At 58.8% G+C, this 54,639-nt stretch carries 59 protein-coding genes, 5 tRNA genes and 1 pseudogene (1 of these 65 only partly in view); 40 read left to right on the top strand and 25 right to left on the bottom strand.

All coding sequences use genetic code 11. The features are described 5' to 3' along the window. The 13 genes from AACY44_RS25150 to AACY44_RS25090 all read left to right on the top strand — a co-directional run. Positions 1-1,268: the end of a FimV/HubP family polar landmark protein gene (locus AACY44_RS25150; RefSeq protein WP_339531281.1), read on the top strand. Its footprint begins 1,279 nt before the window's first position; 1,268 of the gene's 2,547 nt are visible here — the last part of the coding sequence; its start codon lies off the left edge, out of view; it ends in the stop codon at positions 1,266-1,268. A gap of 141 nt (positions 1,269-1,409) precedes the next feature. Next, the gene (gene truA, locus AACY44_RS25145) at positions 1,410-2,234 is read left to right on the top strand and encodes a tRNA pseudouridine(38-40) synthase TruA (protein WP_065874106.1); all 825 of its coding nucleotides are present in this window, start codon (positions 1,410-1,412) and stop codon (positions 2,232-2,234) included. A 63-nt stretch (positions 2,235-2,297) separates the two neighbouring features. After that, positions 2,298-2,930: a phosphoribosylanthranilate isomerase gene (locus tag AACY44_RS25140; RefSeq protein ID WP_339439314.1), complete on the top strand. Its 633-nt coding sequence runs from the start codon at positions 2,298-2,300 to the stop codon at positions 2,928-2,930. A 244-nt stretch (positions 2,931-3,174) separates the two neighbouring features. Further along, positions 3,175-4,095: an acetyl-CoA carboxylase, carboxyltransferase subunit beta gene (gene accD / locus AACY44_RS25135; protein ID WP_339420608.1), complete on the top strand. Its 921-nt coding sequence runs from the start codon at positions 3,175-3,177 to the stop codon at positions 4,093-4,095. After that, a complete protein-coding gene (gene folC / locus AACY44_RS25130; protein WP_339437351.1) occupies positions 4,092-5,399 on the top strand; it encodes a bifunctional tetrahydrofolate synthase/dihydrofolate synthase in 1,308 nt (435 codons plus the stop codon). Before accD ends, folC begins: the two co-directional genes overlap by 4 nt. Next, on the top strand, positions 5,383-6,045 hold the full coding sequence (locus AACY44_RS25125; RefSeq protein WP_339420610.1) for an SPOR domain-containing protein: 663 nt from the start codon (positions 5,383-5,385) through the stop codon (positions 6,043-6,045). The genes folC and AACY44_RS25125 overlap by 17 nt, the downstream gene beginning before the upstream one ends. A gap of 257 nt (positions 6,046-6,302) precedes the next feature. Next, positions 6,303-6,860 carry a CvpA family protein gene (locus AACY44_RS25120; protein WP_003192538.1) on the top strand — a complete coding sequence of 186 codons (558 nt, stop codon included), beginning with the start codon at positions 6,303-6,305 and terminating at the stop codon, positions 6,858-6,860. A 41-nt stretch (positions 6,861-6,901) separates the two neighbouring features. Beyond that, positions 6,902-8,407 (top strand): amidophosphoribosyltransferase, encoded by a 1,506-nt coding sequence (purF, locus tag AACY44_RS25115; RefSeq protein ID WP_339420611.1) that lies wholly within the window; start codon positions 6,902-6,904, stop codon positions 8,405-8,407. Between the two features lie 65 nt (positions 8,408-8,472). Beyond that, the gene (locus AACY44_RS25110) at positions 8,473-9,684 is read left to right on the top strand and encodes an O-succinylhomoserine sulfhydrylase (protein WP_339531278.1); all 1,212 of its coding nucleotides are present in this window, start codon (positions 8,473-8,475) and stop codon (positions 9,682-9,684) included. Positions 9,685-9,695: 11 nt separating this feature from the next. Continuing rightward, positions 9,696-10,460 carry an SDR family oxidoreductase gene (locus AACY44_RS25105; RefSeq protein ID WP_339420613.1) on the top strand — a complete coding sequence of 255 codons (765 nt, stop codon included), beginning with the start codon at positions 9,696-9,698 and terminating at the stop codon, positions 10,458-10,460. 162 nt (positions 10,461-10,622) lie between these two features. Beyond that, positions 10,623-10,698, top strand: a tRNA-Val gene (locus AACY44_RS25100). Positions 10,699-10,753: 55 nt separating this feature from the next. After that, positions 10,754-10,830, top strand: a tRNA-Asp gene (locus AACY44_RS25095). Between the two features lie 105 nt (positions 10,831-10,935). Continuing rightward, a tRNA-Asp gene (locus AACY44_RS25090) sits at positions 10,936-11,012 on the top strand. Between the two features lie 219 nt (positions 11,013-11,231). On the opposite strand, the gene AACY44_RS25085 is transcribed toward AACY44_RS25090, so the two are convergent. Continuing rightward, on the bottom strand, positions 11,232-12,515 hold the full coding sequence (locus AACY44_RS25085) for an NAD(P)/FAD-dependent oxidoreductase (protein ID WP_339531276.1): 1,284 nt from the start codon (positions 12,513-12,515) through the stop codon (positions 11,232-11,234). Positions 12,516-12,699: 184 nt separating this feature from the next. Here AACY44_RS25085 and AACY44_RS25080 point away from each other — a divergent pair. Then, positions 12,700-12,776: transfer RNA gene (locus tag AACY44_RS25080), tRNA-Val, on the top strand. 625 nt (positions 12,777-13,401) lie between these two features. Here AACY44_RS25080 and AACY44_RS25075 read toward each other — a convergent pair. After that, complete coding sequence (locus tag AACY44_RS25075) at positions 13,402-13,587, bottom strand: hypothetical protein (RefSeq protein WP_339437348.1); 186 nt, start codon at positions 13,585-13,587, stop codon at positions 13,402-13,404. 9 nt (positions 13,588-13,596) lie between these two features. Further along, a complete protein-coding gene (locus AACY44_RS25070; RefSeq protein WP_339531274.1) occupies positions 13,597-14,142 on the bottom strand; it encodes a hypothetical protein in 546 nt (181 codons plus the stop codon). Between the two features lie 338 nt (positions 14,143-14,480). Here AACY44_RS25070 and AACY44_RS25065 point away from each other — a divergent pair, with 338 nt between their 5' ends. The 4 genes from AACY44_RS25065 to AACY44_RS25050 all read left to right on the top strand — a co-directional run bounded on the left by AACY44_RS25065 (position 14,481) and on the right by AACY44_RS25050 (position 17,291). Then, entirely contained in the window at positions 14,481-15,197 is a 717-nt protein-coding gene (locus AACY44_RS25065; protein WP_339420616.1) for a DUF969 domain-containing protein, read from the top strand. Then, complete coding sequence (locus AACY44_RS25060) at positions 15,194-16,144, top strand: DUF979 domain-containing protein (protein WP_339420617.1); 951 nt, start codon at positions 15,194-15,196, stop codon at positions 16,142-16,144. The genes AACY44_RS25065 and AACY44_RS25060 overlap by 4 nt, the downstream gene beginning before the upstream one ends. Positions 16,145-16,151: 7 nt before the next feature. Beyond that, the gene (gene pcp, locus AACY44_RS25055) at positions 16,152-16,781 is read left to right on the top strand and encodes a pyroglutamyl-peptidase I (protein WP_339420618.1); all 630 of its coding nucleotides are present in this window, start codon (positions 16,152-16,154) and stop codon (positions 16,779-16,781) included. Between the two features lie 63 nt (positions 16,782-16,844). Next, the gene (locus AACY44_RS25050; RefSeq protein WP_339420619.1) at positions 16,845-17,291 is read left to right on the top strand and encodes an anti-virulence regulator CigR family protein; all 447 of its coding nucleotides are present in this window, start codon (positions 16,845-16,847) and stop codon (positions 17,289-17,291) included. A gap of 11 nt (positions 17,292-17,302) precedes the next feature. Here the strand turns inward: AACY44_RS25050 and AACY44_RS25045 are convergent, their stop codons facing one another. From AACY44_RS25045 to AACY44_RS25030, 4 genes and pseudogenes are all read right to left on the bottom strand, one after another. Continuing rightward, entirely contained in the window at positions 17,303-18,703 is a 1,401-nt protein-coding gene (locus AACY44_RS25045; protein ID WP_339437346.1) for a heavy metal sensor histidine kinase, read from the bottom strand. Further along, positions 18,700-19,371, bottom strand: a complete 672-nt coding sequence (locus AACY44_RS25040; protein WP_049712399.1) for a heavy metal response regulator transcription factor — start codon at positions 19,369-19,371, stop codon at positions 18,700-18,702. The genes AACY44_RS25045 and AACY44_RS25040 overlap by 4 nt, the downstream gene beginning before the upstream one ends. A 42-nt stretch (positions 19,372-19,413) precedes the next feature. Then, positions 19,414-19,659, bottom strand: coding sequence for a DUF2790 domain-containing protein (locus AACY44_RS25035; protein ID WP_339439320.1), 246 nt, complete (start codon positions 19,657-19,659; stop codon positions 19,414-19,416). 92 nt (positions 19,660-19,751) lie between these two features. After that, a pseudogene (locus AACY44_RS25030) lies at positions 19,752-20,078 on the bottom strand (alpha/beta fold hydrolase); the annotation flags it as partial. Between the two features lie 206 nt (positions 20,079-20,284). Here AACY44_RS25030 and AACY44_RS25025 point away from each other — a divergent pair. Then, positions 20,285-20,962 (top strand): HAD family hydrolase, encoded by a 678-nt coding sequence (locus tag AACY44_RS25025; protein WP_339420623.1) that lies wholly within the window; start codon positions 20,285-20,287, stop codon positions 20,960-20,962. Between the two features lie 20 nt (positions 20,963-20,982). Here the strand turns inward: AACY44_RS25025 and AACY44_RS25020 are convergent, their stop codons facing one another. The 3 genes from AACY44_RS25020 to csrA form a co-directional block, all read right to left on the bottom strand. Further along, positions 20,983-21,276: a hypothetical protein gene (locus AACY44_RS25020; RefSeq protein WP_339420624.1), complete on the bottom strand. Its 294-nt coding sequence runs from the start codon at positions 21,274-21,276 to the stop codon at positions 20,983-20,985. Positions 21,277-21,371: 95 nt separating this feature from the next. Then, positions 21,372-21,611, bottom strand: a complete 240-nt coding sequence (locus AACY44_RS25015; RefSeq protein ID WP_339420625.1) for a hypothetical protein — start codon at positions 21,609-21,611, stop codon at positions 21,372-21,374. 211 nt (positions 21,612-21,822) lie between these two features. Next, positions 21,823-22,017, bottom strand: a complete 195-nt coding sequence (csrA, locus tag AACY44_RS25010; RefSeq protein ID WP_003192511.1) for a carbon storage regulator CsrA — start codon at positions 22,015-22,017, stop codon at positions 21,823-21,825. A 263-nt stretch (positions 22,018-22,280) separates the two neighbouring features. Between csrA and AACY44_RS25005 the strand changes: the two genes are divergently transcribed. Continuing rightward, positions 22,281-22,646 carry an SPOR domain-containing protein gene (locus AACY44_RS25005; RefSeq protein ID WP_339420641.1) on the top strand — a complete coding sequence of 122 codons (366 nt, stop codon included), beginning with the start codon at positions 22,281-22,283 and terminating at the stop codon, positions 22,644-22,646. 31 nt (positions 22,647-22,677) lie between these two features. Here AACY44_RS25005 and AACY44_RS25000 read toward each other — a convergent pair whose 3' ends face one another. The 3 genes from AACY44_RS25000 to AACY44_RS24990 all read right to left on the bottom strand — a co-directional run bounded on the left by AACY44_RS25000 (position 22,678) and on the right by AACY44_RS24990 (position 24,901). Beyond that, complete coding sequence (locus AACY44_RS25000) at positions 22,678-23,367, bottom strand: endonuclease I family protein (RefSeq protein ID WP_339420626.1); 690 nt, start codon at positions 23,365-23,367, stop codon at positions 22,678-22,680. A 4-nt stretch (positions 23,368-23,371) separates the two neighbouring features. Then, on the bottom strand, positions 23,372-23,623 hold the full coding sequence (locus tag AACY44_RS24995; protein ID WP_082224448.1) for a DUF1654 domain-containing protein: 252 nt from the start codon (positions 23,621-23,623) through the stop codon (positions 23,372-23,374). Positions 23,624-23,812: 189 nt separating this feature from the next. Further along, a complete protein-coding gene (locus tag AACY44_RS24990) occupies positions 23,813-24,901 on the bottom strand; it encodes an asparaginase (protein ID WP_339420628.1) in 1,089 nt (362 codons plus the stop codon). A gap of 562 nt (positions 24,902-25,463) precedes the next feature. On the opposite strand from AACY44_RS24990, the gene AACY44_RS24985 reads away from it, so the two are divergent. Genes AACY44_RS24985 through AACY44_RS24955 form a run of 7 tightly spaced genes read left to right on the top strand, consistent with a single transcriptional unit; the run spans position 25,464 to position 32,430 of the window. Further along, positions 25,464-26,423, top strand: a complete 960-nt coding sequence (locus tag AACY44_RS24985; protein ID WP_049712409.1) for a sugar ABC transporter substrate-binding protein — start codon at positions 25,464-25,466, stop codon at positions 26,421-26,423. Between the two features lie 57 nt (positions 26,424-26,480). After that, complete coding sequence (locus tag AACY44_RS24980) at positions 26,481-28,034, top strand: sugar ABC transporter ATP-binding protein (RefSeq protein ID WP_339531271.1); 1,554 nt, start codon at positions 26,481-26,483, stop codon at positions 28,032-28,034. After that, positions 28,031-29,008 (top strand): ABC transporter permease, encoded by a 978-nt coding sequence (locus tag AACY44_RS24975; protein WP_339420631.1) that lies wholly within the window; start codon positions 28,031-28,033, stop codon positions 29,006-29,008. The genes AACY44_RS24980 and AACY44_RS24975 overlap by 4 nt, the downstream gene beginning before the upstream one ends. A 3-nt stretch (positions 29,009-29,011) precedes the next feature. Next, the gene (locus tag AACY44_RS24970; RefSeq protein ID WP_339420632.1) at positions 29,012-30,034 is read left to right on the top strand and encodes a LacI family DNA-binding transcriptional regulator; all 1,023 of its coding nucleotides are present in this window, start codon (positions 29,012-29,014) and stop codon (positions 30,032-30,034) included. A gap of 23 nt (positions 30,035-30,057) precedes the next feature. Beyond that, on the top strand, positions 30,058-30,975 hold the full coding sequence (gene rbsK / locus AACY44_RS24965; protein WP_339420633.1) for a ribokinase: 918 nt from the start codon (positions 30,058-30,060) through the stop codon (positions 30,973-30,975). Further along, positions 30,972-31,376 (top strand): D-ribose pyranase, encoded by a 405-nt coding sequence (gene rbsD, locus AACY44_RS24960; protein WP_314566768.1) that lies wholly within the window; start codon positions 30,972-30,974, stop codon positions 31,374-31,376. The genes rbsK and rbsD overlap by 4 nt, the downstream gene beginning before the upstream one ends. Before the next feature lie 25 nt (positions 31,377-31,401). Continuing rightward, positions 31,402-32,430 (top strand): nucleoside hydrolase, encoded by a 1,029-nt coding sequence (locus AACY44_RS24955; protein WP_339439326.1) that lies wholly within the window; start codon positions 31,402-31,404, stop codon positions 32,428-32,430. A gap of 33 nt (positions 32,431-32,463) precedes the next feature. Here AACY44_RS24955 and AACY44_RS24950 read toward each other — a convergent pair whose 3' ends face one another. Further along, on the bottom strand, positions 32,464-32,676 hold the full coding sequence (locus AACY44_RS24950; protein WP_339420635.1) for a hypothetical protein: 213 nt from the start codon (positions 32,674-32,676) through the stop codon (positions 32,464-32,466). Positions 32,677-32,847: 171 nt separating this feature from the next. On the opposite strand from AACY44_RS24950, the gene AACY44_RS24945 reads away from it, so the two are divergent. Together AACY44_RS24945 and AACY44_RS24940 are read left to right on the top strand one after the other, a co-directional pair. Then, the gene (locus tag AACY44_RS24945; protein ID WP_339420636.1) at positions 32,848-33,156 is read left to right on the top strand and encodes a hypothetical protein; all 309 of its coding nucleotides are present in this window, start codon (positions 32,848-32,850) and stop codon (positions 33,154-33,156) included. 144 nt (positions 33,157-33,300) lie between these two features. Continuing rightward, positions 33,301-33,621, top strand: coding sequence for an I78 family peptidase inhibitor (locus AACY44_RS24940; protein WP_339420637.1), 321 nt, complete (start codon positions 33,301-33,303; stop codon positions 33,619-33,621). 73 nt (positions 33,622-33,694) lie between these two features. On the opposite strand, the gene AACY44_RS24935 is transcribed toward AACY44_RS24940, so the two are convergent. Together AACY44_RS24935 and AACY44_RS24930 are read right to left on the bottom strand one after the other, a co-directional pair. After that, a complete protein-coding gene (locus AACY44_RS24935) occupies positions 33,695-33,907 on the bottom strand; it encodes a cold-shock protein (RefSeq protein WP_003234260.1) in 213 nt (70 codons plus the stop codon). A 290-nt stretch (positions 33,908-34,197) separates the two neighbouring features. Beyond that, positions 34,198-34,512: a hypothetical protein gene (locus AACY44_RS24930; RefSeq protein ID WP_015884935.1), complete on the bottom strand. Its 315-nt coding sequence runs from the start codon at positions 34,510-34,512 to the stop codon at positions 34,198-34,200. A gap of 367 nt (positions 34,513-34,879) precedes the next feature. Between AACY44_RS24930 and thrS the strand changes: the two genes are divergently transcribed. From thrS to AACY44_RS24885, 9 genes are all read left to right on the top strand, one after another. Further along, on the top strand, positions 34,880-36,802 hold the full coding sequence (gene thrS / locus AACY44_RS24925) for a threonine--tRNA ligase (RefSeq protein WP_339420638.1): 1,923 nt from the start codon (positions 34,880-34,882) through the stop codon (positions 36,800-36,802). After that, positions 36,802-37,353 (top strand): translation initiation factor IF-3, encoded by a 552-nt coding sequence (gene infC, locus AACY44_RS24920; protein ID WP_170947229.1) that lies wholly within the window; start codon positions 36,802-36,804, stop codon positions 37,351-37,353. The genes thrS and infC overlap by 1 nt, the downstream gene beginning before the upstream one ends. Positions 37,354-37,413: 60 nt before the next feature. Then, the gene (gene rpmI / locus AACY44_RS24915; RefSeq protein ID WP_002553160.1) at positions 37,414-37,608 is read left to right on the top strand and encodes a 50S ribosomal protein L35; all 195 of its coding nucleotides are present in this window, start codon (positions 37,414-37,416) and stop codon (positions 37,606-37,608) included. 29 nt (positions 37,609-37,637) lie between these two features. Next, on the top strand, positions 37,638-37,994 hold the full coding sequence (gene rplT / locus AACY44_RS24910; protein ID WP_003174975.1) for a 50S ribosomal protein L20: 357 nt from the start codon (positions 37,638-37,640) through the stop codon (positions 37,992-37,994). Positions 37,995-38,103: 109 nt separating this feature from the next. After that, positions 38,104-39,120 carry a phenylalanine--tRNA ligase subunit alpha gene (gene pheS, locus AACY44_RS24905; RefSeq protein WP_034099107.1) on the top strand — a complete coding sequence of 339 codons (1,017 nt, stop codon included), beginning with the start codon at positions 38,104-38,106 and terminating at the stop codon, positions 39,118-39,120. 26 nt (positions 39,121-39,146) lie between these two features. Further along, on the top strand, positions 39,147-41,525 hold the full coding sequence (pheT, locus tag AACY44_RS24900) for a phenylalanine--tRNA ligase subunit beta (RefSeq protein WP_339437339.1): 2,379 nt from the start codon (positions 39,147-39,149) through the stop codon (positions 41,523-41,525). 3 nt (positions 41,526-41,528) lie between these two features. Continuing rightward, positions 41,529-41,831, top strand: coding sequence for an integration host factor subunit alpha (gene ihfA, locus AACY44_RS24895; RefSeq protein ID WP_002553164.1), 303 nt, complete (start codon positions 41,529-41,531; stop codon positions 41,829-41,831). Beyond that, on the top strand, positions 41,812-42,168 hold the full coding sequence (locus AACY44_RS24890) for a MerR family transcriptional regulator (protein WP_003219935.1): 357 nt from the start codon (positions 41,812-41,814) through the stop codon (positions 42,166-42,168). The genes ihfA and AACY44_RS24890 overlap by 20 nt, the downstream gene beginning before the upstream one ends. Positions 42,169-42,258: 90 nt before the next feature. Beyond that, positions 42,259-42,335, top strand: a tRNA-Pro gene (locus AACY44_RS24885). A gap of 193 nt (positions 42,336-42,528) precedes the next feature. On the opposite strand, the gene AACY44_RS24880 is transcribed toward AACY44_RS24885, so the two are convergent. From AACY44_RS24880 to AACY44_RS24840, 9 genes are all read right to left on the bottom strand, one after another. Next, positions 42,529-43,395, bottom strand: a complete 867-nt coding sequence (locus AACY44_RS24880; protein WP_339531267.1) for a hypothetical protein — start codon at positions 43,393-43,395, stop codon at positions 42,529-42,531. Between the two features lie 59 nt (positions 43,396-43,454). Continuing rightward, positions 43,455-44,456, bottom strand: a complete 1,002-nt coding sequence (locus AACY44_RS24875; RefSeq protein WP_339456950.1) for a Rieske 2Fe-2S domain-containing protein — start codon at positions 44,454-44,456, stop codon at positions 43,455-43,457. After that, positions 44,453-45,592 carry a hypothetical protein gene (locus tag AACY44_RS24870; protein WP_339531265.1) on the bottom strand — a complete coding sequence of 380 codons (1,140 nt, stop codon included), beginning with the start codon at positions 45,590-45,592 and terminating at the stop codon, positions 44,453-44,455. The genes AACY44_RS24875 and AACY44_RS24870 overlap by 4 nt, the downstream gene beginning before the upstream one ends. Beyond that, a complete protein-coding gene (locus AACY44_RS24865) occupies positions 45,589-46,743 on the bottom strand; it encodes an ATP-grasp domain-containing protein (protein WP_339456946.1) in 1,155 nt (384 codons plus the stop codon). Before AACY44_RS24865 ends, AACY44_RS24870 begins: the two co-directional genes overlap by 4 nt. Further along, entirely contained in the window at positions 46,731-48,089 is a 1,359-nt protein-coding gene (locus tag AACY44_RS24860) for a F390 synthetase-related protein (RefSeq protein WP_339456944.1), read from the bottom strand. Before AACY44_RS24860 ends, AACY44_RS24865 begins: the two co-directional genes overlap by 13 nt. After that, the gene (locus tag AACY44_RS24855; protein WP_339531262.1) at positions 48,079-48,933 is read right to left on the bottom strand and encodes an MBL fold metallo-hydrolase; all 855 of its coding nucleotides are present in this window, start codon (positions 48,931-48,933) and stop codon (positions 48,079-48,081) included. Before AACY44_RS24855 ends, AACY44_RS24860 begins: the two co-directional genes overlap by 11 nt. Further along, complete coding sequence (locus tag AACY44_RS24850; protein WP_339531260.1) at positions 48,930-49,937, bottom strand: NAD-dependent epimerase/dehydratase family protein; 1,008 nt, start codon at positions 49,935-49,937, stop codon at positions 48,930-48,932. The genes AACY44_RS24855 and AACY44_RS24850 overlap by 4 nt, the downstream gene beginning before the upstream one ends. Further along, complete coding sequence (locus tag AACY44_RS24845; protein WP_339531258.1) at positions 49,937-50,956, bottom strand: 3-oxoacyl-[acyl-carrier-protein] synthase III C-terminal domain-containing protein; 1,020 nt, start codon at positions 50,954-50,956, stop codon at positions 49,937-49,939. Before AACY44_RS24845 ends, AACY44_RS24850 begins: the two co-directional genes overlap by 1 nt. Positions 50,957-51,036: 80 nt before the next feature. Next, positions 51,037-51,288, bottom strand: a complete 252-nt coding sequence (locus AACY44_RS24840) for a hypothetical protein (protein WP_339531287.1) — start codon at positions 51,286-51,288, stop codon at positions 51,037-51,039. 982 nt (positions 51,289-52,270) lie between these two features. On the opposite strand from AACY44_RS24840, the gene AACY44_RS24835 reads away from it, so the two are divergent. Continuing rightward, positions 52,271-53,272: a formylglycine-generating enzyme family protein gene (locus AACY44_RS24835; protein ID WP_339531256.1), complete on the top strand. Its 1,002-nt coding sequence runs from the start codon at positions 52,271-52,273 to the stop codon at positions 53,270-53,272. A gap of 198 nt (positions 53,273-53,470) precedes the next feature. Then, positions 53,471-54,472, top strand: coding sequence for a formylglycine-generating enzyme family protein (locus tag AACY44_RS24830; RefSeq protein WP_339531254.1), 1,002 nt, complete (start codon positions 53,471-53,473; stop codon positions 54,470-54,472). The last annotated feature ends 167 nt before the right edge of the window (positions 54,473-54,639 follow it).

The following is a 54,639-nucleotide window of genomic DNA, read 5'->3' as shown; positions in this document are numbered from 1 at the left end:
TGGTGCTGTCGCTCCTGCTGTTGTGGGCGCGCCATCGAAATGCTCGCCGCGAAGAGGAAAAGCACCTGCGCATGGCGCGGGCCCTGGCTGAAGAGCCGGAGTTCGCCTCCAACATCGACCACGACCTGCCGCCGGACAGTTTCGAAGGCCTCGAAGTGCCGCCGCCAAGCGTCAAGTTGGCCGCCGCTCCAGCAGCGGCCCCAGCCGTTGAGCCGGCAGTTGTTGTGCCGACCGTTGCCTCTGTACTTGCGCCGCTGGCTGTTGCTGTGGCCCCGGAAAACTCCAGCGATTCACTGGCCCAGGCCCAATCCCATATCGACCGCGGCCACCTGAACCAGGCCGCCGATGTGCTGGAGCAGGCAATTAAGCATGAGCCCAAGCGCAGCGACCTGCGTTTGAAGCTGATGGAAGTCTACGGCCTGCAAAGCGACAAGGACGGCTTCGTCACCCAAGAGCGTCAACTGGTAGCCAATGGTGAAAACCACGCCCAGGTCGAGCAGCTCAAAAGCCGCTTCCCGGCCATGGCCGTTTTGGCGGCGGGCGTCAGCGCTGCGGTTGCCGCCGCCGCGCTGGACGCTCAATACGTCAAGGATTTGCTCGAAGACAAGCCGGCTGAGCCTGCGCCAGAGACCTTCGACACCGATTTCGATTTGAGCCTGGACGATCTGGAAGCGGCATCCCCGGCTGAGGTCAAGGACGATCAGCAGACATTCGAGTCGCTCCTGCAGCAGCAGACTGAAGCCAAGGCCGCTCCTGATGATCTGTCGGACTTCGACCTGGACCTGCAACCTGATGCACCGGCTTCGGCGCAATCCGATGACGACTTCCTCTCGGGCCTGGACGAGCAGATGAAGGACGTGCCTGCTGTCGAACCGCCGACCCTGACCCCTGCGGCGCTGGACGATTTCGATCTGCCGGAAGATTTCGACCTGTCCCTGGCCGACGAGCCGCAAGCAAGCGCCAAGCCTAATGCTTTTGCGTCGGAGCTGGATGACGTCAATGCCGAACTGGACCGCCTGTCCCAGAGCCTGGAACATCCGTCCATCGAGCCGTCCTTTACTGCGGAAGACGCGGCGCTGGGGGATGATGAGCCGGAATTCGACTTCCTCTCCGGCACGGATGAGGTGGCCACCAAGCTTGACCTGGCCCAAGCCTATATCGACATGGGCGATGCGGACGGCGCGCGGGACATCCTCTCCGAAGTGCTGACTGAAGGAGATGAGACCCAGCGCGGCGAGGCTAAGGAAATGCTTGACCGGCTGGCGTGATCGTCGACTGTTAAAGCAGCGGCGCCCTTCGGGGCGCCGTTTTGCTTTTGTGGGCTCCCACACAAACCGGCATAATGACCCCCTCTGCGCAACTCATCAGGCTCTCAGTTCTTGGCAAATATAGATAACGCGGCCGCCGAAATGGCGGCCGCAGGCTTTTACCGCATCGCCCTTGGCGTGGAATACAAAGGCTCGCGCTATCGCGGCTGGCAGCGCCAGGCCTCCGGTGTGCTGACGGTGCAGGAAACCCTGGAAAAGGCCCTGTCCAAAGTCGCCGATTCGCCGGTATCGCTGATGTGCGCCGGGCGCACCGACGCCGGCGTGCACGCCTGCGGCCAGGTAGTGCACTTCGACACCCAGGCTGAACGGTCAATGAAAGCGTGGGTGATGGGCGCCAATATCAATCTGCCCCATGACGTCAGTGTCAGCTGGGCCAAGGTGATGCCGGCGCACTTTCATGCACGCTTCAAGGCGATCGCCCGGCGTTATCGCTACGTGATCTACAACGATCAGATCCGCCCGGCGCACCTCAACGAAGAAATTACCTGGAACCACCGCCCGCTGGATGCCGAACGCATGGCCGAAGCGGCGCAGCACCTGGTGGGCGTGCATGATTTCAGCGCCTTTCGTGCCGGCCAGTGCCAGGCCAAGTCGCCGATCAAGGAGGTCCACCACTTGCGGGTGACCCGTCACGGCAAGATGATTGTGCTGGATATTCGCGCCGGGGCCTTCCTGCACCATATGGTTCGAAACATTGCCGGGGTGCTGATGACTATCGGCACGGGCGAGCGCCCGGTGGAGTGGGCCAAGGAAGTACTGGAAAGCCGCATTCGCCGCACGGGCGGGGTCACGGCACATCCGTTCGGCCTGTACCTGGTGGATGTGGAGTACCGCGACGAGTTCGAATTGCCGGAACGTTTCATCGGGCCACACTTCCTCACAGGTTTCAGCGAACTTGGCGGCTGACGCCCGGAAAAGCTTTTGTTACCATCCGGGACTTTCTGGTTCCAACCCCGAGGTTTTCACGACATGTCAGCCGTTCGCAGCAAGATTTGCGGGATTACCCGCATAGAAGACGCGCTGGCGGCGGTCGAGGCGGGCGCGGATGCCATCGGTTTCGTGTTTTACGCCAAGAGCCCGCGGGCGGTGAGTGTGTTGCAGGCGCGGGCGATCATTGCCGCATTGCCGCCGTTCGTGACCACCGTGGGTCTGTTCGTCAACGCCAGCCGGTGTGAGCTCAACGAAACCCTGGATGCCGTACCGTTGGACATGCTGCAGTTCCATGGCGACGAAACGGCGGAAGAATGTGAAAGCTATCAGCGCCCGTATATCAAGGCGTTGCGCGTCAAGGCCGGGGATGACATCGCGGCGGCGTGTGCCGCCTATGGTGGCGCTCGCGGGATTCTGCTCGACACCTACGTCGAAGGCGTGCCCGGCGGCACCGGCGAAGCGTTTGATTGGTCGCTGATTCCCGAAGGTTTGAGCAAGCCGATCATCCTGGCTGGCGGGCTCAACCCTGCGAATATCGCGGCCGCGATCGAACAGGTTCGGCCGTATGCCGTGGATGTCAGTGGTGGGGTAGAGCAGGGCAAGGGCATCAAGGACCACAGCAAGATTCGCGCATTCATGCGGGCCGTGCGCAACAGCGGTGGTGGGATGTGACGGCTGGCAGTCTGCCGCCGTCCATAACTACCACTGTGTAAAACAGCCCGGCGCCGCCTCAGGGTGGCCCGGAAATGAAGTGGCAACCCTGCGCTGGCAGGTTGTCTGGAAGGCTGAGGGTGCATGCAGGAAATGGCCGGTCGAACGTCTGACCCCGTCCAGTATGTGTCATCGCCACATATGAATTTAGCTCAAGGGCATACGCGGGGCTGTGTTCAAGCCACCGGTACTGGAGAAAGAAAGCATGAGCAACTGGTTAGTAGACAAACTGATCCCTTCGATCATGCGTTCCGAGGTGAAGAAAAGCTCGGTTCCTGAAGGTCTGTGGCACAAGTGCCCATCCTGTGACGCGGTGCTGTATCGCCCCGAGCTTGAAAAGACCCTGGACGTTTGCCCCAAGTGCAACCACCACATGCGTATTGGCGCGCGCGCCCGCATCGACATTTTCCTGGATGCTGACGGCCGCAACGAGCTGGGCGCTGACCTGGAGCCGGTTGACCGTCTCAAGTTCCGTGACAGCAAGAAGTACAAGGACCGCTTGGTCGGTGCGCAGAAGCAGACCGGCGAGAAAGACGCGCTGATTTCCGTCAGCGGCAAATTGCTCGGCATGCCAGTTGTGGCGTCGGCGTTTGAATTCTCCTTCATGGGGGGGTCCATGGGGGCCATCGTCGGTGAGCGCTTTGTCCGCGCGGCCAACTATGCCCTGGAAAACCGTTGCCCGATGATCTGCTTCGCCGCCTCCGGTGGGGCTCGTATGCAAGAAGCCCTGATTTCCCTGATGCAAATGGCCAAGACCTCCGCGGTACTGGCGCGTCTTCGCGAAGAAGGCATCCCGTTCATCTCCGTGCTCACTGACCCGGTCTACGGCGGTGTTTCCGCCAGCCTGGCAATGCTGGGTGATGTGATCGTCGGCGAGCCAAAGGCCCTGATCGGCTTTGCCGGCCCGCGCGTGATCGAGCAGACCGTACGCGAAAAGCTGCCCGAAGGTTTCCAGCGCAGCGAGTTCCTGCTGGAGCACGGTGCTATCGACCTGATTATCCCGCGCAGTGAGCTGCGCCCGCGCCTGGGCAACCTGCTGGCGCAAATGATGGGCCTGCCGACGCCTGTCTACGTCGCGCCTAAAGTCGAGCCGATTGTGGTGCCGCCGGTGCCTGCAAACCTATGACCCAGCGCACCCTGGGCGAATGGCTTGCCTACCTTGAGCAGTTGCATCCTTCCGCCATCGACATGGGCCTGGAGCGTTCGCAACAGGTAGCGGCCCGCCTCGGGTTGGGTCGTCCGGCGCCGCGCGTGATCACGGTAACCGGCACCAACGGCAAAGGCTCTACCTGTGCCTTTGTCGCGGCGCTGCTCCAGGCCCAAGGGCTGAAAGTCGGCGTCTACAATTCCCCGCACCTGCTGCGTTACAACGAGCGGGTGCAACTCAATGGCGTCGAAGCCACTGATACGCAACTCTGCGAAGCCTTCGCCGCACTCGATGCGGGCCGAGGCGAGATTTCCCTGACTTATTTCGAGATGGGCACCCTGGCGGCGTTCTGGCTGTTTGAGCGTGCGCAACTGGATGTGGTGGTGCTGGAAGTCGGTCTGGGCGGGCGTCTGGACACGGTCAACGTGGTGGATGCCGACCTTGCGCTGGTCACCAGCATTGGCGTGGACCACGCCGACTATCTGGGTAACACCCGTGAGTCCGTGGCTTATGAAAAAGCCGGTATCTTCCGCCAGGGCAAGCCTGCGCTGTGTGGTGACCTAAATCCGCCGCACACCTTGCTGGACAGGGTGCGCGAGCTGGGTTGCCCGTTCTTCCTGCGCGGCCGCGAATTCAATCTTGAGATCGTTGAGCAGCACTGGCAATGGCGTGGGCTCGATGCCCGTGGCCAGGCGGTGGAACTGCGTGACCTGCCGCTATTGAACCTGCCATTGGAAAACGCCGCGCTCGCGCTGCAAGCCTATCTGCTGCTGGATCTGCCGTGGAATGCCGAGCAGATTGCTGCCACATTGCTGGCGACTCGCGTGGTAGGGCGTCTGGATCGTCGTGCGTTCGAATGGCAGGGCAAGCGCCTGAACTTGCTGTTGGATGTGGGGCACAACCCCCATGCGGCCGAGTACCTGGCTCAGCGCCTTTCACGCACGCCGTCGGTCGGTCGTCGCCTTGCCGTATTCGGTCTGCTGGCGGACAAGGACCTGGATGGCGTGGTCGCGCCCTTGTTGGGCAGTGTCCAGGCCTGGGCTGTGGCGCCGCTGGATACTTCGCGTAGTCGCCCGGCTGCTGAGCTGGAACTGGCGTTGCAGAACCTTGGTGCACCTGTGGCGTCGTATACAAGCGTCACCGAGGCCCTTGAAGCGCAGTGCGCCGTTGCTACGCCCGACGATGAAATTCTATTGTTCGGGTCATTTTATTGCGTTGCCGAGGCGCTTGAGTGGTTAGCCCGGCGCTCCACGGAGGAAGCTGCACATGGCATTACTGGATAGCGCGTACAAGCAGCGAATGGTCGGAGCCTTGGTTCTGGTAGCGCTGGCGGTGATTTTCCTGCCGATGCTGTTTTCTCGTCAGGACGAAGAGCGCCAGGTCGTGGTTGAGGCTCCGGCCGCGCCACAAGCCCCGGCGGTGCCGCAGGTTCAGGTCGAGCCTGTGGTCGTGCCTGAGCCCCAGGCCTTGCCGGAAGAGGAGCCTGTGCCGACGGATGATGAAGTGGCTGCGCAGCAAGCACCGTCGATGCCGGTGCAGCCAAGCGTGCCAGTGGTCAAGCCGGCACCCGCTGCGCCGGTCGCCGCTGCTAAGCCCGTCGCGCCTGCACCTGCGCCCAAGCCGGTAGCACCGCAGCCCGCCGCACCGGGCAAGCCGGATGTGGGCCAGAGTCGTATCGATCCGAATGGCTTGCCGATCAGTTGGTCGATTCAAGTGGCCAGCCTGGGCAGTCGCGAGGGCGCCGACGCCTTGCAAAAGAAGCTGCGTAGCCAGGGGTATAACGCCTATATCCGTAGCGCCGACGGCAAGAACCGCGTGTTTGTCGGGCCGTTGATCGAGCGTGCCGAAGCGGATCGCCTGCGGGACTTGCTGGATCGCCAGCAGAACCTCAAGGGTTTTGTGACTCGCTTCCAGCCTGAGCGCGGCTGATACCACCAGCACTTGGTAGGGATGCAAGCCAAACGTGGGAGCTGGCTTGCCGGCGATGACGCCGGATCAATCAACAGTGATGTTGAATGTGCCGGCCCCATCGAAGGCAAGTCAGCTCCCGCATTCGTTTTGTGGTTGGCTTGAAATCACGTTGGCTCGCCACAAACTATTGATTTGCAAAGCAGCCGCAATCACAGCTTACCGACAGCCCAGCGCTCTGCTAAAATGCGCCGCCTCATCTGTCCGTAGGCTGCACTGTGCCATTTACCTGGGTTGATTGGGCGATTGTTGCAATTGTCGCCATCTCCGCTTTGATCAGTCTAAGCCGCGGCTTCGTAAAAGAAGCACTGTCGTTGCTGACCTGGATCATCGCAGGAGTCGTAGCCTGGATGTTCGGCGGTTCATTGTCGGTCTACCTGGCTGGATACATCGAGACACCTTCGGCCCGTGTCATCGCGGGCTGCGCCATCATGTTCATCGCCACGCTGCTGGTGGGGGCAATGGTCAATTATCTTATTGGCGAGTTGATACGTGTCACCGGCCTCTCCGGGACCGATCGATTTCTCGGCATGGCCTTTGGCGCTGCGCGTGGTGCGTTGCTGGTGGTCGTGGCAGTCGGGCTGTTGAGCCTGGGGCCGGTACAGCAGGATTCGTGGTGGCAGGAGTCGGTACTCGTGCCAAAATTTCTATTGGTTGCAGATTGGTCCAAGAACCTCATTTTGGGGTGGAGCAGTCAGTGGCTGGCCAGCGGAATCAGCGTACCCGCTGATCTTCCGTTCAAGGAACACCTCTTACCGGCCAAAACGCCTCAGTAAGCTGGGTTCAGTCAAGATTCATTAAGTAGGGGTTGCGTCGCATGTGTGGCATCGTCGGTATCGTCGGTAAGTCGAACGTCAATCAGGCGCTGTATGACGCGCTAACCGTCCTCCAGCACCGCGGCCAGGACGCTGCCGGTATTGTGACCAGCCACGACGGCCGGTTATTCCTGCGCAAGGACAATGGCCTGGTGCGTGACGTGTTCCACCAGCGTCACATGCAGCGCCTGGTCGGGCACATGGGCATTGGCCATGTGCGTTACCCGACTGCCGGCAGCTCGACGTCGGCCGAAGCTCAGCCGTTTTACGTCAACTCGCCTTACGGCATCACGCTGGCGCACAACGGTAACCTGACCAACGTTGAACAGCTGGCCAAGGAGATTTACGAATCTGACCTGCGCCACGTCAACACTAACTCTGACTCGGAAGTGCTGCTCAACGTGTTCGCCCACGAGCTGGCCCAGCGCGGCAAGCTGCAGCCGACCGAAGAGGATGTGTTCGCTGCCGTGACTGACGTGCACAACCGTTGCGTCGGTGGTTACGCCGTTGTCGCCATGATCACAGGTTATGGCATCGTTGGCTTCCGCGACCCGCACGGCATCCGCCCGATCGTGTTCGGCCAGCGCCACACCGACGAAGGCGTCGAGTACATGATCGCTTCCGAAAGCGTGTCCCTGGACGTGCTGGGCTTCACCTTGATTCGCGACCTTGCGCCGGGCGAAGCGGTGTACATCACCGAAGACGGCAAGCTGCACACCCGCCAGTGCGCCGTGGCGCCGAAACTCACCCCGTGCATCTTCGAACACGTCTACCTGGCGCGTCCGGATTCGATCATCGACGGCGTTTCGGTGTACAAGGCACGCCTGCGCATGGGCGAGAAGCTGGCTGAGAAGATCCTGCGCGAGCGTCCTGAGCATGACATCGACGTGGTAATCCCGATTCCGGACACTAGCCGTACCGCTGCGCTGGAATTGGCCAACCACCTGGGTGTCAAGTTTCGCGAAGGCTTCGTGAAAAACCGCTACATCGGCCGTACCTTCATCATGCCGGGCCAGGCGGCGCGCAAGAAGTCGGTTCGCCAGAAGCTCAACGCGATCGAGCTGGAGTTCCGCGGCAAGAACGTGATGCTGGTGGATGACTCCATCGTGCGTGGCACCACCTGCAAGCAGATCATCCAGATGGCCCGCGAAGCCGGTGCTAAGAACGTGTACTTCTGTTCTGCCGCGCCTGCCGTGCGTTACCCGAACGTGTACGGTATCGATATGCCGAGCGCCCATGAACTGATCGCCCACAACCGTTCGACCCAGGATGTTGCCGACCTGATCGGCGCGGATTGGCTGATCTACCAGGACCTCCCGGACCTGATCGAAGCGGTCGGCGGTGGCAAGATCAAGATCGACCAGTTCGACTGCGCCGTGTTCGACGGCAAGTACGTGACCGGGGATGTCGACGATGCCTACCTGAACAAGATCGAGCAGGCGCGTAATGACTCGTCGAAGATCAAGACCCAGGCGGTCAGCGCGATCATCGACCTGTACAACAACTGAGTGACAACCGGCCCTGAGGGGCCGGTTTTGTATCTTAAATAAAGAATTGAGTAAGGAGTGGCAGCATGAGTCAGGAATGGGATGCCGGTCGGTTGGACAGCGACCTCGATGGCGTAGCTTTCGATACCCTGGCTGTGCGCGCCGGCCAACACCGCACGCCGGAAGGTGAGCACGGTGATCCGATGTTTTTCACGTCCAGCTACGTGTTCCGCACGGCGGCCGACGCCGCTGCGCGCTTTGCTGGCGAAGTGCCGGGTAACGTCTATTCGCGTTACACCAACCCGACCGTGCGCGCGTTCGAGGAACGTATCGCCGCGCTTGAAGGTGCTGAGCAAGCGGTGGCCACCGCTACCGGCATGGCGGCAACCCTGGCGGTGGTGATGAGCCTGTGCAGCGCCGGCGACCATGTGCTGGTGTCGCGTAGCGTGTTTGGGTCGACCATCAGCCTGTTCGAAAAGTACTTCAAGCGCTTTGGCATTGAAGTGGACTACGTGCCCCTGGCGGACCTGTCCGGCTGGGACGTTGCGATCAAAGCCAACACCAAGTTGCTATTCGTCGAGTCGCCATCCAACCCTTTGGCTGAGCTGGTGGATATCGCCGCGTTGGCCGAAGTCGCTCACGGCAAGGGCGCGATGCTGGTGGTCGACAATTGCTTCTGCACCCCGGCGCTGCAGCAGCCGTTGAAGCTGGGCGCGGACATTGTTGTGCACTCGGCCACCAAGTTCATCGACGGCCAGGGTCGTTGCATGGGCGGTGTGGTCGCCGGTCGCAGTGAGCAGATGAAAGAGGTCGTCGGCTTCCTGCGCACCGCTGGCCCGACCTTGAGCCCGTTCAATGCCTGGATCTTCCTCAAAGGTCTGGAAACCCTCAGCCTGCGCATGAAGGCCCATTGCGCCAACGCCCAGGCCCTGGCCGAGTGGCTGGAGCAACAGGACGGTATCGAGAAAGTGCACTACGCCGGTCTCAAGAGCCACCCGCAACACGCGTTAGCCCAGCGCCAGCAGCGTGGTTTCGGTGCCGTGGTGAGCTTCGAAGTGAAGGGCGGCAAAGACGGCGCCTGGCGCTTTATCGATGCCACTCGCCTGATCTCCATCACTGCCAACCTGGGTGACAGCAAGACCACCATTACTCACCCGAGCACCACCTCCCACGGGCGCCTGGCGCCACAGGAGCGCGAGGCGGCGGGTATCCGTGACAGCCTGATCCGCGTTGCGGTGGGCCTGGAAGACGTTGCCGACTTGCAGGCTGACCTGGCTCGCGGGCTGGCGGCCTTGTGATCGAGTGGTCCATGGATACGGCGGCAGCCAGTAACGGGCGTGTCGCGCTGGTGACAGGCGCGGCGCGGGGCATTGGCCTCGGGATTGCCGCGTGGCTGATCAGCGAAGGCTGGCAAGTCGTGTTGACCGACCTGGACCGCGAGCGCGGTTCCAGGGTGTCCAAGGTGCTGGGCGAAAACGCCTGGTTTATCACCATGGACGTGGCCGACGAGAAGCAAGTGGCCCAGGGCGTCGCCGAAGTGCTCGGGCAGTTCGGGCGCCTGGACGCGCTGGTGTGCAATGCGGCGGTCGCCGACCCGCGCAACATTACCCTGGAAAGCCTGGATCTGGCTTACTGGAATCGGGTGCTGGCTGTGAATCTCAGTGGGCCGATGTTATTGGCCAAGCACTGTGCGCCGTATCTTCGTGCCCATGGCGGTGCCATCGTCAACCTGGCGTCGACGCGGGCTCGCCAGTCGGAGCCGGACACCGAAGCCTATGCGGCGAGCAAGGGTGGCCTGCTGGCGCTGACTCACGCCTTGGCCATGAGCCTTGGGCCGGAAGTGCGGGTCAATGCGGTCAGCCCTGGCTGGATCGATGCGCGTGATCCCGCAGCCCGTCGCGCCGAGCCGCTGAGTGATACCGATCACGCCCAGCATCCGGCGGGCAGGGTGGGTACGGTCGAGGACGTGGCGGCGATGGTGGCGTGGTTGCTCTCGCGCCAAGCGGGGTTTGTCACCGGGCAAGAGTTTGTGGTGGACGGTGGCATGAGCAAGAAGATGGTCTATGAGCAGTGAGGGGCAGCTGCAAGCTTCAAGCTGTAAGTGAAAGCCGGTTTTCGGTAGCTTTTAACTTGCAGCTTGAAGCTTGCAACTTACAGCTGTTTTTGAAAAAAACTCAATCCTGCTATTGACTTAGGTCCGCTACCTGCGTAAATTTCGCGGCCTCAACGAAGCAAAGGGTGATTAGCTCAGCTGGGAGAGCATCTGCCTTACAAGCAGAGGGTCGGCGGTTCGATCCCGTCATCACCCACCACTTCTTGAGAGTTTTGCTCCAGGGCAAGACGCAACGTTAAAGGTTGCACCGACGCGCAGCGGTAGTTCAGTCGGTTAGAATACCGGCCTGTCACGCCGGGGGTCGCGGGTTCGAGTCCCGTCCGCTGCGCCATATTTTCCAAGCTTGATCTATCAGGCTTGAGATTGAACAGCCAAGGCTGATCGATCAGATGTTTAAAGACAGTTGAGGGTTTACGTTCAACTGGTCAAGCGATACGCAGCGGTAGTTCAGTCGGTTAGAATACCGGCCTGTCACGCCGGGGGTCGCGGGTTCGAGTCCCGTCCGCTGCGCCATATCTGCTTCAAGGCCCACTGAACGCCTTGAAGCACAAAGAAAGCCTTTGGCTACTTTGATCCGATAGCAAAGACCCTGGTCGAAAGACCGGGGTTTTTTGTGTCTGGGATTTGGCTTATGTGGGAAGCGGGCTTTCTAGCGAAGGCGGTTCTTCAGTCAATATTTCCCGTGACTGAACCACCGCATTCACGAGCAAGCCCGCACACAGTTGGATAGCGTTAGAAGCCCAACTTGTCGCGCAGCCCGTAATACCAGGCGCCAAGCGCCGCAAACGGCGTGCGCAGCAGTTGCCCACCCGGGAACGGGTAGTGCGGCAGGTCCGCAAACGCATCAAAACGCTCTGCCTGGCCTCTCAGCGCCTCCGTCAGTACCTTGCCCGCCAGGTGCGTGTACGTCACGCCATGGCCGCTGCAGCCTTGCGAGTAGTAAATGTTGTCACCCAGCCGACCGACTTGCGGCAAGCGCGACAAGGTCAGCAGGAAATTGCCGGTCCAGGCGTAGTCGATTTTCACGTCTTTGAGCTGCGGAAAGGCCTTGAGCATCTTCGGACGGATGATTGCCTCGATGTTTGCCGGGTCGCGTGCGCCATACACCACGCCACCGCCGAAGATCAGGCGCTTGTCGCTGGTGAGGCGGTAGTAGTCGAGCAGATAGTTACAGTCTTCGACGCAGTAATCCTGCGGCAGCAACGTCTTCGCCAACTCATCGCCCAGCGGCGCCGTGGTGATTACTTGCGTGCCACACGGCATTGATTTGGCGGCCAGTTCCGGTACCAGGTTGCCCAGGTAGGCATTGCCCGCGACGATGATGAACTTGGCCCTGACCTTACCCTCGGCGGTGTGCACCACTGGGTTGGCGCCGCGCTCGATGCGCACTGCTGCCGATTGCTCGTAGATCGTTCCGCCCAGCGATTCAACCGCTGCTGCTTCGCCCAAGGCCAGGTTGAGCGGGTGGATGTGCCCGCCACTCATGTCCAGCAAACCGCCGACGTAGTTGTCACAGGCCACCACTTCGCGGATGCGGCGTTCGTCCAGTAACTCAAGCTGCGTGTGGCCGTAGCGTTCCCACAGGCGCTTTTGCGACTCCAGGTGGCCCATGTGCTTGCTGTTAAGTGCGGCGAATACCCCGCCGTCCTTCAGGTCGCACTGGATCTGATACTTGGCGACGCGTTCACGAATGATCCTGCCGCCCTCAAACGCCATCTGCCCCAGCAACTGCGCCTGCTGCGGCCCGACGCTGCGCTCGATCACGTCGATATCACGGCTGTAGCTGTTAACGATCTGCCCGCCGTTTCGGCCCGAGGCGCCAAACCCCACCTTGGCGGCTTCCAGTACTGTCACGCGAAAACCGTTCTCCAGCAGAAACAGCGCGCTGGAAAGACCGGTATAGCCGGCGCCAATCACGCACACGTCGGTTTCGACCTCGCCTTGCAGTGCCGGGCGAGGTGGAACGGTATTCGCGGAAGCGGCGTAATACGACTGGGGGTAGGGGGTGTTCGCCATCCTGGAACCTCTGTTTTATATTTTTTACGAGTGCGCTGATCCTACCTGAGTTGAAAATTGCCTGCCAGCCACCCGAAATTCACGCGTGGGCTCCACGCCAATAAAAAATTCGCATATTCATAGGGTTAGCTGCAAAAAAGATGTTGACACCCCTCCGGAATTCCGTAGAATGCCGCCTCACAGCAGGCACGTAGCTCAGTTGGTTAGAGCACCACCTTGACATGGTGGGGGTCGTTGGTTCGAGTCCAATCGCGCCTACCAAACAAAATCCGCTCTGCTGGGCGGTCTAGAAGGGCTCACCGAAAGGTGGGCCCTTTTTTGTTTTTGTGTCGCATTTCGGCGTGCTCTATACACCGAGCTCCCGTCTCGCGCAGCCTTGTTCGTCCCGGGCTTACAGTGCTGGATTCGCTGGGTTAAACCCAAAAGGGCAGTGCAGTGGCCCGCTACTTCAAACGTCCAGGCAGTGACCAGATTGAAGACGTCGATTCGTTTCAGGTTCTGGCGATATAGTTTCTGGGTTTCCCTGATCTCCGCTTGGCCGGACTCTGGCGGCATTTGTTTATCTGGATGGTCGTCATAGGGCTGAGTTTTATCGCAGGCCCGCCTTGGATGGCAATCCTAAGTGCCGGTTTGCCAATCATCTACTGCTTTTTGATGCGTAAAATTGTGGCGGATGAGTCTTTGAAGAAGGGCTGGGTGGAGGTGGCTGATCCAAAGCTCACACTCAAGGTGGTTTCGCCAGCCTCTGAGTCACCTGCAGCGTAGGTGTTTCAATGCAGGCCCAGCTAATCGCTGGGCTTTTTGCATGTTGAACCCCGCAAGTGTCCCGCCACTATAAACAGGGTTTTTGAGGTCAGTCGCGCCGCTGGAAACCGAAGCGACAGCCTCAGCCGTTCCCTCCAAGAAATGCCTGCAGCACCACCAGTTCAACCACCGCGACCAACAGTAAAAACATTACGAATCCGAATGAGAACACGCGTTTTCGCCGTGGCGGGGTGCGGTCGCTTGCGATATCTAGATATCTGAGCACCAGGTCGATCAGCTTCCAGGTCAGCTCGAAAAATTCGCTCACAAGGACGGCTTACTTCGCCTTGGCACTCTTGATATCGCTGATCATCTGCTTGGCAATCGCCTGCACCTGCTTCTGCGTCATGGCCGAGGCAATGCCTTCCCAGGCGGACGATGAGGTGTCGTAGGTGCGCGAACCAATCGGTGCGCCGGATTTCAGGTCGGAGTAGTCGGCGCGGGAGAAGACCCAGGCGTTACCGACCAACACCCCGGCGACATACCGCGAGCCCGGCTCGATGTAGCGGAACTTGCTCACGTTGATGCTGATGGCGACACCTTCCTCATCACTCGGCGCTACAGCAGGGCTTTCCGTGACATTGAAACCGGCCTGGCGGGCTTCTACCTGGATCGCGTTGTTCCAGTCGCGCTTGAGTAGGTTCCAGTCCGGATTTTGCTCGACCGGGCCTTCGCCCTTGATGCTCACCACGAGGTTGTGTTTGGCGGAATCCGAGAGGGTCAGCGCGGCGCTACCACCGCTTTTTACCTTGGCGGCGCAGCCACCCAGCATGGATAAAGCAACGGCGCAGGAGAGGGCGATCAGGATTTTTTGGGCTTTCATTGAATGTCCATATCCACAGCAGTATTGAGTGAAGCGTGCGCGGGTTGCCAGCACACGGCTGATAAACGGGCGGCGCTAAGATGCGCGAATCCTTCCCGGTCTGTCCACACCTTGCTACGTACGCGCGACTCAATCACCCACAAAATTTATTGGTTTGCAGCAACAATTTTTCTTGTTGGACACCTCCCGCCCCAGCCAGCAAAGTTGCCGCCACTGACGCTCGACCTTCCGGGTCAACAATAAAAACCGAGCCGACTGCACGCCACTTCTTGCTGTGAACCCTTTGTTCACATCCTGCTGTAATGGCGCCGCAGCGCGCACTAAAGGACCTCTCCGCCATGCAAACTGTTGTGAACTTATGGCCGTTGATCGGCGTACTTGTGATCGTGGTTGGCTTTGTCTTGCGCATCAACCCTCTGCTGGTGGTCACCGCCGCCGCTATCGCCACCGGTTTTGCCGCCCATTTCCCACTGGAAAAAATCCTTGCCACCATGGGCGATGGTTTCCTTCAGACCCGAGCTCTGCAGTTGATTCTGTTGTTGCCCCTGGCGGTCATCGGCCTATTGGAGCGCCATGGGCTGCGCCTGCATGCGCAGAACTGGATTGCACGGTTCGAGCGCGCCACGGTCGGGCGCTTGTTGATCATTTACCTGTTTGTGCGCGAATCCACGGCCGCCATGGGCTTGACCAGTCTGGGCGGGCACCCGCAGATGGTGCGCCCGTTACTGGCGCCAATGGCCGAGGGTGCGGCGGAAAAACGCTACGGCAAGCTGCCAGACAAATTGCGTCACAAGGTGTTGGCCATGTGCGCCGCGACAGACAACGTCGGGCTTTTTTTTGGTGAAGACATCTTTGTCGCCTTTGGCGCCATCGCATTGATGCACACCTTCCTGCTCGGCTCAGGGATTGATGTGGAACCTCTGCACATCGCGGTGTGGGGCATTCCTACGGCGATCTGCGCGTTTATTATCCATGCGATCCGTCTGCATCGGTTTGACCGAAGGCTCACCCGTGAGATGACGTCTGCCGCCACCCCCGTGGAGGCCGCGCAATGATCATTTCCATTCAATACCTCTACTGGCTGGCCGGGGTGCTGCTGTTGATCACGGCGGGCATGATCGTGATGGACAGAACCCATCCCAAGCGCTGGTCCAGTGCGTTGTTCTGGCTGTTGTTCGCCATTCCGTTCCTGATCGGTGAACGCTTGCCGTCGGTGGTTATCGGTGTCGGCATCGTGGTCATGGCGTTGATCGCCGGCATGGGCGGCGTCGGACGTGGCAAGCATGCTGAGTTGCATGAAAAGGCTTCGCGTGCCAGTGCCGGTCGGCTGGGTCACAAACTGTTTATCCCTGCGTTGGCCATCCCCCTGACCACGGTGATCGGCTCGGTGTTGCTCAAACATACCGAAATCGGCGGCACACCGCTGTTGGACCCGAAAAACACCACTTTCGTCTCCCTCGGCATCGGCTGCCTGATCGCCCTCGGCCTTGCCTGCTGGCTGACCCGCGATACGCCGGTACAAGCCTTGCGCGAATCCCGCCGCCTCACAGAAGCCCTGGGCTGGGCCATGGTGCTGCCGCAAATGCTGGCGATGCTCGGCTTGCTGTTCAACGAAGCTGGGGTCGGCACGGCTGTAGCGCATGTCACTACCACCTATATCAACCTGGATTTCAAGTTGGTGGCGGTGATGGTCTACGTGTTGGGCATGGCCTTGTTTACAGTGATCATGGGGAACGGCTTCGCGGCTTTCCCGGTGATGACTGGCGGCGTCGGCGTGCCGGTACTGGTGGGAATCTACGGCGGTAACCCGGCGGTGATGGCAGCGATCGGCATGTTCTCCGGCTACTGCGGGACCTTGATGACGCCCATGGCCGCCAACTTCAATATTGTGCCGGCTGCGTTACTGGAGCTGCCGGACAAGAACGCGGTGATCAAGGCCCAATTGCCGACCGCGCTGATGATGCTGGTGGTCAATATCGTACTGCTTTACCTGTTGATGTGAGGTCGATATGCAAACTGTACTGCTGACGGGCTTCGAGCCCTTTGATCAAGACCCGGTGAATCCTTCCTGGGAAGCTGTGCGCCAACTGGATGGCGTGCTGCTGGGAAGCGATGTTCAGATCGTCGCGCGTCGGCTGCCGTGCGCCTTTGCGACCGCTGGCGAGTGCCTGACCCAGTTGATCGATGAGCTGCACCCGGCGATGGTGATCGCCACCGGCCTGGGGCCGGGGCGTAGCACTATCTCGATGGAGCGGGTGGCGATCAACATCAACGATGCACGCATCCCCGATAATCTGGGCGAGCAGCCTATCGATACGGCAGTCGTGGCTGGAGGCCCGGCAGCCTACTTCACGACGCTGCCGATCAAGGCGATGGTCAAGGCTGTGGGCAAAGCCGGAATTGCGGCATCGGTATCGCAAACAGCAGGCACCTTTGTGTGCAATCAGGTGTTCTATCGGCTGCAACACCAGTTGGCGGGATCCGGCGTGCGCAGTGGCTTTATCCATGTGCCTGATGTTTACGGGGCATGCCAGCCGCCGATGGTGCTGTCGACCCTGGTCGAGGGGTTGCGCATCGCGGTGTCTGCGGCATGGCAAACTTCGATGGATATCGTCGAAGTGGGCGGTCAGGTCAGTTGAGGGCTGGGCGTGAGCGCCAACCTTCAACTACAGTTCAGGGACACCCATTCCACGGTAATCGCCATGATCAAGTCTCTGAAATGCGTGTCTGTCGTGCTTTCGCTTTTCTTGTTTGCTGGCAGTGGTATGGCCTTGGCCGATCCTGGTAATGGCAAGGGGCAGGGGAACAATAAAGGCAATAGCTCGGTCGGGCAGGGGCATGACAAACCCAAAGGCAAAGGCGCATCGGGTAGTCACGGCCCCAGCGTCGATCGAGGCAGGGTACTGAATGTATTGGGTGGCTACCGCAACTACTGGAACCCGGAGCCAGCCTTGCCCCCTGGTATCCAGAAGAACCTCGCGCGCGGTAAGCCATTACCGCCGGGCATCGCCAAAAAACTGGATGGTCGTTTATTGGGCCAGTTGCCCCGTTATGATGGGTATGAATGGCAGCAAGCAGGTACCGATCTGATATTGGTGACCATTGCGTCGGGCATCATTTACGAAGTACTCAATGGCGCCTTTGACTGAAGGGGCAAACGTTACGCCACGCGTCCTGGGAAAAACAGCTCAAAGCAGGTCACGCCATCGTGGCTGCTCACGCTGTACCGCCCGCTATGCAACTGCATGATGGTCGCCACAATCGACAAGCCCAACCCATTGGATTGGGCGGAGCGTTCTCGTGATTCATCCACCCGGTAAAACCGTTCGAACAGTCGCGGCAGATGCTCGGCCGCTATGGTTTCGCCTTGGTTGCTGACCTTCAGGTAAATGCCCTCGGCATCAGGAACCGCCTGAATCAACAACTCAGTCCCCGGCGCACCATATTTGATGGCATTGGCGCACAGGTTCGCCAGCGCTCTGCGCAGTAACATCGGCTCCGCCCAGATCACCCCTTCACCCCTGGCCTGAATGCTGATGTCCACATCGCCCGCCAAGCCTTCAAAGTACTCGGCAATGCGTTCAACCTCATCCGTGGCACTGAGCTCCTGGCGTTGACGCAGGGCGCTGGCCGGGTCGGTGCGGGCCAGGAACAGCATGTTGTCGAGCATCCGTGCCAGGCGTTCAAGCTCTTCGACATTGGACGCCAGCAGTTGCTGATAGCTTTCGATGCTGCGGTTCTGTTGCAGGGCGACTTGGGTTTCGCCCAGCAGGTTATTGATTGGCGTGCGCAGTTCGTGGGCCATGTCGGTGGACACCTGGCCCAGTTGCACAAAGCCCTTGGCCAGTCGCTCAAGCATGGTGTTGAACGAATCAATCATCGGCAGCAGTTCTTTCGGTGCGCCATGGCTATCGAGGCGTTCGGCGAGGTTGCCGACGCCAATGCCCTGGGCGTGTCGGGCCAGGCGGCGCAACGGTAAGAGCCCGCGATGAACAAGCAGGTAACCGACCACTGCCAGGAGGATTGCGGCAATACTCGCCAAGATATAAACGCTCAAGCGATAGCTGGCGAGCACCGCGGTGCGCTCGGTCATCAGGCGTCCGCTGGTGACTTGCAGGCTGCCTAGGTCGCCGGAGTCGATGGAGGCGGCGACGGTGGAGAAGGGCACGCCATTCACGCCAGGCAGATGGTGCACGTCGGCGAGTCCCAGCGCGTGATCCTTCGCGACGGGTGGCACGGACGGCAAATCGATATTACCCGGGTTCACCAGCAGCAGCGGTTTTTGTCCCGGCGCGGCAATGCTCAGTACCGACTCGTGGTTACCCAGCATGTTCTGGAACAGTTCCGGCTTGGTCTTGATCAGGTCGAGCGTGTTGCTGTCGTTGAGCAAGTTGCGCAGTTGATCGACACGGGAAATCAATGCGGCATCGTCGCGCATGATCAGCTCCCGTTCGAGCTCGCGGTACAGCGCCACGCCCAGGGTAGCCAGCAGGGCGAAGGCGAGCAGCGCGAAGATCAACGCCAGGCGCAGGGTCAAGGAGTAATGACTGCGCCTGCTCATGGCTGGGTATCGAAGCGGTAGCCGATGCCCCGCACACTGTGAATCAGCTTGAGCTGGAACGGGTCGTCGATTTTCAAGCGCAGGCGTCGCACGGCCACGTCTACTACGTTGGTGTCGCTGTCGAAGTTCATGTCCCACACACGCGAGGCGATCAGCGAACGGGACAGCACCTGGTCCTGATGGGTCGCGAACAGGTGCAGCAGGGCGAACTCTTTGTTGGTCAGGGTGATGCGTGTGCCCGCGCGGGTGACGCGGCGTTTTAGCACGTCGATGTGCAGGTCGGCGATCTGTAGCTGCTCCTCTTCCCGGCTCGGGCCGCGGCGCGTCAGGGTACGCAAACGCGCCACCAATTCAGCGAAGGAAAACGGCTTGATCAGGTAATCATCGGCGCCCAATTCCAGGCCCTTGATGCGGTCGGCAATGTCGTCGCGGGCTGTAAGGAAAAGCACTGGCGTGTCGGCTTCCTTGCGCAGACGGCGCAGCACTTCCCAACCGTCCATTTTCGGCATCATCACATCCAGCACGATGACGTCGAACGGCGTTTCCAGGGCTTGGTGCAAGCCATCCACGCCGTCACGGGCGAGGCTGACGGAATAACCCAGCTCCTGAAGGCCGTTGAGCAGGTAGTTGCCGGCTTTGGGTTCGTCTTCGACTACAAGAATGTTCATGGGAAGTGCCTTGTCTCTATGCGTGGCGCAAGTGTAGCCCGATCAATTGTCACTAGGGCAACCGGTGGCCAGGACCTGGTAGTCCAACACGTGTTCACGGCCCTGGCTGTCCAGGTAGTTGAGTTGCGCCGGGACAATGCCGCATCGGCCGTAGGTGTCGGTGCTCGACAGTACTTTGGCCACATCCAGGTGCACGAAGAAGCCGGTTTTGTCGTGGATCACGGGTTCGGCAGCAAACACAGAACCGGTTGCGAGCAGAGCGGTAAAGCCGAGGATAAACAGTTTCATGACGGTATCTCTGTAAAAGGGTTGGCTGTCACGTCGTGGCAGTGAGTACACGGTAACCAGCCATCCCGAACAGCTCACCAACAGGATGATGACAAGTTTGTAATGCGGGGCTCAGGGTTGACGCCAGCGTAGGAATGGCCGACCAGCACGGTAGGGCCGTCTTGTTGGTCCAGTACGCGGTTGGTGGCGGCGACGTCTTCGGCCACCGAGGTCAACGGGTTCTGCACGGCGGTAACGTGCAAGCCGGTGACCTGGAGGCGGGTGATGACCTCGGACCAGCTCGAACCGTCAGCCCATGAGCCATGTACCAGCACCACGTTATTGCCTTTGATCGGTGCGACCGTGCCGGCCATGGCGGTGCCAGTGCCCAGCATCAGCAGGCTGGCGGCGATCAGGCAGAGTTTGCTTGCAGGTTTCATGGTGGGACCCTTTTCATCAGGAGGAAGTGGCGTCATCCGGCGTGGGTGACTGACGACTTCGCTGTATGAAGTGAGGGTGCTGCCAAGACTTGCGGCTGCCTTACAAACCTGTAATGCATCCGACGTCGGTTGCGTTTACAAGTGCCGAGGTGATCCGTAGATTGCATCGGGCCGATATTTGTTAAAGTCGATGAGGAAACCAAGCAGTGTCCATCCAAGGTTCAGCTGTATTCAACCGCCGTTACCGTGCCTTTCTATTTGATATGGATGGGACGTTGCTCAATTCCATTGCCGCTGCCGAACGGGTGTGGAGCATCTGGGCTGAACGCCATGGCCTGGATGTGGCAGCGTTTTTGAAGACCATTCACGGTGCCCGTGCGATCGATACCATCACAGGCCAGGCATTGCCAGGCGTCGATCCTGAGGTGGAGGCACAATGGATTACCGAGGCTGAAATCAATGATGTGGACGGTGTTGTTGCGATCCCCGGCGCGGTCACGTTTTTGAATAGCCTGCCGGGTGATCAGTGGGCGCTGGTCACTTCCGCACCCAGGGAACTGGCGTTGCGCCGGCTGCAAGCGGCAGGTATTGCGCCGCCGGCGGTGCTGGTGACCGCTGAAGATGTTGCCGTCGGCAAGCCGAACCCCGCGTGTTACGTGCTGGGCGCGCAACGCCTGGGTGTGCCGGTGCAGGATTGTCTGGTGTTTGAAGACGCGGCGGTAGGCATCCGGGCGGCAGAGGCAGCAGGGGCGGATGTGATGGTCGTGACGTCGACACATCACACGCCTATGGTCACCGAGCATCCTTCGATTGACGGGTATGAACCGTTGAAGGTGCAGTGCGACGCAGACGGCTTGTTGTATGTGCAGAGCGGTGCTGCCTGACACAAAAAAGGCCGAGCCCGTTAACGGCCTCGGCCTTGTTCGGCAATGGCTGGATCGGGCGGCTGCATCCGATCATTCCTCATGCCTTGGCGTGACAGCACCATCTCCCGGAGAACTTCATTGGCCAGCCGCGCGATTGCTTCGGCGCCCTGATAATGGGCGCGTACGATCCCGGTAATTGCAAAGTGGTCGGTTTCCGGGCCGCTGAGCACTGCCGAAAGCGTTCCGTCCGCATGCAATGTGCAAGTCACTTGATAGCTGGGCAGGCGGGCTGCCAGTGCGGACTCGATTTTCGATTTACTCAGGGTATCCATCTTGCTTCAGCCCCTTTTACTGATCATGCACGCCCAAGCATAGGTCGAGTTGGAGCGCTGTAAACACCGGCGATCTGATAGCGACGAATGCGGTATCAGCGTGTCATTTGTCGGCACAACCGACGTTGCACGGCCCGCTGGATGGGTTTGAGGCAAAACAGGAACAGGTAGCCGCCGAGCAGCAGCGCCAGGTCCAGCCACGAGTGGGGGGCGGTGGAGCCAGTGCCTTCGATTGCGTACCTCAAGCCATAGGTCAGCCCGACGAAGATCAACCCTATCAATAGGGCGATCAACCAAGACCTGTAGGCAAATTGTGGGGTGGTCGTAGGCCTCATTGACGTGCTCCTGAATGCACACGAATGGCTAGAGTCAGTCAGGAGATTCGGCCTTGAATGAAAGAGCAAGTTCCAAGCGTGAAGACAGTTTCATCTTGTCCACGAAGATGAACACATTGGCGACGTCACTCACGCAATAAAGACAAAAGCAGTTCCAAGGAGTTTTCGCCAGCCGTTACAGTGAACGAAAGGGCTGGCTACTGAAGGCACTTCAAGGCGTTTGGTTTTTGTCCGGAGCAGTCAGGCCGGCCTGGATGCGCTGGTAGATCTCCTCGCGATGCACGGCAACATCCTTGGGGGCGTTGATGCCGATTCGTACTTGCTGGCCGCTGACGCCCAGAATGGTGATCGTGATGTCATCACCGATGTTTATGCTTTCACCAACTTTGCGGGTGAGTATAAGCATGGACTTCTCCTTGATTACTTTTAAGGACACATGTTTCAGACAGGGCAGGTGTCGGATGTGTGTAGCGTACTGCTTAGCGCTTCCCTGTGACTGCCTCTTTTTAGGACGCATAGAGGCGACATTAATTCCCATGGCGGCATCATACAGGTCTGCGATACATCATTCGCATTGTTTAATCCAACGTTTATGACGGCCAGAATAGACAGCGAATGATAAAGTCGCCTCTTTATCTTTAAAGGAGCAGGGCAGTGCGTAAAGTAGCGATGGCAATTGCGGTGTTGGCACTGGCCGGTTGCGGTGAAGGCAAAAGCGTCGATGCGCCAAAGGCCAAGCCTGTCGTGACCGAAAGCCAGCCCCAGACCGGCGCGATTGCCGCCCAGGAATGGGACGTGCGGGTTGGCCCGCCGGACCACAAGTTGCAGGCGATTACCGACCTCACGGCCTGGTTGCTGGAACATGGTTTCAATTTTTACATCGTGAAGGTAGACGGCAAGGACGACGTACTGCTGGGGCCGTTTGCAACCAAGGCCGAAGCCGAAGCCAAGCAGACGCTGCTCAACGAGAAAATGGCCCGAGCCAAGAAAACCGATACTGTTTCAGAAATCATTGAACACAAGGCTACGCAGTAACGACTTGGACGGGCGGGGTTTCCGCCCTTTTTCAACCGCAGGCTTTAAGGTTCACCGGGCCGACAAACTCATTGCCGCGTCCCATCACGCACGCCACGGTCTGGTTGCGCTGACGTTCCCAGGACTGCACCGGGTAGGTCTTGTTCCAGGCTTCGTATAACTGGCGATCCTGTTTCGACAGGCGCAAGCCGTATCGCTTGCTCATGTAGAAATACGTGCGAGCGATCATTCCCCGAATGGAAGGGCGTGGCATTACCTTCTTCGCCTTGAAGTCCACCTGGGTCAGGCATGAGCCGTACTGCCCGCTTTGCACCGGCAGCCAGCCAAAACTGAAGTTATTACGGTCACCATTGACCTCGCCTATGCTCGGCACCAGGTTGTGCAGGTCGGCTTCGGCGCGTTTGAACACGTCATCATGGCGCGTACAGTTCTTGCGCCCGCCGTTCTGCCAGCACTGGCGCTGATGCCCGATCTGCCAGGCCGGAACGATGTGCTCCCACTCGATGCGCGCGGCACGGTTGGCGTTTTTGCGTGGGATGTAGCCACAGGCTTTCAGGTCCACGCGGTTGCCGGTGTATTTGCACCCGCAATAAAACTCGGTGGATTGTGGGGCGTACAGTTTCCACGCGACTTTCTTGGCTTCGCTGAAGGTTCGGGGCGCTTGGGCGTGGGCGGTAACGGCGAAAAACAGGCAACACACAGCGATAAAACGGACACTCATTGAATCAATCTTCCTTCGGCACAACCCAGAAAATCTGCACACCGCCATCGTCCCGATAGGCGAGGGTGACGTTGTCGTTCTCCGCGATTTCCTCCAGCAAGCGCGCCCACTCATCCTCCGGCTCTTCCGGCAAACGGAAAATCAAAGCCGCCTTGGCTTTCTGGGCGTTGGTCGAATTGATGATCTTTTGCACACGAATGGCCAGGCGTTCGTAGGCACCAGGTGGGGTTGGCACTGCGGGAGAGGACTTTGCCACGGAGTATTCCTTAGTTTGCTGTACGCACATACAGTATTTAACTGTAGGCGATTTCGCAACTGCTTAAACTTCAAGAAGTCCGTCTGACAGCAATTCAGGTAATTTGGTGTAGGGCGCAGGTGTTTTTATCGAAGGGTTTGCGAGGAGGCAGGGGCGGGCAAGCCGCTCCTGCCGAGGTATCACCGGGAATCAATACTCCCAGAACATCCGTTGCAGCTCTTTGCTGTCCTGAGTCTTGGTCAGGGCGACCATCGCCAGGATGCGCGCTTTCTGCGGGTTCAGGTCGAGCGCCGCGACCCAGTCGTACTTGTCGTCAGGCTGTTCGGCATTACGCAAAACCATGCCGCCGGCATTGACGTGGGAGGAACGAATGATCTGCACGCCTTGCTTGCGCAGCTCCACCAGTGCAGGTACGACTTTGGACGATACCGAGCCGTTGCCGGTACCGGCGTGGATGATGGCTTTGGCGCCCGCTTGAGCCAGGGCCTTGTAGGCGGTGTCGCTCACGTTGCCATAGCCATAGGCGATCTCGACATCGGGCAGGCTCTTGATGTTTTTGATATCAAACTCCGAGTCCATGGTGTGACGCTTGGCTGGCAAGCGGAACCAGTAGGATTTGCCTTCAACCACCATGCCCAGTGGGCCCCATGGGCTCTTGAACGCTTCGGTCTTGATATTGATCATCTTGCTGACGTCGCGACCCGACTGGATCTCGTCGTTCATGGTAACCAGCACGCCTTTACCGCGTGCCTCTTTGCTGCTGGCCACGGCCACGGCGTTGTACAGGTTGAGCATGCCGTCTGCCGACATCGCGGTGCCTGGACGCATGGAGCCGACCACCACGATGGGCTTGTCGGTCTTTTCTACCAGGTTCAGGAAGTAGGCGGTTTCTTCCAGAGTGTCGGTACCGTGAGTGATCACGATGCCGTCCACGTCCTTGCTGTCAGCCAGTTCGGCGACGCGACGACCCAGTTGCAGCAGGTTTTCATTGTTGATGCTTTCAGACGCAATTTGCATCACTTGCTCGCCGCGTACGTTGGCGATCTGGCTAAGCTCAGGAACACCGGCGATCAATTGCTCAATGCCGACCTTGGCGGCCTGGTAGGTGGCGCTGTTGGCGGCGGAGGCGCCAGCACCGGCAATAGTGCCGCCGGTGGCGAGGATCACCACGTTGGACAGTTTGGTCTTGGTTTCAACGTCCTTTGCCTGGGCGGCAACGGGGAACAGCAGCAGGAGGGCCAACGCGCCCGGAACAAAAGTCTTCAGTGCAGATTTCATTATTTTTCTCTCTGGTTTTTGATGAGTGCTGTAGCAGGTTCATCTAGAACACCCGGGCGGTTCTGAATGCCACGAGGTGGTTGAGTAGAGCAGGATCTGTACCAGGCCGATTGTGCGCGCGGACGTAAAATAACTTATTGATTTGTAAGAATTTATATTCTTTTCGTGGCCTGTTAGACCGAGTGGGCGTCCGGCTTTCCGAACATCGGGCTGTATTGCGTTCGGTTGTCCGAAAAAAGTTGGCGGTCGGTCCTTCGAGTTTGTAGGCGTGGCGCGGCACGGCCTGTCGTTTTAGAGAGCGGCCGGGGAGGGCGGTGTTTAATCACATCCTTTGTCAGGCGCGAGCGAGGTGCTGTATGGCTTGAATGAAAGGCTGCTTTCAACCGTTGACAAATCTCGACAAGGTTCTCATAGTTTGAATAACGCAAACGTTTGCGAGATGTTTCACGTAACACGCCTGAAGTGTCGTGACAGCTCGTATCAGCCGCCCGGGTGGGAAGGCTGCCGAAGCACTCTTCGGTGCAAGCGTTGCTCACAATAATCATAAGATCGGAGTGAACCCATGAAGCTGCCATTCGCTGGACGTCTTCTTGCTGTCGCTGTGCTTGCTGCCGCATCCGCCGCTTTGCCTCTTTCCTCTGCATTTGCTGATGACGCCGCCGCCAAACCCAAGGTCGGCCTGGTCATGAAATCCCTCGCCAATGAATTCTTCGTCACCATGCAAGACGGTGCCAAGGCTTATCAGAAAGATCACGCCGCCGATTTCGACATGATCACCAACGGGATCAAGAACGAAACCGATACCAGCGCGCAGATCGATATCGTGAAGCAGATGATCCTGTCCAAGGTCAATGCCATCGTTATCGCGCCAGCTGACTCCAAGGCGCTGGTGAAAGTGCTGGAGGATGCCTCTAAAGCCGGGATCAAGATCGTCAACATCGACAACCGCCTGGATCCGGCTGTGCTGAAAAGCAAAAACCTCGATATCCCTTTCGTAGGCCCGGATAACCGCAAAGGCGCCAAGCTGGTGGGCGATTACCTGGCCAAGCAACTGGCCTCGGGTGACAAGGTCGGCATTATCGAAGGCGTCCCGACCACAACCAACGCCCAGCAGCGCACAGCTGGCTTCAAGGATGCGATGGACGCTGCCGGCCTGAAGATCGTCTCTACGCAATCCGGTAACTGGGAAATTGACGAAGGCCGCAAAGTGGCTTCCGCCATGCTGAGCGAGTATCCGGACCTCAAGGCCCTGTTGGCCGGTAACGACAACATGGCCCTGGGCGCCGTGTCCGCTGTGCGTGCGGCAGGCAAGGCCGGCAAGGTGCTGGTCGTAGGCTACGACAACATTGAGGCTATCAAGCCGATGCTGCAGGACGGCCGTGTGCTGGCGACCGCCGACCAGGCTGCTGCCCAGCAAGCCGTGTTCGGTATCCAGAACGCGCTCAAGCTGGTCAAGGGTGAGAAAGTCGATTCCAAAGACGGCGTGATCGAAACCCCGGTCGAACTCGTCCTCAAGAAGTAATCCTGGCAGCACCCAACAGCGTCCGCTCGTCCTGAGCGGGCGCCTGGAGATTTTCCTATGTCATCTTCCGCCCCGAACGCTGTCCTCTCGGTCAGCGGTATCGGCAAGACCTATGCCCAACCGGTTCTGTCCGACATCACCCTGACGCTCAATCGTGGTGAAGTGCTGGCGCTGACTGGTGAGAACGGCGCAGGCAAAAGTACCTTGTCGAAGATCATCGGCGGGTTGGTCACACCCACCACCGGGCACATGCAGTTTAATGGCCAGGACTACCGTCCAGCCAGCCGCACCCAGGCCGAAGAGCTGGGCGTGCGCATGGTTATGCAGGAACTCAACCTGCTGCCCACGTTGACCGTGGCCGAAAACCTGTTTCTGGATAACCTGCCCAGCCACTGTGGCTGGATCAGCCGCAAGCAACTGCGCAAGGCTGCGATTGAGGCCATGGCCCAGGTCGGCCTGGACGCCATCGACCCGGATACCTTGGTCGGCACCCTGGGCATTGGCCATCAGCAAATGGTCGAGATCGCCCGCAACCTGATCGGCGATTGCCACGTATTGATCCTCGACGAGCCCACGGCGATGCTTACCGCCCGTGAAGTCGAGATGCTGTTTGAACAAATCACTCGTCTGCAGGCCCGGGGCGTGGCGATCATTTACATTTCACACCGGCTGGAAGAGCTGGCCCGTGTTGCTCAGCGCATTGCAGTGTTGCGCGACGGCAAGTTGGTGTGTGTCGAGCCGATGGCCAATTACAACAGCGAACAACTGGTCACCTTGATGGTCGGTCGTGAACTGGGCGAACACATTGACCTGGGCCCACGCACCATTGGTGGCCCGGCCCTGACGGTAAAAGGCTTGACCCGCTCGGACAAAGTCCGCGACGTGTCCTTTGAAGTGCGCGCAGGTGAGATTTACGGCATTTCCGGCCTGATCGGCGCCGGTCGTACTGAATTGTTACGCCTGATCTTCGGCGCCGACCTTGCCGACAGCGGCACTGTTGCACTCGGTTCGCCGGCTCAAGTGGTGAGCATCCGCTCGCCGGTAGACGCGGTGGGCCATGGCATTGCTTTGATCACCGAGGACCGCAAGGGCGAAGGCCTGCTGCTGACCCAGTCCATCAGCGCCAACATTGCCCTGGGCAACATGCCGGAAATTTCCGGAGGCGGTTTGGTCAACAGCCGCAACGAAACCGCACTGGCCAAGCGCCAGATCGATGCCATGCGCATTCGCAGTTCCAGCCCGGCGCAGTTGGTGTCCGAGCTGTCTGGCGGTAACCAGCAGAAAGTGGTGATTGGCCGCTGGCTGGAGCGCGATTGCTCGGTGATGCTGTTCGATGAGCCGACTCGCGGTATCGACGTCGGTGCCAAATTCGACATCTATGCCTTGCTCGGCGAATTGACCCGCCAGGGCAAAGCGCTGGTGGTGGTGTCCAGCGATCTGCGTGAACTCATGCTGATCTGTGATCGCATCGGTGTGTTGTCCGCTGGGCGCCTGATCGACACCTTCGAGCGCGACAGCTGGACTCAGGACGAATTGCTCGCCGCCGCCTTTGCCGGCTATCAAAAACATGATGCGCTGCTCAACGACGCAGTGCTTAGGGATACCCCATGAAAACCACCACTTCACCCGGTAAAGCCGGCGGCAACTTCTATGGCCTGGGCACTTACCTGGGCCTGGCGGGCGCTTTGCTGGCGATGATTGCGCTGTTTTCGGTGCTCAGCGACCACTTCCTGTCCTACGCCACCTTCAGCACCCTGGCCAACCAGATTCCGGACCTGATGGTTCTGGCGGTGGGCATGACCTTCATCCTGATCATCGGCGGCATCGACCTGTCAGTGGGCTCGGTGCTGGCACTGGCGGCCTCGGCCGTCAGCGTGGCCATTCTCAGTTGGGGCTGGAGTGTATTGCCGGCCGCAGTGCTGGGTATGGGCTGCGCGGCATTGGCCGGCACCATCACCGGCTCGATCACCGTGGCCTGGCGCATTCCTTCATTTATCGTGTCCCTCGGCGTGCTGGAAATGGCCCGTGGTGTGGCGTACCAGATGACCGGATCGCGCACGGCTTACATCGGTGATTCGTTTGCCTGGCTGTCCAACCCGATTTTCTTCGGTATCTCACCGTCGTTCATCATTGCCTTGCTGGTGATCATCGCCGCGCAACTCGTACTGACGCGTACTGTGTTTGGTCGCTATCTGATCGGTATCGGCACCAACGAAGAAGCCGTGCGCCTGGCTGGGATCAATCCCAAGCCTTACAAGATCCTGGTGTTCAGCCTCATGGGCCTGCTGGCCGGCGTGGCGGCGTTGTTCCAGATATCGCGCCTTGAAGCAGCGGACCCAAACGCGGGTTCCGGCCTGGAGCTGCAAGTGATCGCTGCGGTGGTCATCGGTGGTACCAGCCTGATGGGCGGGCGTGGTTCGGTGATCAGTACTTTTTTTGGTGTGTTGATTATTTCGGTATTGGCCGCTGGCCTTGCGCAGATCGGTGCCACGGAACCCACTAAGCGCATCATCACCGGTGCCGTGATCGTGATTGCCGTGGTTCTGGATACCTACCGCAGCCAGCGCGCCAGTCGGCGAGGCTGAACCATGGCAACGATCAAGGATGTGGCCGCGCTTGCAGGTATTTCCTACACCACGGTGTCCCATGTGGTGAATAAGACTCGCCCTGTCAGCGAGCCGGTACGCATCAAGGTCGAGGCGGCGATCAAGCAACTCGACTATGTGCCCAGCGCTGTCGCGCGTTCACTCAAAGCCAAGACCACGGCCACCATCGGTTTGCTGGTGCCCAATAGCCTTAACCCATATTTTGCGGAGCTGGCCCGGGGCATCGAGGATTACTGCGAGCGTAATGGCTATTGCGTGATCCTCTGCAACTCCGACGACAACGCTGAAAAGCAGCGCAGCTATCTGCGCGTATTGCTGGAGAAGCGTATCGATGGCTTGATCGTGACCTCGGTGGGTGGCGACGACAGTGGCCTTGCCGCAGGCTTGAGTGCGGTGCGTACGCCCATGGTGATCGTCGACCGCGCGCTGGATGGCATTGACGTGGACCTCGTGCGTATCGATCACGAGGAGGGCGCCTACCTGGCGACCCGACACTTGCTCGACCTGGGCCACCGCGATATCGCCTGCATTGGCGGCCCGGCCCATACCCGCGTCGCGCAGATGCGTCTGGCGGGTTATCACCGCGCGTTGAGTGAGGCGGGCGTGGCGGTGGGGGCCAATCGCACCCAGGAAAGTGATTTCACCAGCACTGGCGGTTATGCCGCCGCCGTGCAATTACTGGCGCAAAATCCGCCCAGCGCCATTTTTGCCAGCAACGACATGATCGGTTTCGGCGTGTTGCGCGCAGCGGCGGAGCGTAATATCCGCGTGCCGGGTGAGCTGTCGGTGATCGGTTTCGATGACATTCAAATGGGCCGCTACGTCTATCCGGCGCTGACCACGGTCGGGCAATCGATCGTGCAACTGGGCGAAACAGCGGCCGAGCTTTTACTGCGAAGAATTGCAACCCCCCAACTGCCGATCGATCAACGCATCGTGACGCCGAGCATCGTATTGCGTGAGTCGACGGCGCCCGTCGCCGGTACGTTCGCGCAATACCGCTGAACCGAATTGATGAGTACTGATGTATGCCAGCAAAAGTAGTGGTAGTGGGCAGTTTGAACATGGACCTGGTCACCCGCGCCAGCCGGTTGCCGCGTGCCGGTGAAACCCTCATCGGCCAAACGTTTTCCACGGTGCCTGGCGGAAAGGGCGCGAACCAGGCTGTAGCGTCGGCGCGACTGGGCGCCGATGTTTCGATGATAGGTTGTGTCGGTACCGATGCCTATGGCGCCCAGTTGCGTGACGCGCTGTTGGTGGAAGGCATCGACTGCCAGGCCGTCAGCAGCGTGGACGGCTCCAGTGGCGTGGCATTGATCGTAGTGGATGACAGCAGCCAGAACGCGATTGTGATTGTCGCGGGCAGTAACGGCGAACTCACGCCGGCCTCGTTGCAGGCGTTCGACGCGGTGCTGCAGGCGGCCGACGTGATCGTTTGCCAGCTGGAAGTGCCGATGGACACTGTGGGCTACACCCTCAAGCGCGGGCGTGAATTGGGCAAGACGGTGATCCTCAACCCGGCCCCGGCCAGCGGTCCATTGCCGGCTGAGTGGTACGCCTCGATTGACTACCTGATCCCCAATGAAAGCGAAGCGACCGCTCTGAGCGGTGTGATGGTCGACTCCATTGAGAGCGCCAAGGCGGCGGCGACCCAGCTGATTCAGGCGGGCGCCGGCAAGGTCATCATCACGCTGGGCTCTCAGGGCGCGCTGTTTGCCGACGGCCAGGGCTTTGAGCATCTGCTGGCGCCGAAGGTTAAGGCTGTGGATACCACGGCGGCAGGCGATACCTTTGTCGGTGGTTTTGCCTCGGCGTTGGCCGATGGCAAAAGCGAGGCCGAGGCGATTCGTTTTGGTCAGGTCGCGGCGGCGTTGTCGGTCACCCGAGCCGGTGCGCAACCCTCTATTCCAACGCTGCACGACGTACAAGGTTTTGTGCCCTCATGAAAAAGACACCTCTGCTGAATATCGCACTGTCGCGTGTGATCGCCTCCCTGGGGCATGGCGACATCCTGGTGATTGGCGATGCCGGCCTGCCGGTGCCGCCGGGCGTCGAGTTGATTGACCTGGCGTTGACCCAGGGCATCCCGGACTTCATCAGCACTTTGCGTATCGTGCTCAGCGAAATGCAGGTGGAAAGCCATGTGCTGGCCGAAGAAATCCTGCTCAAGCAGCCGCCGGCGCTGGCCGACCTCAATACGCTCACAGAGCAGGCAGCCCTCGGTGAGCGGCGCCTGGCCAGCCATGAAGAATTCAAGCTGCTCAGCCGCAAGGCGCGCGCCGTAGTGCGCACCGGCGAATGCCAGCCTTACTGCAATATCGCGCTGGTGTCCGGCGTAACCTTCTAGAGTTCCCAACGACAAGGAGTGTTTTATGCAACGTGGTCTCCCAACCCTGAAAAACCTGTTCCGGAGTGTCCTGCTTTTGTCCGCACTCACAGCAGCGAGCGCCCACGCGGCGGAAAAAATCGACCTGATCATCGACACCGACCCAGGCGCCGATGATGTGGTGGCATTGCTCTTCGCCATGGCTTCGCCGGAGGAACTGAACATTCGTGCGCTGACCACCGTCGCCGGTAACGTGCGCCTGGACAAGACCTCCCGCAACGCACGCCTGGCCCGCGAGTGGGCAGGGCGCGAGGAAATCCCGGTCTACGCCGGTGCGCCAGCGCCGCTGCTGCGCACGCCGATCTACGCTGAGAATATTCATGGCAAGGAAGGTATTTCTGGCGTCACTGTGCATGAACCTAAAAAAGGCCTGGCTGACGGTAATGCCGTTGATTACCTGATCAAGACCCTGAGCACTGCCAAGCCTCACAGCATTACTATCGCCATGCTCGGCCCGCAGACCAACCTGGCGCTGGCACTGACCCAGGCGCCGGAAATCACCCAAGGCATCAAGGAAGTGGTGGTGATGGGTGGCGCGCACTTCAATGGCGGCAATATCACCCCGGTGGCGGAGTTCAACCTGTTCGCTGACCCGATCGCGGCCGAGATTGTGCTCAAAAGTGGCGTCAAGCTGACCTACCTGCCGCTGGACGTGACTCACAAGGTACTGACCAGCGAGGCGCGCTTGAAAAAGATTGCCGACATCAATAACAATGCGAGCAAGGTTGTCGGCGACATTCTCAATGAGTACGTCAAGGGCGACATGGAGCATTACGGCATCCCGGGCGGCCCGGTGCATGACGCTACCGTCATTGCTTACCTGCTCAAGCCTTCGCTGTTCAGCGGTCGTCAGGCCAATGTGGTGGTGGACAGCCGAGAAGGCCCGACCTTCGGCCAGACCATTGTCGATTGGTACGACGGCCTGAAACACGAAAAGAACGTGTTCTGGGTTGAGAACGGTGATGCGCAGGGCTTTTTCGATTTGTTGACCGAGCGTCTCGCGCGCCTGAAGTAATGTGTTGACTGGTCGGCGTTCGTCGGCCGGTTCTTATTCGAGCTCGGGGTTGTGTGCCCCCATGTGGTCGGCCGGGTATTTCTCGAATACCTGGCCGATGAACGCCTGCGCCGCCCGTGTGCCCAATTCCTTGACCAGCAGGTCGATACCGATGATGGCCAATTCCTCCGGGCTTCCGGGGCTGTAGGAGCTCTGTCCCTGGGGCCACTTGGCTTTGATGTCGGCTTGGAGCGTTACGGTGGTCATGACTATCTCGCGGGGCTAAAAGTGCTGTGTAGTGCGCTGGAGCGCGGTTCTTACCGGGGCAGTTAACCATTTTACGTTGCGTTTGGCACTGATACTTAGGCATGAGGTGGCTCGGAATGACGTCGGCGCTGTGCGACACTGTCGGCCTGTTTAATTGCCGGGGAACACCACGTGCAGATCGACCTGAACAACCCCGAGAACCTGACCCTGGCGAATGTGCGCCAACTGCTGGCCAGTGCCAGCGACGACGAACATACCCAGTTACGGGTGACCAAAGCCGGAATCGCCTTTATCTCTTCAGGCCACGCTGTAGGCGGTGTGGACATCGACGGGCTGCTGTTTCGCCTGGAGACCTGGGCCAAAGGCTCCGGATACGTAGGCAATGTGGCCGCCAGCGACGAGGTCTGGGTGACGCAGATTTTCAACGCGTTAAAACAGAACTGGCCACACCCAGAATTCGCCTACATCGACATCTACTGATTTCATTCATATCTGGTCACGATTGACCGGGCGAATGCCTGTCGAGAGTCAGGCAGACTTGCCCTGCGGCGATTTACGTCTTGAAACCAATCCGCCCAATCGCTGTCGCACGATCTCTGTCCATTTTTTATCATAGGAGGCTTCATGCCTTGGAAGCTCGCATCATTCGGTACTTTGTTGGCAGCACTCGCGTTGGCGGGTTGCAGCACCCCGGGTGCCTCTGAGCCAGCCAAAGACGCCGCCGCGGCCGGTGCCGGTTACAGCCGCTGTGAGTCGAAGGCCGCCGAATTCACCATAGGCCAGAAAGCTTCGCCCCAGTTGCTGGACCAGGCGCGTACGCGAGCCGGTGCGCAGAACGCACGAATCCTCAAGCCGAACGACATGATTACCCTCGAATACCGCTCCGACCGCTTGAACCTGAGCACCGACGACAACCTGGTGATCACGCGGGTCAATTGCGGCTAAGCCTCTGCTGGCTTTTGCAGCGCCCATAAAAAACCCCGTCACATGGACGGGGTTTTTTTAGCTCAGCGGAGAATTACTCGCCGCGAACTTGTGCCGCTTGCATACCCTTTTGGCCTTTCTCGGCCACGAAGGAAACGGTTTGGCCTTCTTTCAGGCTTTTGAAACCGTCGCTTTCGATAGCTTTGAAGTGTACGAACAGGTCGTCACCGCCACCTTGAGGAGTGATGAAGCCGAAGCCTTTTTCATCGTTGAACCATTTAACGGTGCCGGTTTGGCGATTAGACATGGTGTATCTCCAAGAAACATATATTTGTCAGTAGTGCTGTGCTGCTCAGGCCAACTGGGCACACAGGGCTATCATAGTCGAAATGTTCGGCTTGGGAGCCCCCCCAAGGCATTGTTTGCTAATCAATCGCGTTGCGTTTGATTCTTTGGTCGGCTGAAAGCCCCGATTTACGGGGCTTTAGCTCGAAATATCAGCTCGTAAAAAAAGCCGTAAAAGCTGCGTAATTTGTGAGAAACGGCAGTTTTCGGGCCATTTTTCCGGCGAAACAGGCATGTGAGCCGCCAAGAATCTTACTTTTTCTTCACGACTTTGCAGGACGAAATAGCCGCGACTGCCTTGTTTTTAAGCTCCGGGCTGGCGTTCTGGTTGGTCATGAGTTCCTTGATCTCCGCAGTGCTCAATTCGGCGTTGATCTTGTCTGCGCCACATTCGCAATGGGCTTTGGCAGTTTTGGCATCCACATTCTGGCTCGCAGCTGCGCTGCAATCGCTGACGAAGCTGTCGCGAGCACCGGCTGGCCAGTTCGACGGGGCAGCTGCCTGTGCGCCGAGAGAAAGGAGGGTCAGGGAAGCGGCGAGAGCGAGGGTAGAGGTGAAACGCATCATGAGGATGCTCCTTTGGGTCGAGGACGAACGGCGATTCTCAGTGGGTTTGAGGCGTTGCGTACAGCTCAAGTTCACTTTTGCAGCTATAAAGGCCGGAATTTGTGTTTACGCAAGATGGCGGCGGCGCGATGACCGTTCATCTGTGCTAGCATCCGCAGCCTGGCTATTTCCAGGCGCGCCATTTGCCGCCTTGCCACGTTCTTTTTAGCTCACTCCAGTCACTCTGGTCTGATTATCGGTTGGCCGAAAGGCTCCTGCCGCTGTGAGGCAGGCGTTCATCACTGAACGGCCTGGTGTTGGATCTTGTACTGGCTCATCCCAACCCACGTGACCTTTGGTAGGGGTCACCACTAGGAGAGGAGGCGCCATGCCAACTATTACTCTTCCCGATGGCAGTCAACGTTCTTTCGATCATTCGGTTTCCGTAGCTGAGGTCGCCGCATCCATTGGTGCTGGCCTGGCCAAGGCCACTGTGGCTGGCAAAGTCGACGGCAAGCTGGTCGACGCCAGCGACCTGATCACCTCCGATGCCAGTCTGCAAATCATCACGCCCAAGGATCAAGAGGGGCTTGAGATCATTCGCCACTCTTGCGCTCACCTGATTGGCCATGCGGTCAAGCAGCTGTACCCCACCGCGAAAATGGTGATTGGCCCGGTCATTGACGAAGGTTTCTATTACGATATCGCCTACGAGCGTCCTTTTACGCCGGACGACCTGGCAGCCATCGAGCAGCGCATGCACGCGCTGATCGAAAAAGATTACGACGTGATCAAGAAAGTCACGCCGCGCGCCGACGTGATCGACGTGTTCACCGCCCGTGGCGAAGACTACAAATTGCGCCTGGTGGAAGACATGCCGGACGAGCAGGCCATGGGCCTGTACTACCACGAAGAATATGTCGACATGTGCCGCGGCCCGCACGTGCCGAACACGCGCTTCCTCAAGTCGTTCAAGCTGACCAAATTGTCCGGCGCCTACTGGCGCGGCGACGCCAAGAACGAGCAGTTGCAACGGATCTACGGCACCGCCTGGGCTGACAAGAAGCAGCTGGCTGCCTACATCCAGCGCATCGAAGAAGCCGAGAAACGTGACCACCGCAAGATCGGCAAGCGCCTGAACCTGTTCCACCTCCAGGAAGAAGCGCCGGGCATGGTGTTCTGGCACCCGAACGGCTGGACCCTGTACCAGGTGCTCGAACAGTACATGCGCAAGGTGCAGCGCGAGAACGGCTACCTGGAGATCAAGACGCCTCAGGTTGTTGACCGTAGCCTGTGGGAGAAATCCGGGCACTGGGCCAACTACGCCGACAATATGTTCACCACGCAGTCGGAAAACCGCGACTACGCTATCAAGCCGATGAACTGCCCTTGCCACGTGCAGGTGTTCAACCAGGGCCTGAAGAGCTACCGCGAGTTGCCAATGCGCCTGGCCGAGTTCGGTGCTTGCCACCGTAACGAGCCGTCGGGTGCGCTGCACGGCATCATGCGCGTGCGCGGCTTCACTCAGGACGATGCCCACATCTTCTGCACCGAAGAGCAGATGCAGGCTGAATCCGCTGCGTTCATCAAGCTGACCATGGACGTTTATCGAGATTTCGGCTTTACCGAAGTCGAAATGAAGCTGTCCACTCGTCCGGAAAAACGCGTTGGCTCCGACGAGCTGTGGGATCGCGCCGAAGCGGCACTGGCCGCAGCGCTCGACAGCGCGGGCCTTGCGTACGATCTGCAGCCGGGTGAAGGCGCGTTCTACGGTCCGAAGATCGAGTTCTCGCTGAAAGATTGCCTTGGCCGCGTCTGGCAGTGTGGTACCCTGCAGCTCGATTTTAACCTGCCGATCCGTCTGGGAGCCGAATATGTCTCCGAAGACAACAGCCGTAAACACCCGGTTATGCTGCACCGGGCGATCCTCGGCTCGTTCGAGCGGTTCGTCGGGATCCTGATCGAGCACTACGAGGGTGCATTCCCCGCGTGGTTGGCTCCGACCCAGGCAGTGATCATGAATATCACTGATAAACAGGCAGATTTTGCCGCTGAAGTTGAAAAAACTCTCAACGAAAGCGGATTTCGTGCCAAGTCCGACTTGAGAAATGAAAAGATCGGCTTTAAAATCCGCGAGCATACTTTGCTCAAGGTTCCCTATCTTTTGGTTATTGGAGATCGGGAAGTCGAGATGCAGACTGTCGCTGTGCGTACTCGTGAAGGTGCTGACCTGGGCTCGATGCCCGTCGCCCAGCTCGCTGAGTTCCTCGCGCAAGCGGTTTCCCGGCGTGGTCGCCCAGATTCGGAGTAATTATTATTAAGCGTGAAATGAGACAAGATAAACGAGCTGCACCGAAAGCCCCGATCAACGAGAATATCTCGGCACGTGAGGTTCGGTTAATTGGGGCTGAAGGTGAGCAGCTTGGGATTGTGTCAATTGAAGACGCGCTTCTTAAGGCTGAAGAAGCCAAGCTCGATTTGGTGGAGATTTCCGCCGATGCTGTACCGCCTGTCTGCAAGCTGATGGACTACGGCAAATCGATCTTCGAGAAGAAGAAGCAGGTTGCCGCAGCCAAGAAAAACCAGAAGCAGATCCAGGTTAAAGAAATCAAGTTTCGTCCAGGGACGGAGGAAGGGGATTACCAGGTAAAACTGCGCAACCTGGTACGTTTCCTGAGTGATGGGGACAGGGCCAAGGTATCCTTGCGATTCCGCGGCCGTGAGATGGCCCACCAGGAGCTGGGGATGGAACTCCTCAAGCGGGTTGAAGCTGACCTGCTCGAGTACGGTTCGGTCGAACAGCATCCTAAGATGGAAGGACGCCAACTGATCATGGTCATCGCCCCGAAAAAGAAGAAGTAATCAACAGGGCACGGCAGGCCTTCTGATTATGTTTATCAACTGAATGCGGAGTATCCGAACATGCCAAAGATGAAGACTAAAAGTGGTGCTGCTAAGCGGTTTCTGAAAACTGCTAACGGTATCAAGCACAAGCACGCTTTCAAGAGCCACATCCTGACCAAAATGTCGACCAAGCGTAAGCGTCAACTGCGCGGTAGCAGCTTGCTGCATCCGTCTGACGTGGCAAAAGTCGAGCGCATGCTGCGCCTTCGTTAATTTTTGGATCAAGATAGAGGAAGTAACTCATGGCTCGTGTAAAGCGTGGCGTCATTGCCCGTAAACGTCACAAAAAAATTCTGAAACTCGCTAAAGGCTACTACGGCGCGCGGTCACGCGTATTCCGTGTTGCCAAGCAAGCGGTAATCAAGGCAGGCCAATACGCCTACCGTGACCGTCGTCAGAAAAAACGTCAGTTCCGCGCTCTGTGGATCGCTCGTATCAACGCTGGTGCACGTGTTAACGGTCTGTCCTACAGCCGTTTCATCGCTGGCCTGAAAAAAGCGTCCATCGAAATCGACCGTAAGGTTCTGGCTGAACTGGCCGTGAACGAAAAAGCGGTGTTTGCTGCGATTGTCGAGAAAGCTAAAGCCACCTTGGCTTAAGTACCCCCGACAGTCACCCTGGGTTGCTCCTGCAGCCCTAGGTGGTAAACGTCATAAATAGGGGAAGAGCCTTCAAGCTCTTCCCCTATTTTGTATCTGGAGTCTGTACATGGAAAACCTGGACGCGCTCGTCGCTCAAGCTCTTGAGGCTGTGCAAAGCGCTGAAGATATCAATGCCCTGGAGCAAATCCGGGTTCACTACCTTGGCAAAAAGGGTGAATTGACTCAGGTGATGAAGACCCTGGGGAATTTGCCGGCTGAAGAGCGCCCGCAAGTCGGCGCGCTCATCAACGTCGCCAAGGAGCGTGTCACAGAGGTTCTCAATGCGCGCAAGGCGTCGCTCGAGGAGGCCGATCTTGCGGCCAAACTCGCGGCCGAGTCCATTGATGTCACCCTGCCAGGCCGCGGCCAGGCCTCGGGCGGTCTGCATCCGATCACCCGGACTCTGGAGCGTATCGAGCAGTTCTTCACCCATATCGGCTACGGCATTGCCGAAGGCCCTGAGGTCGAAGACGACTATCACAACTTCGAGGCGCTCAACATCCCAGGCCATCACCCGGCCCGGTCGATGCACGACACCTTCTACTTCAACGCGAACATGCTGTTGCGCACCCATACCTCGCCGGTACAGGTCCGCACCATGGAAGCGAACAAGCCGCCGATCCGCATTGTCTGCCCAGGCCGTGTGTACCGTAGCGACTCGGATATCACCCATTCGCCGATGTTCCACCAGGTCGAAGGCCTGCTTGTTGATCGCGACATCAACTTCGCCGACCTCAAAGGCACCATCGAAGAATTCCTTCGCGTGTTCTTCGAGAAGGAACTGGCGGTGCGTTTCCGTCCATCGTTCTTCCCGTTCACCGAGCCGTCCGCTGAAGTCGACATGGAATGCGTGATGTGCAGCGGTAAAGGCTGCCGCGTCTGCAAGCAGACTGGCTGGCTGGAAGTGATGGGCTGCGGCATGGTTCACCCCAATGTGCTGCGCATGTCCGGCATCGATCCGGAAGAGTTCTCGGGCTTTGCCTTCGGTATGGGCGTTGAGCGTCTGGCCATGCTGCGTTACGGCGTGAACGACTTGCGTCTGTTCTTCGACAACGACTTGCGGTTCCTCGCGCAATTTCGCTAGTCGTAACGAATCTTTAGGAGAGCAGGATGAAATTCAGTGAACAATGGCTGCGCGGCTGGGTAAGCCCGCAGGTAGATCGCGATGAGCTGGTTGCTCGTCTGTCGATGGCCGGTCTTGAGGTCGATAGCGTTACGCCGGCCGCCGGTGTTTTCAGCGGTGTGGTAGTGGGCGAGGTGCTGAGCACCGAGCAGCACCCTGATGCCGATAAATTGCGTGTGTGCCAGGTCAGCAATGGCGCGCAAACCTTCCAGGTCGTGTGCGGAGCGCCAAACGTGCGCCCGGGCCTGAAGATCCCGTTTGCCATGATCGGTGCTGAGCTGCCGGGCGACTTCAAGATCAAGAAGGCCAAGCTGCGTGGCGTTGAGTCCAACGGCATGCTGTGCTCCCAGGCAGAACTGCAAGTAGGTGAGGGCAATGATGGTCTGATGGAATTGCCGGCCGACGCACCAGTGGGCCAGGACATCCGTGTTTACCTGGAATTGGAAGACGCCAGCATTGAGGTCGACCTGACCCCGAACCGTGGCGACTGCCTGTCCCTCGCCGGCCTGGCCCGTGAAGTGGGCGCGTTGTACAACGCCCCGGTCACCCGCCCAGTGGTTGCAGCCGTGGCTGCCGTTCATGAAGAGGTGCGCCCGATCGAAGTGCTGGCGCCAAACGCCTGCCCACGTTACCTGGGGCGTGTGATCCGCAACGTCGACCTGTCCAAGCCAACCCCGCTGTGGATGGTTGAGCGTCTGCGTCGGGCCGACGTACGCAGCATCGACGCTGCCGTCGACATCACCAACTATGTGATGCTTGAGCTGGGCCAGCCGCTGCACGCCTTCGATCTCGCCGAAATCAACGGTGGCATCCGTGTTCGCATGGCTGAAGAAGGCGAGAAGCTGGTTCTGCTCGACGGTCAGGAAGTCAGCCTGCGTGCCGACACCCTAGTGATTGCCGACCACTCCCGCGCCCTGGCGATCGCCGGCGTGATGGGGGGCGAGCACAGCGGTGTGTCCGAGACGACCCGTGACGTATTTCTTGAAAGTGCGTTCTTCGACCAGATCGTTATCGCTGGCAAGGCTCGTTCCTACGGCCTGCACACCGATGCCTCGCACCGCTACGAGCGTGGTGTGGACTGGAAACTCGCCCGTGAAGCCATGGAGCGCGCCACTGGCCTGCTGCTGGAAATCACCGGTGGCGAAGCCGGCCCGATCACCGAAACCGTCAACGAGCAGTACTTGCCGTCCGTTGCCCCGATCACCCTGCGCGCCAAGAGCGTTGAGCAAATGCTCGGCCTGGTAATCGCGCCGGCTGAAATCGAGCAGTTGCTGTCGGCCCTCGGCCTGGGTATTTCCTCGAGCGGGGAAGGGCAGTGGACCGTTGAGGTGCCAAGCCACCGCTTCGACATCAGCCTGGAAGTCGACCTGATCGAAGAACTGGCCCGCCTGTACGGCTACAACCGTCTGCCGGTTCGTTACCCGCAAGCCCGCCTGGCACCGCAGCCCAAGGCTGAGGCGCGTGCGCACCTGCCTGAGCTGCGTCGCCTGCTGGTTGCCCGTGGCTACCAGGAAGCGGTGACCTACAGCTTCATCGATCCAAAGCAGTTTGAACTGTTCAACCCGGGCGTCGAGCCACTGTTGCTGGCTAACCCGATTTCGAACGACATGGCTGCCATGCGCTCGTCATTGTGGCCAGGCCTTGTGAAAGCCCTTTCCCATAACCTGAACCGTCAGCAAGACCGCGTGCGCATGTTCGAAAGCGGCCTGCGTTTTGTCGGTCAGTTGGACGGCCTGAAGCAAGAGCCGATGCTGGCTGGCGTGGTCTGCGGCAGCCGTCTGCCGGAAGGTTGGGCGCAGGGCCGCGACGCCGTGGACTTCTTCGACGTCAAGGCTGACGTGGAAGCAGTGCTGGGCTTTGCGGGTGCGCTGGATGCCTTCACTTTCCTGCCTGGCAGCCACCCAGCGCTGCACCCGGGCCAGACGGCACGCATCGAGCGTGAAGGGCGCCTGGTAGGTTTCGTTGGTGCCATTCACCCTGAACTGTCGAAAACCCTCGGCTTGGACCGTCCGGTCTTTGTGTTTGAGCTGGTTCTGGCTGAAGTTGCTTCGGGCAAAATGCCTAAATTCTGCGAGTTGTCGCGCTTCCCTGAAGTGCGCCGCGACCTGGCGCTGATCGCCGACCGTGAAGTGGCCGCCACTGCCGTTCTGGATGTGATCCGTGAAAATGCAGGGGAATGGCTCACAGACCTCAGGCTATTTGACGTCTATCAGGGTAAAGGCATTGATCCGCATAGAAAAAGCCTTGCAGTTGGCTTGACCTGGCAGCATCCATCGCGCACTCTTAATGACGATGAGGTGAATACCACGACACAAAATATCCTCACCTCGCTCGAACAAAGGTTGAACGCCACGTTAAGGAAGTGACGTATGGGGGCTTTGACGAAAGCTGAGATGGCGGAACGTCTGTACGAAGAGTTGGGTCTGAACAAGCGCGAGGCCAAGGAATTGGTCGAGCTGTTTTTTGAAGAAATCAGACACGCTCTGGAAGACAACGAACAGGTCAAATTGTCCGGTTTCGGCAATTTTGACCTGCGGGACAAACGCCAGCGGCCTGGCCGCAATCCAAAAACGGGAGAAGAAATCCCGATCACGGCTCGCCGTGTGGTCACCTTTCGTCCAGGGCAGAAGTTGAAGGCCCGAGTTGAGGCTTATGCTGGAACCAAGTCATAACGACGAGCTACCCGTCATCCCAGGCAAACGCTACTTCACCATTGGTGAAGTCAGCGAGCTCTGTGCGGTAAAACCGCACGTTTTGCGCTATTGGGAGCAGGAGTTTCCTCAACTCAACCCCGTCAAGCGCACAGGTAACCGTCGGTATTATCAGCGCCAGGATGTGCTGATGATCCGACAGATCCGCGCGTTGCTGTACGATCAGGGGTTCACCATCAGCGGCGCTCGCCAGCGTATGTCCGGTGATGAAGCCAAAGACGACACTACGCAATACAAGCAAATGATCCGCCAGATGATCTCCGAACTCGAAGATGTACTGGTGGTTTTGAAGAAGTAATTCCGGCTTTTAAAATACTTCCACATTTCAAAAGCTTGCGGTATATTCCGGTTCGCTTCGTTAGGAAGCAAACCCAGTAACACGCCTAGTCGGGGCGTAGCGCAGTCCGGTAGCGCACTAGCATGGGGTGCTAGGGGTCGAGTGTTCGAATCACTCCGTCCCGACCATATTTTTCAATGACTTAGCCCAGCTTTAGCGAGTTGGGTTTTTTCATGTCTGCGATTTTTTTCGTTTTGGTAGTGAATTGGTAGTGAATTGAGACTTGCTGGTCCCCAGCGTTGGCGCGCTGAGCTGGCCGAGGGCGGTGAAAGATTACCGCTGGTGCGAGCGGTCTCAACCCGCCAGCCCAAAATGACCCCGTTACGCTTGATCTATCCTGCCTTGCTCAGATTCCATTGTAATCAGTCGATCCAGCACCTGGCCGCGCTTCAGATCGTGCTTTTTGGCCAACTCGTCAAGGATTGTGATCGCGCTTTTCGATAGCATGACGTTTACCTGCTTCTTGTCCGCTGTGCGTTCATCGAACTGCTTGCGACTCCACCGCTGCTTGATCCGCTGAATGACGGCCTTCTGCTCGCTGCTTCCATACTTCGCTTTGTCGAAATACATGAGCAGCTCTTGATGGTTGCTGATGGGAAGCTGCTCTTCGGATATGAATCTATCGTTTCTTTCCACCCATTCCCATGCGCACTGACAGCGCCGAGCGCCTTCTTTTTTGTCTTCAAACCAGGCGAACTCACGATCATTTGCCTTGTGCTTGAGCCACTCCTTGCGAAGGTGTTCGATTTCCCGGGCCTTATCTGCAATATCGACGTCCCAGATATCGAGCGTGGCGATGAAATGATTTCTGCCCGTGAGGTGTACCAGTTCTTGAGACAGCCCCTTAGGAGGTCTCAGGTCGCTGACCTCTTCAATCCTGCTAAGCAGCCATTGGTATTGCCTTTCACCTCCGTCAATCCACTTTAGGCAGTCATCTGGGAGCATAAACCGATCTTTCTTCTGGTTTGCTACCCCAAGCAAATAGGGCTTTCGCTTTAGGGTGTGGGCTATGACGCTCCTCATGGTCGTGCCGTTACAGGTGGAGGGGTCTAGTCTGGCGCGTCGGTAATGCTGCAAGTAGAGCCATAACCAGATGTCACGACGGGTGTTCTGTCGCGACTCCTTGAGTAACTGGGCCAGTTCATCGCGCCCGTCATCCTTCGTGTCTAAGCTGAAACCAATTTTCACAAAGCGCTAACCATCCAGAATGGATCTGCTAGTTCTATTTAATTTTAACTAGCTTCCTCTTAGAGCCAGACGTCGATCTGACGTGCTTCAAAGACCAGTGGCTGGCCGTGTTCGAGCAACCGCCGAATACTTGGCCCGAGCAAGTCTTGCGGGCCGTCCAGCGGTTTGACCGACGTTGCTTGGAAACGCTGCTGATTGGTGCTGACTCGTTCCAGGATCTGTCGGTCCTGGCGCAGTATTCTCTGGAACAATTGGCGTAACACGCTGCGTTTGAGCACCGCCGGAAGCCAGCGACGAGTCGTGGCGATCCGTGCAAACAGGCGTAACTGACCGTTACCGCAAGGAGTCAGCCAGGCGCTGACTAGGAGATTGAGGCCGCCGTTGCGGTCGCGGTACTCGATTTCCGCCAGACCCGGCAACCGGAAACGTCCCATGCTGGTGCCGCGTTCACCTTCGAGCAGTCGCGAAATCAGTCCTGACTGTTTGCTTTCTTCGCTGTACAGGGCTTCGACGCCATCGACGAGCGGGCGGACCCAGGCACTGATTTTCTGTCGTTGTTTGTCATGACGGATCCAGCCGGAGTGGACGAAATGGGTGTGGAAGCCGTCGAGGAAATTTTCCGCCGCGTCTTGCAACGAACACTGCACTTGATCGGTGATCCAGAACGTATCGAGTTTCTGCCGGTGTTCGGCGGGTGCAACGGGCGGCGCCAGAGGGCTCTCGGTGCTCAGGCTAATCCACACCAGCCCATGGGCTTCGCAACTGGGCAAACTGTCGAGCAGCGGCTTGCTGCACGGCGCCAGGTCGGTGCCGGGCACTCGGGTGCAACGTCCGTCGGCGGCAAACCGCCAGCCGTGATAAGGGCACTCGATCTGCCCGTCGCGGACCTGACCCGCGCTCAATGGCGCGAAGCGGTGCGGGCAGCGATCCGGCAGCGCGGCAGGGCGGCCCTCGTTGGCTCGGAACAGCACCAGTGGCGTGTCGTGCACCTGGCACGCCAACGGTGTGTTTAGCAGTTCGTGGCTGAGTGCCACTGGCCACCACTGATCAAGCAGATTCACAGTTTGAGATTCCTCATCATGGGCACGCCGATGCCATGCAGCAGGCGGCTAAGCACTGTCCATACCAGCCGTCGGCCCCAGGACAAATGGGCGACGTGGATCAGGCTGTATTCGATCTGCGGCTGCCCGCCGCGCAAGCGTTTAAACTCGGCGGCGCCGGAGCTGAAATTAAGCACCTGGCGGCGCTCGACGGCTTCTTGCAGGCATAGGCGGGTCAGTTGCCGATAGAGCCCGGCCCGCTGTGGTAATGCAGTGTCATAACCGACTATCGGGGTGCTGATCATCGCCGAATTTGCGAACCAGCCCAGCGCGCCGTCGATACGTCCTTCAGGGCTGCGCAAGGCACGCAGTTCGAGCCAGCCTTCGTGTTGGCCGCGCTGCATCCACTGGGCGCTGTAGTGCGGGTTCAGAGTGCAGTACTTGTTCAGATAAAGCAGGTTGTAGAGGTGTTCGATGCGCTGGAAGTCGGTGTCGCTCAGCGCAGTGCCTGGCACCACGTCATACGGGCTGCGCCGCAACAGTGTGGCGTCCAGCCGGGTGTTGTGGTGCTTGAGAAACGGCGCCTGCGCCCCGGCCCGACCGTCGAACAGATAGACCTGGCGGCTGGGGATGCTCAGGTAGCCGAGGGCTTCCAGGCATTGGCGCAATTCACGGTTGCTGAAATCGTTGAGCGAGCGAAAGCCGAACCCGTGATCAGGAAAGTCTCGCCGCAGCAGCGCGGTGATCGCTGGCAGTTCGGCGACGTTCCAGTCAGTCGGATAAAGATTGGTCGACAGCAGCCAGTTGTTCACCTGCACCAGTTGGTCGACCTTGGCCGCGCTCAGCAGGCGGTCGACGCCTTGGGTCAGCAGCTTCAGCGGCCAGGTCAGCCATGGCCGGCCGAGGCGCTTCAGCTCTTCGCGGGCATAACCGCTGTAGGCTGTTTGGGGCGACACCACATAGCAGTTGTCGTCTGGTTCGTTGCCTTCGGTGATGCTGACCGGAAATTGCTGCGCACCGGTGTCGAGCAGCGCCATGCGGGTGCTGACATTGCCGATCAAGGCCCCGCCGGCGCAGGCGCGAACATAGCGCCGGGCGAGGCTGTCATTGGGGTTGGCAGGTTCGCTGAGGAGTTGCTCTTCGAGCAGCAGCTTCATGGCGTGCGCTCGCTTAACGGCTGGCCGTTCCACTCGATGTCCGCCGTGGACGCGGCCAGCAATCCGCAGCGCCGGGACGCGGCCCGGGCGATGATTTCTCCCAGGCTCAATATTTGCGCAACCAGCGGCCAGAAGTCGCCTTTCTGGACGATGACATCGCGGGCGGCGGCGTAATCACGCCAGAACGGAGCGCTGAAGGCGCGTTGCGGTGCCGCCAGGAGAAGCATGGCCAGCGCGATCATCCGTGGTTCGGATGTCGGTTCCAGTACGCGCTCGGGTGGATCGCTCAAGCTACTTACTAATGACCTGCGTTGGTTGTCGAACAGGTGCACACCGCTGGTAGCCCGTGGGTTGCACTCCAGCACATGGAAACGGCCGTCGCGGTCCTCAATAAAGTCGAAACCCACCTGGCCGCTGTAGCCTGTTTCGCGGCCAAACTGTTCGATGAACCGGCGCACCGGTTCCGGTGCGCTTGGCTGGAAATAGATTCCCGAGCCACGGCCCACCCGGTAGCGCGGGTGATAACAGCTGTGGGCGCGCAGGACTCCGTCGATCAGCACGCTGAAACTGCAAAACTCCCGCCCTTCGATAAACCGCTGCGCCACCCACGGAGCGGCGTGAGTGGGCTGCACGTTGCTCAACTGTTGGGCCGACGGGCGAATCAAGGTCTGCGAGGCGAAGCGCGAGTACGCCGGTTTGAACACCCACTGCGCGGCCTCGTCGGCGAGTGCTAGCAATGCCTGACGGTCCGACAGCAGACGGGTTTCGGGGGCGGCCAGGGCCCAACCATCGGTCATGGCCGCAAAGTGACCCTTGTGATGCACGCGGTGCAACAGCGCAAAGTCGCTGGTCAGCACCCGACACAACGGTGCCAGGCGTTCGAGGCCGTGGGCCAGGTAAAACACTTCTTCGCAGGTTGGCAGAAGCAGGTCGATGCGCTGCGTCTCGATCACCGTCGCGAGCGCTTCGACCCAGGCCGCAGGGCCCCGTCGCGGCTCGGGCAAGCGCACGTAGTGCTGCGCCGAGCGGCTGAAACGGCTGAGCGGCTGGCTCAGCGAATCGCCGACGCTGACGGTCCATCCGGCCTCGTCAAAGGCTCGCGCCCATTCCAGGCAGGCAGGCGCACGTGCGCCGAGAATTAGTACGTGCATGGCAAACCCTCGGGCAATTGCAGGAGTTTCAGGCGTCGGCGCTTGGCGTGTGGCGGCGGCGCCTGCCAATGGCCGAAGCTCAGCGCCGGAGGTTGCAGGCCCTGTTGGGCACACAGTGCATGGACGCTGGCGCTGAGGGCCGCGCACAGGCTAGCGTAGTCGTCGGCGGTGCGCAGGTTGATCTGCCAGTGAAGGCCTTGCTGGTGGATTTCATATTCCTGCAACGAGGCGCCGTGCATCAGCAAGGCGCGGCGCAGTACGTCGGGATAGAGCGCCAGCAACTGACGCCCGGCCAGGTCAGGCAGCCAGAGAACGTCATCGGCGCGGCCCTCGACCGCCGCAATCGCCCGTTCGACCCGCCCGCAGGCGCAAGGCGTTTCGGCAACCCGTAGGATGTCGTTGAGGCGGTAGCGCACAATCATCTGCGTGCGCCGGGAGAAGTCAGTGATGATCGGCTGAAACCGCGTGTGTGCGGCGTCCAGCCAGTCTGGCTCGATGTGCAGATGGCTTTCGTTCAGGTGCAGGGTGCCTTGCTCGCAGGTGTAGCCGAGAAAGCCTTCGCTGGCCTGATAAATCTGCTGCGGCACGACGCCGAACGCCCTGTGGACAGCATCGGCGTCAGCACTTTCGAGGACTTCAGCCACCGACAGAATGTGCGTGGGGCGGATCGTCAGGCGCCCGGCCAGCGCCGCTTCGGCGAAGCCGCGCAGCACGGTGGCCGGGGCCACCAGCACATCGGGATGCTGCGCGTTGAGGCGTGTCAGCGATGCGTCCAGGCCGAGGGTCAGGTCGTGAAAGGCGAAGTCGATTCGGCGACTAGCCAGGGTGGTGTAGAGGCGGCTGTTGGCGCGCAGGAAAAACGCGAGCCGCAGCGGCGCGCGCCAAGGGCAGAGCAAGCGTGGCATCAGATGGCGGGGCAAGGTCCGCGCGAGCAGGATGCCGGCCCAGCGCTGGCGCTCCAGTGCACTGACCAGAAACACCCCTTGATTACCCGAGGTGCCGCTCGACAGCCCGACGGTGATGTCGCCCAGCGTCGGGCTGAAGTCGCGGGACTCTTCCGCCTGGCGCGCCACCGGCAACACCTGTTCCAGGCTCAGGCCACGGGTGTTGAACCCGGTGAAGTCGCCCATCAAGGTGGCTTTGTCCATCAGTGGTAGATCGGTGAGGTCGGTGACGGTCAGGTTTTTGAAGCGCCGGGCCTGGGGCAGCACACGCTGCAGGAAATGCTTCAACTGTTTGGCCTGCCAGGCTTCCAGTTGTTCGCGTCGAGTGAATCGCAGCCGGTAGCGGCTGTGGATAAAACTCAGCGCGCTACGCAGCGTCCCGATCAACCGTTCACTGCTCATCGCTGAACGCCTCCCAGGCCTGGGTGCAATGGGACGGCAACACCGCTACGGCCGGTTCACGGCGGATCAATGTGCCTAGGCCGCTGTAGGTCTGGCGGTACTGTTTGGCGTCGTGGTTGGCAAACCATAGCGCGGGCGGAGCCGGCAGGCGCTCGGCGCGGCAGGCGGGCACCGACCAACAGGCGTCCGCCACCAGAAACACCGGGCGACCCTGGGCATCCGGGATGAACAAACCGAGCTGGCCCTCGCTGTGCCCCGGCAACGGCACTCCGATCAGGCTGCCGTCGCCGAGCAAGTCGAGACCCTGGCTGAAGGGCGCCATCCAATCCGGCAGCGCAACGTTTTTGCAGGTGTCGGCGAGGGCCAAGCGTGCGGCAAAATCGTCCGGCAGCAACGCCGGCAGATGACCGCCGAGGGTGGCGCGCCAGCGGTGGCCGCGCAGGCTTTCGATGTGTCGACGGTCGGCGTCCAGGGCAATGAACGAAGCCTGGGGGAAGTCCCGCAGCCCGGCGATGTGATCGCTGTGAAAGTGCGAAATGATCACCGTACGAATGTCGTTCGGACCAATGCCGAAGGCCTTCAACTGGCCGAGCAGTTGCTCCTGAACCGGCAACTGTACCGGCACCGCGCCGCGATATAGGCGTTCGGGCAGCGCTTGGGTGGCGTTAAAAAAGTGCTCGGCGTAACCGGTGTCGTAAAGCATCCACCCTGCATCGGGGTGGCGAATCAGGCCGCACAACGCAGGGAAACGTCTCGGTGCCCACCGCCCGCCACGATCAGCCATGCATTCCAGGTGCTGGCACCAACCGGCGCGCAGTACATTGAGGCTTACCGTCCGGCTCATGATCGCGCTCCTTGTTGGGCGAGCCACCATTGCGCGTGCTGTCGAATACCTTCGTTCTGTGTCACCACGGGGCGGTAACCCAGCTCGTTGCGGATGGCACTGAGGTCTAGGGTCTGGCTGAACGCCAGCACTCCAGCGCCATAGCGGGTCAGCAAAGGCTCGTCGCTGCCACGCAGGCGAGCGCTGGTTTCCAGCGCCCGCGCAACCGCGTCCACCAGCCGCCACGGCAGGCGCTGGGTGCGCAGGTTCAAACGGAACTGTTCGGCGATGCTGTGCAGCAAGTCTTCGAAGGCCAGCGGCGTGCCATTGCTGACGTTGTAGGTGCAAACGGCTCGCGGCAGGGGTTGGGTCAGGCTCAGCGCCACCGCGTGCACCAAGTTGTCGATGCAGGTCAGGTCCAGTTGAGCCCGGCCGCCGCGCATCAGCGGGATCGGCCCGCGCTGCATGACGCGTAGCAAACGTGGCATTAGCGTCCCGTCCCACGGACCAAAAACCGCACGCGGACGCAGGATCACCGCTTCGGCGAGCCCGGCCGCATGCACCCGTGTTTCGGCCAGCGCCTTGCTGCGGGCATACTCGTTGACCGGTGGTGGCAGTGGTTCGTCTTCGCGGATGCCCAGACGATCACGGAAGGCGAAATACAGACTTGGTGTCGACAGGTGCACTAAGCGTTTCACCGTGTTGGCGTGGCAGGCGTGGAGCACTTCGTCGGTGGAATCCAGGTTGGCCTGGGCAAACGACTGCGGCGTACCCCACGGCGAGGATAACGCCGCGCAATGGACAATGGCGGCGCAACATCGTGTGGCGTCGATCAGCGTAGCGGTGGCCGCAGGCGTACCGTGTTCCAGCGGGAGCCAGCGCACAGTGGTCGGGCTGTGGCGAATAACCTCGGCTGCCGCCACGGCGTTGCGGCCGCTGAACTGCACCTCGCAGCCTTCGGCCGCCAGTTGCCAGACAATGTGCCGGCCAATGAACCCGGTGCCGCCGGTGACTAGAATCTTCATCAGTACTCCAGGACCATGCCGCCAAGCGACAGACCCGCGCCGGTGCCTATCAGCATTAGCCGTTGCCCGCGCTGGATGCGCTGGTCGCGGATGGCGATGTCCAGTGCAGTGGGCAGTGATGCAGCAACCTGGTTGCCGTGGTGGGCAAAAATGTCGATAACTTTTTTCGGGTCGAAACCCAGGCGTTTGGTGGCGTGCTGCATCGCCTGTTGGCTGGCCTGATGGGGGATGACCCAGTCGATTTGTGCTTGGGTTAGCCCGGCCTGGATTAACAATTCATCCCTTAGTGTGGGTAAATGTTTGGCTGCAAGGCGGAACACGCCTTTTCCCTGCATCGAAAAGCTAGTCAGTGGTTCGAACGGAGTATCAATGCGCCGTGGGTGGTAGCGCGAGCCACCGGCCGGGATCTGGCATAGGTGCGCGCCTTCGGAAAATGTCTTGAGGCTGGAGGCAATGATCTTTGGCCCGCCATCGCTGACGCCCAGCACCACGGCGGCCGCGCCGTCGCCGAAAATTCCGCAGACTTCCACGTGCTGCCAGTCCAACCCGCACGAAGCGATATCCGAACAGACCAGCAGAATGCGTTGGTAGCGCCCGGCAATCAGCGGCCACGACAGAGTGTCGACGGCAGCGATGAAACCCAGGCAACTGGCGTTGATGTCCATGGCAGGAATACCGGATTGACCCAGTCCCAGTTCGCGGTGCAGCAAGGCCGCGTTACACGGCATGCCTTGGTCCATGGTGCCACTGGCGCAGGCAATCAGGTCGATCTGATCCAACTCAAGGCCGGATGCGAGCAAGGCGTTGCGGGCCGCAATAGCGCCGAGGCTGGCCGCCGTTTCGGCTGTGGTGGCCACATATCGTTGGACCACACCGCTGATGCGCGCCACGCTGCCTGCCGTTAGGCCTAGCTCAGCATCCAGTCCGGCGCTGGTGATAATTCGCTCGGGTAGGGCGTGCCCGGAACCTAAAATGGCCATAGGTCTAGAGACGGGTGGCAACAGCTGTGAAGTATGCATTCAAGTTCCGGTTGGAGAGGAGGGGCATCCACGACCCAGAGAGTTCCCCTCGCTCAGGTGCGAGCAAGCAGGAAGTGCGGCTACCGAGTTAATAGGTGTCCGACAACATGGATTTGTAGTAGTAAAGGAAGACGTTCTGTTTGAGGCCTAGCAGCTCTGCTGCGTTGCATTGCCAAGGCATGCAAGCCTGCTGCCTTTTTTTGATTCATGGCGATTTTTCCAACGGGTACTGCAACTCCACGCAGGTCGTGCCTGCCCGCAAACATCTCTTTGGAAATAGAGGTTTTTGCGAGCTCAAGATAATCAGCAGAAAGTTTATTGGAGTAGGACATCCGTGACCTTTTAAATGAGATTGGCGCGACTCTCTCATTAGAGTTGTAACGACGCCGGGCAAAAAAATGAGATTTAAATTATTCATTTCGAGCGCGCTCGTTTATGTGCGTGCGCAACGCAAGCATCAGAAACCCACGGTCCAAAAAAAATTAAAATCCGCGCCACCGCATTAATATTTTAGCGTTTTCCTGTCGAGCCTAAGCGATTGAAATATGAATGGATCCCCTAACTCCTTCCTTTTTTGGCGACTTGAGAACGGCCGAAAAGTAAATGTTGCGGGCAAACCTTACACTCGCCGCAATAGACAGGTCTGTAGGAGTATTCTTAAAGTGCGTGTGGAAATTTCCCGATCGACCGATATTTGGATGCTGAAACGTGCGAAAATAAACCGCCATCATGGGCCAAAAGTTGCCCGCTGAAGTGTGGATAACACTGTGAATGAATTTCTAGAGGGCACTGCGCATCCATCTGCTGCAATACGGCGCAGCCAGCGCTCCTGCTCGGCGAGTTGCAGATACTCTGCTTGCTGGGCTGCGAGAAGTTGCCGATAGACGAACTCCACCGGTTCAGGCATCGACAGTACCGTCTGATAATCCAGGGCGAATCGTCCGGCCAGCACTGCTGAGAATATAGGGACCCACAGGCATATTTGCGCTGCTGGTTCCAAGCAATGGTCAAGTTTATGCAAGAAAATTAAATTCTTTGTTTATCAATGACATGAATCTAAAGCCGTAGGCTTGGCTAACTCCTAACATAGAAATTATCAATAAAAGTGCGCAAGAAGTTGCGCACTTGTCTGTGAGTATTTAAGTGCGCGCCCTGTAGAGATGGATTCTAGGATTATCCGCCCTTCAGTGTGCAACTTTTGGCGTATGATGGCAGTTTGGCCTGGCTGATGGCGTGCGAGGAATTTGAAGTTTTTACCTTGCATGAATAATGATAAGATTCGTGCATTCAGTTTGCACGGAAAAGGATCTTTTAATGGTCGGGCGCGTTTTATTATCCCTTTGCACTTTAGTGCTGCTAACAGGCTGCCAAGCGCAATCATCCCCTTTACCGAAGAGTCAGAAGCTTTCGCCAGATAAAGTCGCTGAAATCAATGCGACTATTGAGCAAAAATACCCAAAGCTTTCCACTGAGGTTCGCGGGAAATTGCTGAACACAGTGGTGCAATCACTGGACAATATGGTGTTTGTCGAAGGTGGCGAGTTCGAGATGGGTGATTTTGGTTGGCCGCATGACGACGCCCCGGCAAATATGTGCGACTGGCCATGTGGCGTAAACCCGGACCGAATGGGACCGATCAGTATGGGCGTTAATAATAAATTCGTTCATCCCGTTAAGCTGAGCAGTTACTCCCTGTCAAAGTTTCAAACAACACTGACCGATTTCGATTTGTTTTTTATTGCTCAGGGCAAACCGTTGTTTGATGCAGAAAATCGCAAGCGAGAAGATCTGAAGGAAATTATTTACGCGCCCAAGCTTCCTGCTCCAGTCCAAAGCTGGCAAGAAGCCAAGGACTATTGCGGTTGGTTAGGGGCGCTAAGTGGCTTTTCTGTGGATCTGCCCACTGAGGCCCAGTGGGAATATGCCGCCCGCAATCGTGGTCAACATGTGGCGTTCTCCACCGACAATGGCAGCTTGAACTACGGACGAAATTTTCCTGCATCAGGTAAAGGTGAGCGCCTTACCTTTGCGGTTGATAGCTTTGTCCCTAACCCCTTGGGAATTTACAATCTATCCGGAAATGCCACTGACTGGGTCAATGACTGGTATGACAAAGACTATTATAGCTACTCACCGCTTGAGAATCCGACCGGCCCCGAGACAGGCACTCTTCGGGTTCTTAGAGGTTCGGGCTATCCAGAAGACCCATTGCTCAGCGCTAGTACTGTACGGCGGTGGGCAGAGGAACCGGTAAGAAAACGCCATGTACCTGGCTTTAGCTTCCGCTGTGCTATTCAATCCGATCAGCCGCTATAAAGCAGAAACATAGAGAGCGCTATAAATGCGCCCTCATTATTTGATAAATTTTTAGGCCAAACCATCCTTCAGTGTGCAACTTTTGGCGCATGGTGGCAGTTTGGCCTGGCTGATGGCGTGCGAGGCATTTGAAGTTTTTACCTTGCATGAATAATGATAAGATTCGTGCATTCAGTTTGCACGGAAAGGGATCTTTTAATGGTCGGGCGCGTTTTCTTACCCCTTTGCACTTTAGTGCTGCTAACAGGCTGCCAAGCGCAATCCTCCCCTTTGCCGAAGAGCCAGAAGCTCTCGCCAGATAAAGTCGCTGAAATCAATGCGACTATTGAGCAAAAATACCCAAAGCTTTCCACTGAGGTTCGCGGGAAATTGCTGAACACAGTGGTGCAATCACTGGACAATATGGTGTTTGTCGAAGGTGGCGAGTTTCAGATGGGGGATTTCGGTTGGCCATATGACGATGACCCCGCCAATATGTGCGACTGGCCATGCGGCGAGGACCCGGAACGAATGGGGCATATAAGCATGGACGGTGATGACGACTTCGTTCATCCCGTTAAGCTGAGCAGTTACTCCCTATCAAAATACCAGACGACACTCGGAGATTTCGATCTGTTTTTTATTGCTCACGGCAAGCCGCTGTTTGATGCAGAAGATCGCAAGCGAGAAGACCTGAAGGGTGTTCTTTACGCGCCCAAGCTTCCAGCGCCAGTCCAAAGCTGGCAAGAAGCCAAGGATTATTGCCGTTGGCTGGGGAGGCTGAGTGGTTTTCCGGTGGATCTACCCACAGAAGCCCAGTGGGAATATGCCGCCCGCAATCGTGGACAACATGTGGCGTTCTCCACCGACAATGGCAGTTTGAACTACGGACGAAATTTTCCTGCATCAGGTAAAGGTGAGCGCCTTACCTTTGCGGTTGATAGCTTTTTCCCTAACCCCTTGGGAATTTACAATCTATCCGGAAATGCCACTGACTGGGTCAATGACTGGTATGACAAAGACTATTATCGCTACTCACCGCTTGAGAATCCGACCGGCCCCGAGACAGGCACACTTCGGGTGCTAAGGGGGTCGAATTATCCAGAAGACCCATTGCTCAGCGCGAGTACAGTAAGACGGTGGGCAGAGGAACCTGTAAGAAAACAGCATGCTCCTGGCTTTAGCTTCCGCTGCGCTATTCAATCCGATCATCCGATATAGAGAAAAAATAATGAGGGCGCTATAACTGCGCCCTCATTATTCGTAACTGATCCATAAACCCCACCTATTCAAAAAAAGGTGAACCGTTCAGGATGCGACATTCCGTTATTTCTTGTGCTTGATATCCACCACCGTTCCTGCCCGTACGTCTTTGATCGGCGAGAGCA

This window comes from Pseudomonas sp. RA_15y_Pfl1_P11, assembly GCF_963970975.1.
GTDB lineage: Bacteria > Pseudomonadota > Gammaproteobacteria > Pseudomonadales > Pseudomonadaceae > Aquipseudomonas > Aquipseudomonas tritici.
The sequence above is the reverse complement of the archived record's forward strand: the minus strand, read 5'-3'. Positions and strand labels throughout refer to the sequence as shown.

What these genes read in the sequence shown, in the direction of transcription:
- AACY44_RS24890 (WP_003219935.1), top strand. Translation starts at nt 41,812, where the DNA reads ATGCTGGAACCAAGTCATAACGACGAGCTACCCGTCATCCCAGGCAAA.
- AACY44_RS24950 (WP_339420635.1), bottom strand. Translation starts at nt 32,676, where the DNA reads ATGACCACCGTAACGCTCCAAGCCGACATCAAAGCCAAGTGGCCCCAG.
- AACY44_RS24980 (WP_339531271.1), top strand. Translation starts at nt 26,481, where the DNA reads ATGTCATCTTCCGCCCCGAACGCTGTCCTCTCGGTCAGCGGTATCGGC.
- AACY44_RS25020 (WP_339420624.1), bottom strand. Translation starts at nt 21,276, where the DNA reads ATGGATACCCTGAGTAAATCGAAAATCGAGTCCGCACTGGCAGCCCGC.
- purF (WP_339420611.1), top strand. Translation starts at nt 6,902, where the DNA reads ATGTGTGGCATCGTCGGTATCGTCGGTAAGTCGAACGTCAATCAGGCG.
- AACY44_RS25110 (WP_339531278.1), top strand. Translation starts at nt 8,473, where the DNA reads ATGAGTCAGGAATGGGATGCCGGTCGGTTGGACAGCGACCTCGATGGC.
- truA (WP_065874106.1), top strand. Translation starts at nt 1,410, where the DNA reads ATGGCGGCCGCAGGCTTTTACCGCATCGCCCTTGGCGTGGAATACAAA.
- AACY44_RS24985 (WP_049712409.1), top strand. Translation starts at nt 25,464, where the DNA reads ATGAAGCTGCCATTCGCTGGACGTCTTCTTGCTGTCGCTGTGCTTGCT.
- pheS (WP_034099107.1), top strand. Translation starts at nt 38,104, where the DNA reads ATGGAAAACCTGGACGCGCTCGTCGCTCAAGCTCTTGAGGCTGTGCAA.
- AACY44_RS25140 (WP_339439314.1), top strand. Translation starts at nt 2,298, where the DNA reads ATGTCAGCCGTTCGCAGCAAGATTTGCGGGATTACCCGCATAGAAGAC.
- AACY44_RS25035 (WP_339439320.1), bottom strand. Translation starts at nt 19,659, where the DNA reads ATGAAACTGTTTATCCTCGGCTTTACCGCTCTGCTCGCAACCGGTTCT.
- folC (WP_339437351.1), top strand. Translation starts at nt 4,092, where the DNA reads ATGACCCAGCGCACCCTGGGCGAATGGCTTGCCTACCTTGAGCAGTTG.
- pcp (WP_339420618.1), top strand. Translation starts at nt 16,152, where the DNA reads ATGCAAACTGTACTGCTGACGGGCTTCGAGCCCTTTGATCAAGACCCG.
- AACY44_RS25065 (WP_339420616.1), top strand. Translation starts at nt 14,481, where the DNA reads ATGCAAACTGTTGTGAACTTATGGCCGTTGATCGGCGTACTTGTGATC.
- AACY44_RS24865 (WP_339456946.1), bottom strand. Translation starts at nt 46,743, where the DNA reads ATGCACGTACTAATTCTCGGCGCACGTGCGCCTGCCTGCCTGGAATGG.
- csrA (WP_003192511.1), bottom strand. Translation starts at nt 22,017, where the DNA reads ATGCTTATACTCACCCGCAAAGTTGGTGAAAGCATAAACATCGGTGAT.
- AACY44_RS25045 (WP_339437346.1), bottom strand. Translation starts at nt 18,703, where the DNA reads ATGAGCAGGCGCAGTCATTACTCCTTGACCCTGCGCCTGGCGTTGATC.
- AACY44_RS25125 (WP_339420610.1), top strand. Translation starts at nt 5,383, where the DNA reads ATGGCATTACTGGATAGCGCGTACAAGCAGCGAATGGTCGGAGCCTTG.
- AACY44_RS25050 (WP_339420619.1), top strand. Translation starts at nt 16,845, where the DNA reads ATGATCAAGTCTCTGAAATGCGTGTCTGTCGTGCTTTCGCTTTTCTTG.
- ihfA (WP_002553164.1), top strand. Translation starts at nt 41,529, where the DNA reads ATGGGGGCTTTGACGAAAGCTGAGATGGCGGAACGTCTGTACGAAGAG.
- AACY44_RS24975 (WP_339420631.1), top strand. Translation starts at nt 28,031, where the DNA reads ATGAAAACCACCACTTCACCCGGTAAAGCCGGCGGCAACTTCTATGGC.
- AACY44_RS25060 (WP_339420617.1), top strand. Translation starts at nt 15,194, where the DNA reads ATGATCATTTCCATTCAATACCTCTACTGGCTGGCCGGGGTGCTGCTG.
- AACY44_RS24840 (WP_339531287.1), bottom strand. Translation starts at nt 51,288, where the DNA reads ATGTCCTACTCCAATAAACTTTCTGCTGATTATCTTGAGCTCGCAAAA.
- AACY44_RS24860 (WP_339456944.1), bottom strand. Translation starts at nt 48,089, where the DNA reads ATGAGCAGTGAACGGTTGATCGGGACGCTGCGTAGCGCGCTGAGTTTT.
- AACY44_RS24850 (WP_339531260.1), bottom strand. Translation starts at nt 49,937, where the DNA reads ATGAAGATTCTAGTCACCGGCGGCACCGGGTTCATTGGCCGGCACATT.
- AACY44_RS25000 (WP_339420626.1), bottom strand. Translation starts at nt 23,367, where the DNA reads ATGAGTGTCCGTTTTATCGCTGTGTGTTGCCTGTTTTTCGCCGTTACC.
- AACY44_RS25105 (WP_339420613.1), top strand. Translation starts at nt 9,696, where the DNA reads ATGGATACGGCGGCAGCCAGTAACGGGCGTGTCGCGCTGGTGACAGGC.
- rbsD (WP_314566768.1), top strand. Translation starts at nt 30,972, where the DNA reads ATGAAAAAGACACCTCTGCTGAATATCGCACTGTCGCGTGTGATCGCC.
- AACY44_RS24940 (WP_339420637.1), top strand. Translation starts at nt 33,301, where the DNA reads ATGCCTTGGAAGCTCGCATCATTCGGTACTTTGTTGGCAGCACTCGCG.
- AACY44_RS24855 (WP_339531262.1), bottom strand. Translation starts at nt 48,933, where the DNA reads ATGAGCCGGACGGTAAGCCTCAATGTACTGCGCGCCGGTTGGTGCCAG.
- pheT (WP_339437339.1), top strand. Translation starts at nt 39,147, where the DNA reads ATGAAATTCAGTGAACAATGGCTGCGCGGCTGGGTAAGCCCGCAGGTA.
- rbsK (WP_339420633.1), top strand. Translation starts at nt 30,058, where the DNA reads ATGCCAGCAAAAGTAGTGGTAGTGGGCAGTTTGAACATGGACCTGGTC.
- rpmI (WP_002553160.1), top strand. Translation starts at nt 37,414, where the DNA reads ATGCCAAAGATGAAGACTAAAAGTGGTGCTGCTAAGCGGTTTCTGAAA.
- AACY44_RS25085 (WP_339531276.1), bottom strand. Translation starts at nt 12,515, where the DNA reads ATGGCGAACACCCCCTACCCCCAGTCGTATTACGCCGCTTCCGCGAAT.
- AACY44_RS25005 (WP_339420641.1), top strand. Translation starts at nt 22,281, where the DNA reads ATGGCAATTGCGGTGTTGGCACTGGCCGGTTGCGGTGAAGGCAAAAGC.
- accD (WP_339420608.1), top strand. Translation starts at nt 3,175, where the DNA reads ATGAGCAACTGGTTAGTAGACAAACTGATCCCTTCGATCATGCGTTCC.
- AACY44_RS24930 (WP_015884935.1), bottom strand. Translation starts at nt 34,512, where the DNA reads ATGATGCGTTTCACCTCTACCCTCGCTCTCGCCGCTTCCCTGACCCTC.
- AACY44_RS25040 (WP_049712399.1), bottom strand. Translation starts at nt 19,371, where the DNA reads ATGAACATTCTTGTAGTCGAAGACGAACCCAAAGCCGGCAACTACCTG.
- thrS (WP_339420638.1), top strand. Translation starts at nt 34,880, where the DNA reads ATGCCAACTATTACTCTTCCCGATGGCAGTCAACGTTCTTTCGATCAT.
- AACY44_RS24845 (WP_339531258.1), bottom strand. Translation starts at nt 50,956, where the DNA reads ATGCATACTTCACAGCTGTTGCCACCCGTCTCTAGACCTATGGCCATT.
- AACY44_RS24970 (WP_339420632.1), top strand. Translation starts at nt 29,012, where the DNA reads ATGGCAACGATCAAGGATGTGGCCGCGCTTGCAGGTATTTCCTACACC.
- AACY44_RS25070 (WP_339531274.1), bottom strand. Translation starts at nt 14,142, where the DNA reads ATGAAAGCCCAAAAAATCCTGATCGCCCTCTCCTGCGCCGTTGCTTTA.
- rplT (WP_003174975.1), top strand. Translation starts at nt 37,638, where the DNA reads ATGGCTCGTGTAAAGCGTGGCGTCATTGCCCGTAAACGTCACAAAAAA.
- AACY44_RS24870 (WP_339531265.1), bottom strand. Translation starts at nt 45,592, where the DNA reads ATGAAGCTGCTGCTCGAAGAGCAACTCCTCAGCGAACCTGCCAACCCC.
- AACY44_RS24935 (WP_003234260.1), bottom strand. Translation starts at nt 33,907, where the DNA reads ATGTCTAATCGCCAAACCGGCACCGTTAAATGGTTCAACGATGAAAAA.
- AACY44_RS24990 (WP_339420628.1), bottom strand. Translation starts at nt 24,901, where the DNA reads ATGAAATCTGCACTGAAGACTTTTGTTCCGGGCGCGTTGGCCCTCCTG.
- AACY44_RS24830 (WP_339531254.1), top strand. Translation starts at nt 53,471, where the DNA reads ATGGTCGGGCGCGTTTTCTTACCCCTTTGCACTTTAGTGCTGCTAACA.
- AACY44_RS24955 (WP_339439326.1), top strand. Translation starts at nt 31,402, where the DNA reads ATGCAACGTGGTCTCCCAACCCTGAAAAACCTGTTCCGGAGTGTCCTG.
- AACY44_RS24835 (WP_339531256.1), top strand. Translation starts at nt 52,271, where the DNA reads ATGGTCGGGCGCGTTTTATTATCCCTTTGCACTTTAGTGCTGCTAACA.
- AACY44_RS25015 (WP_339420625.1), bottom strand. Translation starts at nt 21,611, where the DNA reads ATGAGGCCTACGACCACCCCACAATTTGCCTACAGGTCTTGGTTGATC.